This window comes from Streptomyces cinerochromogenes (genome assembly GCF_014648635.1).
GTDB lineage: Bacteria > Actinomycetota > Actinomycetes > Streptomycetales > Streptomycetaceae > Streptomyces > Streptomyces cinerochromogenes.
This window is the reverse complement of record NZ_BMRM01000005.1, coordinates 1-56777: the sequence shown is the minus strand read 5'-3', so window position 1 is coordinate 56777 and position 56777 is coordinate 1. Positions and strand designations below refer to the sequence as shown.

Here is a 56777-nt window from a genome sequence, read left to right as displayed (position 1 = left end):
GCATCTGCCGGTCCAGCCGCCAGCGGGCCAGCACCCGGCCGTCGTGGGTGAAGACGGCGGTGACGGCGAACGGGTCGTCGGCGTCGTAGCTGAGATGGGCCAGCACCGGACACCGCCCGGTGCCGTGGGCGAGGAGCTGCACCACCAGGGTCTTGTGCACGAACGAGTTCACGCGGGGGGCCTCCGGCAACAATCGGCGTAGGACCCTCTAGTACCCCCGTAACGCCCGGGATGCTCACCCGTCGGACTGATTCTCCCTGTTCCCCTGGTCACCACGGGCTCCGCGCGGCGCGGCCGGACAGCCGCCGACCGCCTGCCGCAGCCCTCAGCGCGAAGGTCCGGCCGCCAGGCGCTGTCAGCGCCTGGCGGACCCCGTCAGGCGAAGGCCTCCCGCAACGCCGGCAGCAGGGTCTTCGCCGACCAGTCCAGGAACTCCGGCTGTGCGTCGCCGCCGATCTGCACCAGGGCCACCTCCCCGAACCCCGCCTCGACGTAGGGCCGTACGGCCTCCACGAAGGCGTCCGGGTCGTCGCCGCACGGGATGGAGGAGGCGACGTCGTCCTCGGTGACGAACTGGGTCGCGGCCTCGAAGGAGTCGGGGTGCGGCAGTTCGGCGTTCACCTTCCAGCCCAGGCCGAACCAGCGGAACTGGGAGTGGGCGCGCTTGATCGCCGTCTCCCGGTCGGGATCGTAGGACACCGGCAGCTGGCCGACCCGGGGCTTGCCGCTGCCGCCGTGCCGGTCGAACGCCTCCAGCAGGCCCGCCTTCGGCTCGGTCGCGATCACCAGGTCGGCGAGGTGCCCGGCGAGCTTGCAGGACTGGTCGCCGGAGACGGCGATGCCGATCGGCGGCGCCGTCTCCGGCAGGTCCCACAGCCGGGCCGACTCCACGTCGTAGTGCTGCCCGTGGTGGGTCACATGGCCGCCCTCGAACAGCGCGCGGATGATCTGCACGGCCTCTTCGAGCATCTCGTGGCGTACGTCCACCGGCGGCCAGCCGCCGCCCACGACGTGCTCGTTGAGGTTCTCGCCGGCACCGAGTCCGAGCCGGAAGCGGCCCTCGGACAGCAGCTGCACGGTTGCGGCCTTCTGCGCCACGACCGCCGGGTGGTAGCGCAGGATGGGGCAGGTGACGTAGGTCATCAGGGGGATCCGCGAGGTGGCCTGGGCGGCGGCGCCCAGCACGCTCCACGCGTACGAGGAGTGGCCCTGCGAGCGCAGCCACGGGAAGTAGTGGTCGGAGATCACCGAGAAGTCGAAACCGACGTCCTCGGCCCGCACCACGTGGTCCACCAGGTCCCGGGGGCCTGCCTGCTCGGTCATCATCGTGTATCCGATTTGCACCATAAGAAGCGAGTCCCCGGCTCGGCGGCCGGAAAACGGACTTCGGGCGGGGGTCACTCCCGCGGGGTGCGGAACGTGTCCAGGAACGTCGTCAGCGCCAGCCGGTTTCCCGCGTCGTCCCAGGCCGTGGCGGGGGTGGTGAAGCGCAGGGAGAAGCCCCGCGTCCCGCCCAGCAGGAAGCCCCGCCCCAGGGTGTGGGTGCGCGCGTCCCCCGAGCCGGCGAGCCACTCCAGGTCGGCGGCCCGGTGGCCCTGGTAGGTGGTGGCCCGGACGGCGCCGACCCGGTGGTAGCCGGGCAGCCGCGAAAGCCCGGGCTCGACGTCGTCCCGCCAGACGGCGACCGGGTCGGGGCCGACGCGCTCGCTGTAGGTGACGGCGAGGGCGGGTGAGCCGCCGCCCCGGCCGAAGGTGACGCGGTAGGCGAGGTCGGACACCCGGGAGGTGGCCAGCCGCTTCCAGCCGTCGGGCAGCGCCACCGAGAACCCCTCGGGCGCGCTGTAGCGGCGGTAGCCGGCGGGCAGGGCGGGGGAGGGCGGGGCGCTTGGCGTGCCGGCCGGGGTGGAGGTGGGCCGGGTGGTGCCACCGGTGTGCCGGTCGGCGGGCGTGGCCGCGGCGGTGGCCCGGGGTGGCGCCCCGGCCGTGTCCGTGCCGGTCAGCGCGCCCGTCGCGGCCAGCGCCGCCACGGCCGCCGTGACCAGGGCCAGCGCGGCCCCGGCGGCCAGGACCCGCCTGCCGCGCAGCGGCCCGGCCAGGCGCACCCCCGCGTAGGCTCCGCGCAGCCGGGGCGCGGGGGCCGGCTGCCGGTCCGCGTCGGTCTCCTCGGCCAGCGCCCGGGTCAGCGCCTCCCGGACCACCTGCCGGGTCAGCCGCTCCCGGGGGTTCTTGCGCAGCAGCCCCTGCACGGCCTGGGTGAGCGGGCCGGTGCGCAGCGGGGTGCGCAGCGGCAGCCGGTCCACCGCCTTCAGCGTGGCGTCCGGCCGGCCCCGGTCCCGGAACGGTGGCCGGCCCTCGACCATCGTGTAGAGCAGCGCGCCCAGCGCCCACAGGTCGGCGGCCGGTCCGATGCGCTCGTCGCGGGCCTGCTCCGGGGAGGCGTACGACGGTGCGGTGAGCCGCGGCACCAGGGTCGCGCCCGCCAGGCCGAACCCGGTGACGACGACCGGACCGCCGTCGCGCACGAAGACCTGCCCGGGGCTCAGTTCGCCGTGCGTGATGCCCTCGTCGTGCGCGGCCTGCAGCACGTCCAGCAGCTCCAGGCCGAGCCGGGCCGCCCGCACCGGGTGGAACGAGCCCTCCCGGGCGAGGAGTTCACCGAGGGGCGTGCCGTCGACCCACTCGGTGACCGTCCACAGGGTGCCCGCCTCCACCACGGCGTCGACGACCGCGGCGACCTGGCCCGGGCGCAGCAGCCGCATGGTCTCGGAGGTGCGCACGACCCGCCCGGTGACGCGCCGCGCGGTGTCCTCGGTCGCGGGATCCGGCAGGGCGGTCTGCGCCACCAGGCGGGGCTGCTGAGCCGTCACGTCCTCGGCGTACCACCACAGCCGGTTCGTCTCGCGGGCGAAGACCTCCAGGAGCCGGTAGCGTCCGGCGACCAACTCGTGTGCGGAGACGTGCGCCTTGACCATGGTCATCCCTCGCTGAACCCCTGCCTCGTCTTTCCCAGAGGTACGCGGGGCGCGCGGGGGAGCGTTCAAAGAATCCCGAAGCGGTCGGCCCAGCCGGCCAGTTCTTGGGGTGTCGTGTTGCCCCCGCACACCACGAGCCCGAGCCGGACGCCGTCGCCGACCCGCTCGACCACCCGCCGGGCCGCCGGCAGCAGACAGCCCGCGGCCGGCTCGGCCCACACCTTGGCGTGCTCGGCGAGGTCCAGGCAGCCCCGCACCGCGTCCCGGTCGGACACCACCAGCACCTCCTCCACCAGCGCCGACACCCGGTCGTACGTCAGCTGCGAGACCGAGGGCGCGCTCAACGTGGTGACCAGCGAGGACAGCGGCACCGGAACCGGGCCGCCGGCCTTCAGCGCGCCGGACATCGCCTCCGCGCCCTCGGTCTCCACGCCCCACACGCGCACCCCCGGGCGCCGGGCGCGCAGGGCCGCCGCGACACCGGCGATCAGGCCGCCGCCGCCCACGCTGACGACGACGTCCGTCAGTTCCCCGGCGTCCTCGGCCAGTTCCAGCCCCACCGTGCCCTGTCCGGCGATCACCACCGGGTCGTCGAAGGGGTGGACCAGGGTCAGTCCCTCGTCCCGCAACCGGTTCACCAGCCGGAAGGCGCTGTCCATGCCGTCGGTCAGCCGCACCGACGCCCCGGCGTCCTCGGCGAGCGCGATGGAGCGCGCGGGCGCGGTGCGCGGCATGACCACGGTCGCCTTCACGTCGAGGGCCGCGGCCATCACCGCGAGCGCGATCCCGTGGTTCCCGCCGCTGACCGCGACCACGCCGGCCGCCCGCTCGGCCCCGCTCAGCGACAGCAGTTTCGCCGTGGCCCCGCGGGCCTTGAACGAGCCGGTGCGCTGGAGCAGTTCGAGCTTGGCGGTGACCGGGACGCCGAGCAGCGCGCCCAGGCCGGGGCTCGGCACCGTCGGCGTCCGTACGACGTGTCCGGCGATCCGCCGTGCGGCGGTTTCGATGTCCGGGATATCCGAGATGGCGGTCACGGTGCCTCACCCTTCCGGCGCGGGTCGGGAACCACGCCGTTCGCACCTTGGCCCGCCGGGACCCGCCAGGTCAACGCCGCCTTCCGGGCACGGTCACAGCGCGCGGCCCACCAGCGACTCCAGCAGCTCCGCCAGCTCCCCGGCGGCCCCTGCGGCCAGGGGCGCGGCGGTGAGCAGCTTCCGCGCGGCGGCCGTGTGGACCCGGGCCTCGGCCAGGGCCGCCGCACGGCCCCCCGCCGCCTCGATCAGCGCGGCGGCCTCCTCGGCGTGCGCCGCGGAGCCGAGCAGCGCGGGCAGCCGCCGGGCCGCCGGGGAGCCGAGCGCCGCCAGCACCGGGAACGTCTTCTTCCGCTCCCGGAGGTCACCGCCGACGGGCTTGCCGGTGACGGCCGGATCGCCCCAGATGCCGAGCACGTCGTCCACCAGCTGGAAGGCGACCCCGAGGTGCCGTCCGGCCCGGTCCAGCACGGCGGCCGTGTCCCGGGACGCCCCGCCGAGCGTGGCGCCGAGCGCGACGGCGCAGCCCAGCAGCGCGCCGGTCTTGCCCTCCGCCATCGCCCGGTACTCCTCCGGCGTCACCCGTTCCGGGCCGGTCCAGGGCCGGGCCGCGAACAGCAGGTCGTCGGCCTGCCCGCGCACCAGGTCGGCGAGGGCCGCGGAGAGCAGCCGCACCGCGCCGGGCCCCTCGGGCGCGGCGGCGAGGGTGTCCACCGCCAGCGCGAACAGGGCGTCCCCGGCCAGCACGGCCGGGCCCGTGCCGTAGGCCCGCCAGACGGCCGGGCGGCTGCGCCGGGTCGCGTCGCCGTCCATGATGTCGTCGTGCAGCAGCGAGAAGGCGTGCACCAGCTCCACGGCGACCGCCGCCGGGATCCCGGCCCGGGCGTCGGCGCCCGCCGCCTCGGCGCCGAGGACCGCGAGGGCCTGCCGTACGCCCTTGCCGCCCGGCGCGCCGGCGGGCGCACCGCCGACCTCGCACCAGCCGAAGGAGTACGCGGCCATCTCGGCCGTCCAGGGGTGCAGCCGCCCCACCGCCGCCCGCAGCTCCGGCCGGACCAGCTCCCGGCACCGGGCGAGGACGTGCCGGGCGGACTCCCGCACCGGCGAGACGGGCGCCGTCACCGTACGGCCTCCGCGTCGAGGGCGAACTCCCGCTGGGCCCGGGCCACCATCTCCCGCGCGTGCCGCAGCCCGCTGCGCTCCAGGGTCCGGGCCAGGTCGGCGAGTTCGGCGACGGTCTCGGCGTGGTCGCGGCCGAGCCGGGCGAGGGACTTGGCGAGGCCCAGCCGGGAGAGCGCCTCGCCGCGCGGTTCGCTCATCGTCCGGAACTCGCTCAGCGCCAGCTCGTACCGGTCGCGGGCCTCGGCGTAACGACTCGCCCGGTACAAGACATTTCCCTGCATTTTGTGATTGTAGGCGAGCGCGCTGGAGAGGTTCATCTCCCGGCAGGTGGCCTCCGCCTCGGCCAGCAGCTCCAGCGCCCGCTCCGTGGCGCCGTCGCGCACCGAGAGGACGTCCGCGAGCCCGCGCAGCGCCCAGGCGTGCCCGCGCCGGTCGTCGGCCCGCTCGGCTATCTCGGCCGCCTCCTGGAACAGGGCGTAGGCCTTGTCGTGGTCGCCGGTGTTGCGGTGCATCTGGGCGATGCCCTCCAGAGCCCATACGGTGTGCCGGGCCTCGCCCCGCTTGCGGGCCTCGGCCAGCAGCTGCTCGTGCAGCCGGCCGACCGCCGCGTAGTCGCCCTGGATGCGGCCGGTCTCGGCGAGGCCGGCCAGCGAGTAGCCGCGGACGACGACGTCGCCGCCCCGCTCGCCGAGTTCGGCCGCGAGTCCCAGCAGCCGCCAGGCCAGCGGGAACGCCCCGCGCTGCCGGGCCAGGGTGCCCCCGCTCCACAGAGCCCAGGCCATGGCGGCGGTGTCGCCGGCCTCGCGGGCGGCGCGGTAGCTCGCCTTCCAGGCCCGGTCGGCGTCCTCGACATGGCCGAGCCGCCGGTGCGCCTCGGCGACGGCGAGCCCGCAGCGCGCCGCCTCGCCGGGGTGTCCGGCCCGCTCGGCCTCGCGCAGCCGCTCGATGCCCTCGGCCAGCACGTCGACCAGCGAGGAGTTCACGGAGAGGGTGGTCAGGGCGCCCTGGTACTCCGGGGCGAAAGCCTTGCCGTACATGTGTACCCTTCTACACACGCTGTGTATACGCGGGGGGTATACACGACGTGTATAGCGTCTCGGAAAGGTGCCCCGGCCCAAAGGGCCAGGGCTCGGTCTGTTGTCGATCAAGACGCGGGTACGGCGCCCGGGGTTGCCCGGCGCCACGGATCACGTGTGAAGGTTCAGTGCTGGTCCTTCTGAGGCGTCAGCTCGCTCGGGCGCACCACCACGTAGCCCTCGCCGCGGAGCATCAGCTGCACGGCCTCACCGGAACCGCCGCGCAGCATCGAGCCGATGGACTGCGAGCGGTGCAGCGAGGTCTCCAGGTGCGCGGTCCAGCCGACCACCGCGTCCGTGTCGACGTACACCGGTGCCTGCGCGGACACCGGGATGACAAGAGGGTTGCCGTCGCAGACCAGGCCGAGCCGGCCCTGCCCGCTGAAGACGCTGTTGAACAGGCCGCCACCGGCGATACCGGAGCCCTTCACCGTCTTGATGTCGTACGACAGCGAGGCGTCGAAGCACAGCACGTTGCGGCCGTTGACGGTGAACTGGTCACCGGCCTCCACCTCCACGATGAAGCAGTTCTGCGCCTCGTGCGCGAACCAGGCCTCGCCCTGCCCGCGCACCGCCATGAGGGGCAGTCCCTCACCGGTGACCGCACGCTTGAGCATGCCGCCGACGCCCTGCCCCTTGCGCTCGAACCTGAGGTCACCGCGGTAGGCGACCATCGCGCCCTGCCGGGCGTACATCTCGCCGCTCACCGCGTACTTGATGCACTTGGCGTTCTCGACGGACATCCCCGGCTCCACGGCCGGCCGCACCACGTGCTGACTGGAAAAGAGATCACCCTTCATGCGGGGCATGGTGTCCCGGAAGGTGACGTTCCGCCAAGATCACGGAACGAACCGGACCCTCCGGGGCGGGTGCCCGTCCGCCCGTGCCGGCGCTCGCCGTCCGGCACGGGCGGCCCCCTCCTTCCGTCAGGCGGCCTGCCACAGCGCCGGAACCGCCGGGGGCTCCCAGCCCGGCTGGGCCGTGTGCGGCTGGAGGCAGACGTAGGCGCGCGCCGCGTACGTGACCCAGTCGCCCTTCCGGTACGCGGTCCCCGGGGTCCAGGTGTTCTCCGGCGAGGAGGGACCGGGCCCCGGGCCGGGGTCCTGCGGGACGTCGAGGACGAAGTCGAACGCCGCCTCCCGGCCGCCACCCCCGTCGCGCACCGTCATCAGCAGGCGGGAGTCGAAGAGGGTGTCGGTGTTGTTGCGCGGTTCGTTCGGGAAGTACAGCTGCGTGGTCAGGACGGGGCGGTGCGGCGCCTGCACCTTGACGTGGAGGTGGCGGGTCCGGCCCGGATACAGGCCCGGCACGATCGTGGTCAGCGCGAAGGAGCCGCGGGAGTCGGTGAACTGGTGGCCGCGCAGCCGGAAACCGGTGTTGTCGTACGCGCCGTTGGTGTCGGCCTGCCAGAAGTCCAGCAGGACGCCCGGCAGGGGCAGGCAGGCCCGGCCGAAGACGTATCCGGTCACGGTGAGCCGGGTGCCCGGCAGGCCGGGCTCCAGCAGACTCGTGCGCTCCGGCGAGTTCGGTCTGAAGTAGGGGCCCTCGATCTGCTCCGGCGTGGGGTCGTCGCCGTCGTCGCACGGCGGGGTGAGGCCGGGCGCCGTGCCGCCCGGGACGAACGTGCGGGCGAGCGCCGGGCCGCCGATCAGGGCGACGGGCACCGCGGCGGTGGCGGCGAGTGCCGCGCGCAGCACCGTCTTGCGGTGGACGAGCCGCTCGGACCTCGACTCCTCCTGCGCCCCGGCACCGTCCCTGCCTGCTCCGTCCATGTCTCCTCCTCGTGGGGGGGGTGGGATGCGCAACGAAACTAGGCGCGCGCGGGCGGGACTTCGATGGACTGGTCGTGGTGGCTGTGGTGTTTTCGGAAGTCACCGGGGCTGCTGCCGGTCTCCCGCCGGAAGAACCGGCTGAAGTAGGCGGGGTCGGCGAAGCCGGTGCGGGCGGCGACCTGCCGCACCGACAGCCGGGTGTGGGCGAGCAGCTGCTGTGCCTGGTACACGCGGGCCTCGATCAGCAGCCGTCCCGGCGGACGGCCGGTGGCGGCCCGCACCGCCTGGGCGAGGTAGCCGGGCGTCACGCCGAGCCGGCTCGCGCACTCCCGCACCGTCCACCCGGCCGCCTCCGGGCGGGCGATCAGCCGCGTGAACTGCTCCGACACGGCGGCCGGCCGGCCCGGCGCCCGCGGGTCGCGGCCGTCCGCGCCGGGCCCGGGCAGCCGGGCGGCGCGTACGACGAGCACGTGGAGCAGCGAGCGCAGGACGCTCTCGTGGCCCGGGGCGCGCTGCCGGTGCTCCGCGACGAGTTCGGCCATCAGCCGTCCCACGGACCGGTCGTGTTCGGGGTCCAGCGCGAACCAGCCCCGTTCCCCGAGCCGCCGCAGCACCTCGCGGTCGCCGGGGTGGTCGACCAGGAAGTCGTCGGTGAACAGCGCGAGCGTCCCCTCCGGGCCCTTGCCGCCCTCCCAGTGGTGCACCTGCCCGGGCACGACCACGGCCAGGTGCGGGGGCCGGAGCGGCCACCGTGCCAGGTCGACGACGTGCGTGCCGGAACCTGCGCTGACGTGGATGATCTCGTAGAACGTGTGCCGGTGCGGACGGCCCCACCGGGACAGCGGCCCCACCGCCTCGAAGGAGCCCGCGGCGAACGGCGGGTCCCCGGGCCCGGCCACCTCCAGCCGGTGCAGGGGCACGTCCCCGGCAGCGGTCGGCAGGCCGGGGGTTCCCGGTGGGACGGTGGTGCCGCGCATGGCTCGTGCTCCCCTCCTCCGGGCGAGCCGGACGGACTCGCCGCTTCTCTCACGGGCATGGGATCACATACCGCACTCTGGTCTGTACCAACCTCTTGCCCCGTGCCCTCCGGCGCCGCAAGCTCCCCTCATGGAGCTGGAGTTGCGGCATCTCAGGACCCTTCGGACCATCGCGGAGGCAGGCAGTCTGACCAGGGCGGCGACGGTGCTCGGGCTCGCGCAGCCCGCACTGAGCGCGCAGCTCAGGCGCATCGAGCGGACCCTGGGCGGCAGCCTGTTCGAACGGGGCCGGCACGGGGTGCGGGCCACCCCGCTCGGCGAACTGGTCCTGGAACGCACCCGGATCGTGCTCCCCGCGGTCAGCGAACTCCAGCAGGAGGCCGCCGCGTTCGCCCGCGGGCGTCGGGAGGGGGAGCGGCTGCGGCTCGGCGGCACCCACGGGCCGCTGCTCGGCGCGCTGGTGGACCGGCTCGCCGACGCCGCCCCCGGCACCAGCCTGACCACCCGTGCCTCCTGGTCGGAACGGGAACTGGCCGGGCTGCTCGCCGACGGGCGCCTGGACTTCGCCCTCGCCGGTGCCTGCGGCTCCGCGGCCCCGCCCGACGCCACGCACCTGACCTGGGAGGAGATCGCCGTCGACCCGGTCTTCGTCATGCTCGCCGACACCCATCCGCTCGCCCGCGGGCGGGAGGTCGACCTGGCCGCGCTCGCGGACGAGGCGTGGACGTGCGTCCCGGGCGACGGCTGTTTCGGCGACTGCTTCACGGCGGCCTGTGCCCGGGCCGGCTTCACCCCCCGCCGCATGTACGAGACGGACACCGCGTCCTGCGTCCACCTGGTGCAGGTGGGCCGGGCCGTGGGGCTGTGCCGGGCCACCTTTCCGTCGACGCCCGGCCTCACCACCCGTCCGCTCGCCGGCACCCCGCTGGTCTGGCGGCACCTGCTGGGCTGGTGCCCGGCCGGCCAGCGACCGGGCACCGCGGCCACGGTGCTCGCGGAGAGCCGCAAGGCACACGAGGACGCCGCTGCGCGCAGCGACGGTTACGCCCGCTGGCTCGCGCACCACGGGGAACCGGCGGCCACGGCGCACCGCCGCACCGGGCGCGCGTCCTGACGGCGTCGAGCGGCCACGGCGCACGGCGGTACCGGGCGCACGGCCATACCGGGCGCGCGTCCTGACGGCGTGTGTCTTGAGGGCGCGCGTTCCGACGGGACGCGGGCGGGGCGCGGGCGGGGCCGCGCGGCCGCCATAACACCGGGGCAGGGGGTCGGCTGACGTCTTACGGGCGCGGGCGGGTGCTCCGTACGGTTTCCGGCACTCCACCGAATCCGAGGAGACCTCCCCATGCTCCAACGACACCTCAGAGCCGCGTGCGCCGCCGCCGCGGCGGCGGGTGCCCTGCTCGTGGCCGGGCTCAGCGGCTCCGCGAGCGCCCGGCCGTCCGACCTCCCGGCCGCGCCCACGGCGGCCGAGACGCTCCGCACCGACGCGGCCCCGCCCGCCCTCCTACGGGCCCTGGAACGGGACCTGGGCCTGAACCGGCAGCAGGCCGAACGCCGCCTGGCCAACGAGGCGGAGGCGGGCGCCACCTCAGGCCGGCTGCGGGCCGCGCTGGGCGCACACTACGCGGGCGCCTGGGTGCGCGGCGCGGAGTCGGACACGCTGACCGTCGCCACCACGGACCCGGCCGACGTGCCGGCGATCCGGGCCCGGGGCGCCACCGCGCGCGTGGTGGACCACTCCCTGACCACGCTCGACGCGGCCAAGGCACGCCTGGACCGGGTCGCCGCCGAGCACGCCACCACCGCCGCCCCGGTCTGGTACGTCGACGTGCCGGCCAACGCGCTGGTGGTGCGGGCGGTACGCACGGACGCCGCACGCTCCCTGCTGGCGGCGGCCCACGTCGACGCCTCCCTCGTCCGCGTCGTGAAGTCCGCCGAGCACCCCCGTCCGCTCTACGACCTGCGCGGCGGCGACGCGTACTACATCGACAACAGCAGCCGCTGCTCGATCGGCTTCCCGGTGACCCGCGGCACCCAGCAGGGCTTCGCCACGGCCGGCCACTGCGGCCGGGCCGGCAGTGCCACCACCGGCTCCAACCGGGTCGCGCAGGGCACGTTCCAGGCGTCCGTCTTCCCCGGCAACGACATGGCGTGGGTGGCGGCGAACGCCGACTGGACGGCGACGCCGTACGTCAACGGCTCCAGCGCGCAGGTCACGGGTTCCACCCAGGCCACGGTGGGCTCCTCGGTGTGCCGTTCCGGTTCGACGACGGGCTGGCACTGCGGGACGGTGCAGCAGCTCAACAGCAGCGTCACCTACCAGGAGGGCACGGTCACCGGGGTCACCCGCACCTCGGTGTGCGCCGAACCGGGCGACTCGGGCGGCTCGTTCCTCTCCGGCAGCCAGGCACAGGGCGTCACCTCGGGCGGCACGGGCAACTGCACGAGCGGCGGCACCACGTACTTCCAGCCCGTCAACCCGATCCTCCAGTCGTACGGCCTGACGCTGAAGACGACCGCGACCGGTCCCGGCGACCCGGGTGATCCCGGTGACCCGGGCGGCACCTGGTCGGCCGGCACCGTCTACCAGGCGGGCGCCACGGTGACCTACGGCGGCGCCGCCTACCGCTGCCTGCAGACCCACCAGGCCCAGCCGGGCTGGGAGCCGCCGAACACCCCCGCGCTGTGGCAGCGGCAGTGAGCGGCTGAGCCCGAGAACCGCCGTCCGCCCGGACGCTCCGGACTCCCCGGCCGGACTCCCCGGCCGGAGGGCCCGGGCGGACGCCCCGCGCGGAGCGTCCGGGCGGACGGCACGAGCGCGCGGTCGCTAGCCCCCGGCCGCCCCCGGCTTGCCGCAGAACGCCGACTCCAGGGCACCGGCCAGCGTGTCCAGCACCTTGCCGTTGTTCGACGTGTTGACCACGGCCGTGAGACTGCGCCCGCCGTCCTTCGTGCTGAACGCGTAGGTGTAGTAGCCCTGCACCGCCCCGGTGTGCCCGTACACCGACACCCCGCAGGTCAGGTCACGCCGCCGCAGCCCGAGCCCGTACGCCGTCGTGCTGTTCACCTTGGTGAACCGCTCCATCTCCGCCAGCCGCGCCGCGGACATCAGTCTGCCCTCGAGCAGGGCGCTGTAGAAGACGTCGAGGTCGTGCGCGCTGGAGATGATCGCCCCCGCGCTCTGTGCCCAGGACACCGTCTGCGCGGTCGCGTCGACCAGCGGCGCGCCCGCCGTGTCCGGCGTCAGGTACCCGCGGGCGTACCGGCCCGGGATCGCGGTGTCCGGATGGACGTAGAAGGTGTCGTCCAGCTTCAGCGGTTCGATGATGCGGTTCTGGTACGCCGTCCGCACCGGCTGCCCGGTGAGCTTCTCGATGAGCAGTCCGGCGACGACGAAGTTGGTGTTGGAGTAGGAGTAGGCGGCGCCCGGGGCGTTGGTGCGCGGCTTCTTGAGGGACAGGGCGACCAGCTGACGGTAGGTGAAGACCTTCTTGCGGACGGCCTCGAAGCCGGAGACGCTGCTGGCGAACATGTCGTTGCTGTAGTCGTACAGCCCGCTACGGTGGCTCAGCACGTGCCGGACCGTGATCCGGTCGTCCGGCAGCAGCCCCGGCAGGTACCGGTTGACCGGCGCGTCGAGCGAGAGGCGGTGCTCGTCCACGAGCTGGAGCAGCACGACGGCCGAGAATGTCTTGGTGACGCTGCCGACGCGGAACCGGTCGTCGGTGCTGATGGCCCGCCGCGTGGCGCGGTCGGCGACACCGTGGGTGACCCGGTAGGTCCGGCCGTGGTCGTCGATCCGGGCCAGCGCGCCCGGCGCGCCCTGCGCCACCGCCGACTTCAGCACCGCGGCCAGCCCGGCGGTGTCGGGCGCGGCCAGCCCGGTGGTGCCGGACGCGCGCAGTGCCGCGGTGCCGGACGCGGGCAGCGCCGCGGTGTCGTGCGCGGGCGGCGGCGCTGCCGCCCGGCCGCCCGGCCCCTCGGCGTCCGGCCCCCCGGTCGCGGCCCGCGCCGGGACCGCGAGCAGTGACAGCGCGACCGCTCCGAGAACCGCACCCCGCCCCACTGTTGCTGAGACCATCCCCTACCCTCTCCCTCGGTCAGGTTTCTGATGCGACATCGGTCACATTCCCCCCTGGGAACCTAGGGGACCAGGACACCGTCTCCACAGCCGACACACAGTAGGTCGTCCCGTGATCACTCTGTGGCGCCCATTCGTAAAGGATTGCCATAGAAGTTCGCGAAATGGATCATTCCGGCTTTACGCGCCCATGACTGATCCGCAAGGGTGGGCCACCGGGGGCGGACCAGCCCCTGTGGTGCCCAAAGGCGCCATGTCTCAAGGCGGTTGGGAACCCCTGCCGCCTTCGAACGAAGGAACCCTGATCAGATTGCGTAGACCGCACATACGTACCGTGGCGGTCGCCGTCGCGGTGACGACGGCTGCCACGGGCCTGGCTGGTACGGCCTTCGCGGCTCCCTCCACCGGGGTGGAGCGGTCCGCCGCCTCCGCCGCCTCGAACGCCACGGCGGTGGTGGAGGCGGCGCGCACCGCGGCCTTCGCGCACGCCTCGGCGACCGGCGTCTCGAAGGGCGACGAACTGCACGCCCAGGACGTCATGATCGACCCCGAGGGCGCCCGTCACGTCCGTTTCGTCCGGACCCACAACGACCTTCCGGTGCTCGGTGGCGACCTCATCGTCCACCTCGACCGCGGTCTCGGTTACACGGGCGTGACCCGTGCGGCCGACCACACGGTCAAGCCGGCCGCCGCCCAGGCCAAGCTGACCGCCGCCCAGGCCGCGTCCAAGGCCGCCAAGGCCGCCAAGGGCGACGCGAGCAGCGCCCAGCTCGTGGTCGACGCGCGCGGGGGTGCCTCCGCCCTCGCCTACCAGGTCACCGTCACCGACAAGGACAGCGCCCGCACGGTCGTCGTGGACGCGGTCACCGGCAAGGTGCGCAGCAACACGCCGACCCGGGACGAGTTCCTGTCGCCGAAGCTGCTCGACGCCCTGCGCGAGCGCGGCGAGACCCTCGACCCGGCCACCGGCTCCAGCTCTGGCGCCGACGTCTCCGGCCTGGTCGGCTCCCGCAGCACCGGTGCCGCGGCCTACCCGTCGGCCGCCAAGGGCACCGGCAAGACCCTCTTCGTGGGCACCGTCGGCCTCACCACCACGCAGACCTCGCGCGGCCACTACCAGCTCAAGGACCCGAACCGGTACGGCACCGAGACGCGGGACGCCAAGGGCTCGTACACGGAGAAGTTCAGCGCCGGCTCGAAGCTCACCAACACCACCAACGTGTGGGGCAACGGCAAGACCACCAGCCGGGTCAGCGCCGCCGCCGACGCCCAGTACGGCATCACGAAGACGCTCGACTTCTACAAGAGCACCTTCAAGCGCAAGGGCATCGCGAACAACAGCAAGCCCGCGCAGGCGATGGTCCACTGGGGCAAGAAGGTCGCCAACGCCTTCTGGGACCCGACCTGCAACTGCATGCTGTACGGCGACGGCGACGGCGACATGTTCAAGAAGCCGCTCGTGGTCCTCGACGTCACCGGTCACGAGCTGACCCACGGCGTGGTGGAGGCGACCGCCAACCTGCAGCCGACCTTCGTCGACTCCGACGGCAACCAGTACGGCGAGCCCGGCTCGCTGAACGAGTCGCTCGCGGACATCTTCGGCTCGAACGTCGAGTTCTACGCCAAGAACACGAAGGACACGCCGGACTACCTGATCGGTGAGAAGCTGGGCCTGTCGCAGAAGTTCCTGCGCCGCCTGGACCACCCCTCGCTCGACAAGCTCGAGGGCACCATCGACTACTGGTCGTCGGACACCTACTACACCGAGGTGCACGCCGGTTCCGGTGTCTCGTCGCACGCCTACTACCTCCTCGCCGAGGGCAGCGGCAAGAAGACGATCAACGGCGTCAACTACAACTCGCCGACGTACCACAACATCGCGGTCAAGGGCATCGGCCGGACCAAGGCGACCGCCATCTACTACCGTGCCCTCACCCGTTACATGGTCTCCACGACCGACTTCCACCAGGCGCGCATCGCGACGCTGAAGGCGGCCAAGGACCTGTACGGCGCGAACAGCACCGAGTACAAGACGGTGGACAAGTCGTGGGCCGCGGTCAACGTCACCGCCGCCAACACGCCGAGCGCCCGTCACTGACGCACTCGGACCACACCGGCACCACCGGATGCCCCGCCCCGCGCGGGGCATCCGCATGTCCGGGGATCCCCGGGAGGTCTCCGGAGACCTCCGTGGGTCTCCCGGGCCGTGAGAGCCCCGGCGGTCACCGTAACAGCCGCTGTTTCTTTTATTGACAGCGGAAAATAACGGCCTTAGGTTCCCGGCCATGCGCTCGACCCCGCACGCCGAGACGTTCCCCGCGCACACCCCCGCCACGGCCCAGGTCTTCACCACCGTCCTGTCCCACGGCCCCCTGACCCGCCTGGAGGCCGGCCGCCGGGCCGGACTGTCCCCGGCCGCCGTGACCAAGGCGGTGCGCCCCCTACTGGCGTCCGGATACCTGGTGGAGGGCGGCGGCCCGGAGGAGGGCGGCACCCGCGAGGCGGCCCGCCCCGCCCTCGGCCGGCCCGCCGGCCTGGTCCGGGTCAACGGTGAACGCGCCCTCTTCGCCGGCGTGAAGGCCACCGGGGACGAGCTGATCGCCGTCCTGACGGACCTGTGCTGCCGGGTCCGGCTGGCCCGCCGCGCGCCCCTGCCGGACCGGGCCGCCGGGCCCGCCCTGGCCGCCCTCACCGACCTGGTCCACGAACTCCTCACCCACGCCGCCGAGTCGAGGGCGGCGGTGGCCGGTCTCGGCATCGCCGTGTCCGGCGACGTCGACCGCGCCGAGGGCGTCGTACGCTACTCGCCGTTCCTCGACTGGCGGGACGTGCCGCTCGCCGAACTCGCCGCTACCGCCTGCGGGCTGCCGGTTACCGTCGACAACGACGTGCGCGCGCTGACCGTCGCCGAGCAGTGGTTCGGTGCCGGAGCGGGACTCAGCGACTTCGCCCTGGTGACCGTCGGCGCCGGCATCGGCTGCGGACTCGTGGTCCACGGCCGGGTGGTGGCCGGCGCGCACGGCGTGGCGGGGGAGATCGGCCACCTCGTCGCCGACCCCGCGGGCCCCCTGTGCCACTGCGGCAACCGCGGCTGTGTGGAGGCGATCGCCGGGGACGCCGCGATCGTCGCCCGCGTCCGCGAGGCGACCGGACGCGACGTCCCGGACAGCGCCGCCGCGGTGGCCCTCGCCCACCAGGGGGTCCCCGGCGCCCGCGAGGTGTACGCCCGGGCGGGCGAGGCCATCGGCCGGGGCATCGCCGCCGTCGCCAACCTGCTCGGCCCCGAACGCGTGATCATCTCCGGTGAGGGGCTGGCCGCCTACGACCTCTTCGCCGCGCAGATCCGGCAGGCGTTCACCACCGCCGCCTTCGGATCCGCCGCCCGGTGCGACGTACAGATCCGCCCGCTGCCCTTCGAGGAGTGGGCGCGGGGCGCGGCCGCCACCGCGATCCAGACCTTCATCACCCACGGAACCGGCAGCGGAAAGGGCTGAGCCGCCCCGACCCGAACCCACCCTGGAGGTACGGCCCATGCGGTCACCCTCGTACCCCGTCCTGCCCGCGCGCGGGCTCACGGCCGCCGTCGTGCTGGCCCTCACCGCGGGCCTCACGACGGCCGTCCCGGCCGCCGCGCACACCGGCGGCCCGCCCGGCCCCGCCGCCAAGCCCTACATGGGCTGGTCCAGCTGGAGCATGCAGTCGTCCAAGTACCCCGGCCTCAACCCGGACGGCGACTACAGCTACCTGACCGAGGCGAACGTCCTCAAGCAGGCCGACGCCCTGGCCGCCAGGCTCAAGCCGTACGGCTACACGTACGTGAACCTCGACTCCGGCTGGTGGCGGGACAAGGACTGGAAGCCCGGGTTCGACGCCCACGCACGCCAGCAGGCCGACCCGGTCCGCTTCCCGCACGGCATGAAGGCGGTCGCCGACCACCTCCACGGCCTCGGCCTCAAGGCCGGCATCTACCTTCCCGTCGGCCTGGAGAAGGAGGCGTACGGCGACGGCAAGGTGCCCCTGTGGCACGCCGACGGCTGCACCACCGCCGACATCGTCCACGGCGACCTGCGCACCACCAACGGCTGGGACAGCGCCTACAAGCTCGACTTCGCCAAGCCCTGCACCCAGAAGTACGTCGACTCCCAGGCCCGGATGATCGCCTCCTGGGGCTACGACTTCCTCAAGCTCGACGGCGTGGGCCCCGGCTCCTTCAAGAGCGGCGAGAACTACGACAACGTTGCCGACGTCGCCGCCTGGCAGAAGGCGATCGCCGCCACCGGCCGCCCCGTCCACCTGGAACTGTCCTGGTCCCTGGACATCGGGCACGCCGCCGACTGGAAGAAGTACGCGAACGGCTGGCGCGTCGACACCGACGTGGAGTGCTACTGCAACACCCTCGTCAGCTGGGAGAACTCCGTCGACGACCGCTTCACCGACACCCCCGGCTGGACCAGGCACGCCGGTCCCGGCGGCTGGAACGACCTGGACTCCCTCGACGTCGGCAACGGCGCCATGGACGGCCTGACCAAGGCCGAACGGCAGACCTACGCCACCCTCTGGGCCGTCGCCAAGTCCCCGCTCTACACCGGCGACGACCTCACCCGGCTCGACTCCTACGGCGTGAAGCTCCTCACCAACCGCGAGGTCATCGCCGTCGACCAGGGCGACTCCCCGCCCGCCCGGCCCGTCACCCCCTCCGACCCCCAGCAGGTGTGGGCCGCGAAGAACCCGGACGGCACCCGCACCGTCGCCCTGTTCAACCTCGCCGACGCCCCCGCCGCCGTCACCGCCGACTTCTCCTCCCTCGGCCTCACCGGCAAGGCGTCCGTCCGCGACCTGTGGAACCACGAGAACCTCGGCACCTACACGAACACGATCACCGAGGCCCTGCCCGCCCACGGCTCCCGGCTGTTCACCGTCACCCCGCGCGGCGGCACCCTCACCACCACCGGCTACGAGGCCGAGGCAGCCGCCAACACCCTCGGCGGCCGGGCCTCCGTCACCGACTGCTCCGCCTGCTCCGGCGGCAGGAAGGTCGGCGACCTCTACACCGGCGGCAGCCTCCGCTTCAACGACGTGGTCGTGGACCGGCCCGGCACCTACCTGGTCAAGGTGGCCTACATCAGCGGCGACCCCCGCCCGGTGAACGTCTCCGCCGGCTCCGGCGCCGCCACCCGCCACACCTTCCCCTCCACCGGTGACTGGGGGACCGTCGAGACGGTCAGCGTCCCCGTCACCCTCAAGGCCGGCAGCAACACCGTCACCTTCGACAGCGGCTCGGACTACGCCCCGGACATCGACCGCATCGACGTCCCCTCGTCCCCCCGCCAGTGATCGGACCCGCCATGCAGAAACCGCCCAGCAGACGCGGCTTCCTCACCCTCGCCGCGGCCACCGGAGCCCTCACCGCACTGCCCGCCTTCACCGCCACCGCCGCCCCGCGGCGGCCCACCGCGGTGCCCGCCGCCGACACCCGCCACCAGCTGTGGTGGCGGGCCCCCGCCGACGAGCACACGCTCATCCGGCAGGGCCTGCCCGTCGGCAACGGCCGCCTCGGCGCCCTCGCCACCAACGACCCCGGCCGGGAACTCCTCCTCGTCACCGACGTCACCCTGTGGACCGGCGGCCTCAACGACACCCTCGACGCCGACGGCCAGTTCCCCTACGGCCGCGAGGACTTCGGCTCCCTCACCCTCCTCGCCCGGCTCACCGTCGACCTCCCCGACCACGACCTGTCCGCCGTCACCGGCTACCGCCGCACCCTCGACCTCGCCCAGGGCGTGGTGACCACCTCCTACGTCCACGCCGGCGTCACCTACCGAAGGCAGCTCTTCGCCAGCCGGCCCGACGACGTCATCGTGCTGCACTTCACCCAGAGCGGCGGCGGCCGCCACACCGGCACGATCACCCTCGCCGGCACCCACGGCGAGAACGGCACGGCCGAATCCTTCGCCGGCACCTTCCCCGGCGGCCTGCGCCACGGCGCCGCGATCGCCGCGCACGGCAGCGGCGGCACCGTCCGCACGACCGGCTCCCACCTGACGTTCACCGACTGCCGGGAACTCACCGTCGTCCTCAGCGGCGGCACGAACTACGTCCCGGACGCCGCCACCCGCTACCGCGACCCCGGCCTGGACCCCCGGGCGCTCGCCCGCACCAAGGTCCGTACCGCCGCCCGGCACTCCGCCGGCACCCTGCTGCGCACCCACGTCGCCGACCACCACGCCCTGTTCGGCCGCTTCGCCCTCTCCCTCGGCACCTCCACCGCCGAACAGCGCTCCCTGGACACCTGGGAACGGATCCAGGCCCGCGCCCGCGACGGCGAACCCGACCCCGAACTGGAGGCCGCCTACGTCCAGTTCGGCCGGTACCTGATGATCGCCGGCTCCCGGGACAGCCTGCCGCTCGGCCTCCAGGGGCCCTGGCTCGACGGCAACGACCCGGACTGGATGGGCGACTACCACACCGACATCAACCTCCAGATGAACTACTGGATGGCCGACCGGACCGGCCTCGCGCCCTGCTTCGACGCGTTCACCGACTACTGCGTGGCCCAGCTGCCCTCCTGGACCGACCTCACCAGGAGACTCTTCGACGACCCCCGCAACCGCTACCGCAACTCCAGCGGCCGCAACGCCGGCTGGACGGTCGCCATCTCCACCAACCCCTTCGGCGGCGGAGGCTGGTGGTGGCACCCGGCGGGCAACGCCTGGCTGTGCAACTCCCTGTTCGAGCACTACGAGTACACGAACTCCCGCACCCACCTGGAGAAGATCTACCCGCTGCTCAAGGGAGCCTGCGAGTTCTGGGAGGCCCGGCTCCTGACCACCACCCTGCCCGGCACCGGCCGGGAGGTCAGAATCGCCGACAGCGACTGGTCGCCCGAACAGGGCCCGCTCGACGCCAAGGGAATCACCTACGCACAGGAACTGGTGTGGGCCCTCTTCGGCAACTACCGCACCGCGGCACGTGAGCTGGGCCGGGACGCGGGGTACGCGCGGGCCGTCGGCGCCCTGCGCGAGAAGCTGTACCTGCCCGTGGTCAGCCCCACGACCGGCCGGCTGGAGGAGTGGATGTCCCCCGACGACCTCGGCGAGCCCGCCCACCGGCATCTCTCCCCGCTCGTCGGCCTGTTCCCCGGCGACCGCATCCGGCCCGACGGCTCCACCCCCGCCGACATCGTCAGCGGCGCCACCGCCCTGCTCACCGCGCGCGGCATGAACAGCTTCGGCTGGGCCAACGCCTGGCGCGCCCTGTGCTGGGCGCGTCTGAAGAACCCCGACAAGGCCTACCAGCTCGTCGTGACCAACCTCCGCCCCTCCCACGACGGCGGCAACGGCACCGCACCCAACCTGTTCGACATCTACGAGGCCGGACCGGGCCGGGGCATCTTCCAGATCGACGCCAACCTCGGTACCCCGGCCGCCGTCACCGAGATGCTGCTCTACTCCCGCCCCGGACACCTGGAACTGCTCCCGGCCCTCCCGGACGCCTGGGCCGCCTCCGGTTCGCTCACCGGCGCCGGGGCCCGCGGCGGCTTCCTCGTCGACCTGCGCTGGCGGGACGGGAAACCCACCGAGGTACGGATCCGCAGCGTCGGCGGCACCACGACCTCCGTGGGATACGCAGGTACCTCCCGGACGGTCCGCGTGCGCCCCGGCGAGGCCGTGACACTCCGGGACCTCGTCCGGTGACCGGCAGGTTCGGGCGCTGCCGCCGCATCGCCGCCGCCCTGCTCACCGCCGTCGCCTGCCAGTCCGCGCCCCCCGCCGGGGCCGCCACCCCGCCCGCCACCCCCGCCCCGGCCTTCTGGGTGGTCACCTGGGCGGCGAGCGCGGACCGCATGGGCGAGGGCACGGCCGGCCAGGGCTACCGGCTCGTCGTCCACACCAGTAGCGGCGGCAGCGACCTGCGCGTCCGCTTCACCAACGCCTTCGGCGACCGCCCGCTGACCCTGGACGGCGTCCACGCCGGACTGCGCGCCCAGGGAGCAGCCCTGCGGCCGGGCAGCAACCGCCGGCTCACCTTCGGCGGCGCCCGCACGGTCACCGTGCCCGCGGGCGCCGTCGCCTGGAGCGACCCGCTGCCCGGCAGGGTCCCCGCCGGCACCGACCTGGTCATCAGCCTGCGCACCCCGGACGCGGCCGGCCCGGCCACCGGTCACTGGATGGCGATGCAGACGTCGTACACCGGCCCGGGGGAGCACACCGGCGAGGAGAGCGGCACCAACTGGACGCGGACCACGGGTTCCTGGTGGTACATCGACTCCGTCACGGTACGGCCCTCCCGCCCGGCCGGCGGTGCCGTGGTCGCGCTCGGCGACTCCCTCACCGACGGCTGGCAGTCCACCGCCGACCTCAACCGCCGCTGGCCCGACTACCTCGCCCGCCGTCTGACCGCCGCGGGCGGGGCCGTCCGCGGCGTGGGCAACGAGGGCGTCTCCGGCAACAGGATCCTCACGGACGGCGCCGGGCAGGCCGCGCTGCGCCGGCTCGACCGGGACGTCCTCAGCCAGCCCGGGGTCCGCACCGTCCTCCTCTTCGAGGGCGTGAACGACCTCAAGGCGCACACCGGGGTCACCGCGGCCGACCTCGTCGCCGGCTACCGGGAGATCGCCCGGCGGGCCCACGCGGCGGGCCTGTGCGTCGTGGCCGCCACCGTCGGGCCGTTCAAGGGCTGGCCGGAATGGGACCCGGCCGCCGAAGCCGTACGACAGGAGGTGAACCGGTTCCTGCGCGACAGCCCGGAATTCGACGCCGTCACCGACTTCGACCGCGTGCTGCGCAGCCCCTACGACCCCGAGCGCATGCTGCCGTTCTTCGACGGCGGCGACCACATACACCCCAATGACAAGGGCATGCAGGCCATGGCCGACGCCGTCGGCCTGGACAGCCTGGACTGCGCCCGCTGAACCCGGACCGGCCGGGTCACCCCGTCCCGGCCGGCTCCGACGCGATCAGACCCCGCCGGTAGGCCACCGCCACCGCCTCCGTACGGCTCGCCGCACCCAGCTTGGCGAGGATGTTGGACACGTGCACGCTGGCCGTCTTCCCGGTGATGAACAACTCCTCGCCGATCTGCCGGTTGCTGCGGCCCCGCGCGAGGAGCCGCAGGACGTCCCGCTCCCGCGCGGTCAGCGGAACATGACCGGCGGCGGGGGCCGCGGCCCCGAGGCGGCCCCGGCGGACCAGCGCGTCGACGTCCTCCAGCAGCGGCGCCGCGCCCAGCCCGGCCGCCGTCTCCCGGGCCAGCCGCGCCTGCTCCGCCGCCTCCGCCCGCCGCTCCACCGCCAGCAGCGCCCGCGCGTACCGCAGCCGGCAGCGCGCCTGCTCGTACCCGTCGCCGTAGCCGAACGCGGCGACCGCCCTGTCCCAGGCCGCCGGATCCGGCCCGGACACGACCGTCGCCCACTCCGCCTCCGCCCGGACCAGCCAGGCCTGCCCCTCCGGGCCCTGCGCGAGGCCCTCCTCGTCCCGCCCGGCGGCCTCCCGCGCCATCTCCACCAGCTCGGCCGCCGGCTCCTCCCAGCGGGCGGACTCCCCGTCGGCGCCGCCCCCGCGCCGTGCCTCCGTGACCCGGTCGGCGACCGCCGCCAGACAGAGCGCGGCCAGCCGCACCGTGACGCCCGGCCGCCGTGCCGTATCGCCGCCGAGGGCCGCGACCGTCGCCCGCATCCGTGCCACGGCGCCCTCCGCGTCGCCGTCCCGCGCGGCGGCGTCGGTGAGCACGATCCCGGCGACCAGCGTGCCCATCCAGTCGAACGGCCCCTCCAGCAGCGCCCGCGCCCGGTCCGCCGCGCCGGCGTCACCCCGGGCCAGCGCCACGTACAGCGCGGGGCTCGTCGCGAAGGCGCCGCCCGGCGCGGGCAGCCCGGGCGCGGCCTCGGCGGCCACGCGCAGGCACTCGTCCCAGCGGCCCAGCGTGTACAGCACCAGCAGCTGGAGGTAGCGCAGCTCCAGCGGGTACACCGAGGACAGCAGCCCGGCCCGGCGGGCCCGCTCCAGGCCGTCGGCCAGCAGCGGCAGACACTCCGTCAGGTCCCCGGACTCGACGGCGCCGATCGCCAGGTGGAACAGGGCACGCGTCTCCACCTGCGCGTTCCCGGCGGTGCGGGCCAGCTCCCGGGCCCGCCGCAGCTTCTCCCGGCCCTCCGGGGAGCGCCGGCCACCGCCCTCGACCACCGCCAGGGAGATCAGCAGATCGGCCTGGGCGCCCCGCACGCCCAGCTCCTCGGCGACCCGCAGGGCCCGTCGGCCGATCCGCAGCGCGGTCTCGTCCTCGCCGATCTGGCGGGCCGCCGCGACATGCGTGGCCGCCGCCCACACCCACGTCCGCGACGGCGGCTCGGCGGGGATCATCGCCAGCGCCTCGCTGCTGTAGCGGAACGCCGCCGTCAGGCTGTCCACGGTCAGCAGGTTCCCGGCCAGCGTGTAGCGGACCCGGGCGGCCAGTTCGCCGTCGGTGTCCTCGCCGACCCCGGCGAGCGCCGTCCGGGTCAGCGCGACCGCACGGTGGAACGCGCCGGCGTGGGCCGCGGCGGCCGAGGCGCGCAGCGTCAGCGTGACCCGGTCCAGGCCCTCCCCGGCGGGCCGGACCGACGCGGGCACCGACGGCCACAGGTCCAGGGCGGCCTCCAGGTGCCGCAGCTCCTCGGCGGGCGCGTTCAGCCGCCGGGCGTGGTCGGCGGCCTCCAGACAGGCCGCGAGCGCCGCGGGCAGGTCGTGGCTCTCCCGGGAGTGGTGGGCGCGCTCCGCCGCCGTCTGCGGGCCCCCGCCGTCCGCCGCGAGCAGCCGGGCGTAGGCGCCGTGCAGCCGGGACCGCTCGCCGGGCAGCAGGTCGGCGTAGACCGCCTCCCGGGTGAGGGCGTGCCGGAAGGCGTACGTGCCGTCGTCCTGGGCGAGCAGCAGCTGGTGCCCGACGGCCTCCCTGAGCGCCGCCTCCAGCTCCTCCTCGGGCAGCCCGGCCGCCTCGCGCAGCAGCCCGTCCCGCACCCGCCGTCCGGCCACGGCCGCGGTCCGCAGCACCTGCTGGGCGGTCTCGGACAGCTGCTCGACCCGGATGAGCAGCAGGTCGGCGAGGCCGCTGGGCACCCCGCCCGTCTCCGCGCCGGACGCCGCGAGCAGCTCCTGCGCGTAGAAGGCGTTGCCCTCCGCGCGGGCCACGATCCCGTGCACGACGGCGTCGGGCAGCGGGCGGTCCTCCAGGGCCCGCACCAGCCGGGCGACCTGAGGATCGGGCAGCGGCCGCAGCTCCAGGCGCTCCACGGCGGGCAGCCGGACCAGTTCGGCGAGCAGGGGGCGCAGCGGGTGGCGGCGGTGCAGGTCGTCGGTGCGGTAGGAGGCGAGGATCGCGAGCCGCCGGTCCCGGGCGCCGCCCGCCCGGTGCGGCAGGCCCCGGCTGAGCAGGAAGCGCAGCAGGTCCCGGGAGGACTGGTCGGCCCAGTGCAGGTCCTCCAGGACCAGCAGCAGCGGGGCCACCTCCGCCAGCCCGGCCAGCAGCCCGGCGACGTCCTCGAAGAGCCGCAGCCGCTCGTCCGGCCCGCCGCCCGCGTCCGGGCCGGCGCCCAGCAGCCGGTCCGCCGCGGGATGCGCGGCCATGACGGCCGTGAACCGCTCGTCGGCGGCGAGCGCGCCGAGCATCTCGGTGAACGGCAGGTACGGCAGACCGACGTCCCCGAGGTCCACGCAGTGCCCGGTGACCACGGTGGCCCCGGCCCCCGCCGCCCGCCCGGCGGCCTCGTCCAGCAGCCGGGTCTTGCCGACCCCGGCGTCCCCGGCGAGCAGCACCGCTCCCGCGGCACCGCCCCGGGCACGCTCCAGCACGCCCGTGAGCCGGGCCAGTTCCTCGTCCCGGCCGATCAGCGGCGCTGTGGTGAAGGCGGTCTGTGACACGCCCTCATCCTGCCACGCGGCACCGACAGGGCCCCCGGCCCCGCCGACGCCCACGGCACCCGCACCCCCTCGGCACCGACAAGCCCCCGGGCTCCGGCAGCCGGGCGGACCGCCGTGCCCGCCGCGGACTCAACGCAGCGTCTGCGCCCAGTTCTCCGGCACCCGGCCCGCGGGCCCCGGTGCCGGCTGGTCCTCGGGATGGCTGCCCGGCGGGGCCAGTTCGGGGCCGGAGGTGAACAACTCGTCGGTGGCGTAGTTCCAGAACCAGCCCTCGCCCGGCTCGAAGCTCTGGATCACCGGGTGCCCGGTGGCCCGGTAGTGGGCGGTGGCGTGCTTCGCGGGGGAGTCGTCGCAGCAGCCGATGTGCCCGCACTGCGCGCACCGGCGCAGGTGGAACCACCAGCCGCCCGCCTCCTCGCACTCCACACACCCCGTGCCGCTGGGCGGGACGCTCGGGTCGATTCCGTCGACGTCGTTCATACCGGCTCCTCGTCGGGTGTCTCGGCGGTCAGGGGCAGCAGCACCTGGAAACGGGTGTCGCCGGGCACCGACTCGACCCGCAGGGCCCCGTGGTGCTTGTTGACGACGATCCGCCAGGAGATGTCCAGGCCGAGGCCGGTGCCCTCGCCGACCGGCTTGGTCGTGAAGAACGGGTCGAAGATCCGGTCCCTGATCTCCGGCGGGACGCCCGGACCGGTGTCCCGGAACTCGACCAGCAGCCGCTCGTGGTGGAGCGCCGTCCGCACGGTCAGCGTGCCCTGGCCGCCCGCGCCGTTCATGGCCGAGACGGCGTTGTCCACCAGGTTGGTCCACACCTGGTTCAGCTCGGCCGGGTAGGCGGGCACCGGCGGGAGCGTGCGGTCGTACTCCTTGACGACCTCGATGCCCGGGCCGATCTTCCCCGACAGCATCAGCAGCGTGCTGTCGAGGAGTTCGTGCACGTCCACCACCCGGTACGGGGCCCGGTCCAGCTGGGAGTACTGCTTGGCGGCGTCGACCAGGTGCGAGATGCGGGTGGTGGAGTCCTCGATCTCGCTCATCAACAGCTCGGTCTCGATGGTGTAGTTGAGCCAGCCCACCGCGTTCGGCAGGATCTCCTCGTCCACCGCCGCCGCGACCTGCTCCAGCCAGTCCACGTCGAGCCCGGCCTGCACGAAGGTGGGCGCCAGCTGCCAGCCGTGGTCGATGCCGTGGTCCTCCAGCCAGTCGGTGAGCGTGTCCTCCCGGTCGCTGGCCTCCAGCGGGCTGAGCACCGGGGCCTTCGCCACCCGCTCCGCGGTGCGCTCCTGGATCTCGACCAGGCTCGCCAGCACCTCGCGGGAGAAGGGCCCCTCGGCGATCAGACCGAGCTTGCGCCGCATCTTCGCGACGCGCTCCCGCAGCGTCGCGGTGGCCCGGACCGCGGCCGCCGCCGGGTTGTTCAGCTCGTGCGTGAGCCCCGCCGACAACGAGCCGAGCGCCAGCAGCCGTTCCCGCTGACCGATCATCGCCTGGGTGTTCTTCGTGCCGAAGAACAGCCCCTCCAGCAGGTGCACGGCCATCGGGAACCACTCCTGCATGACGTCCGCGAAGATGTCGGCCGGCAGCACGAAGAACCGCGTCGGCACCGTGACCCGCATGGAGTTGTTGTAGACCTGCCGCACCCGGTCGCCGAGGTAGGCCTGCATCGCGCCCGCGTACACCCCGGGCTGTGAGGTCCGGGTGACCTCCACGTCGTCACCGCCGACCCGGCGGGACAGCACGACCGTGCCCTCGATCATCACGAAGAAGCAGGTGGCCGGGTCGCCCTCGGTGTACACCGGGCCGGGCTGGAACAGCTCCACCCGTCCCTGGGCGCACAGCCGGCCCAACTGCTCGGCGCTCAGCTTCTCGAAGAGGAACAGCGAGCCGATCTCCTGCGGGCTGCACGCCACGATCTGCCCGCTCACGACTGCTCCAGGTACCGGTGGACGAGCATCACGGCCATGGCTCCCTCTCCGACGGCGGACGCGACCCGCTTGGCGGACTCGGCGCGCGCGTCGCCCGCCACGAACACCCCGGGAATGCTGGTCTCCAGGTGGTACGGCGCCCGGTCCAGCTCCCAGCCGGCCGGCGGCCGCCCGTCGGCGGTCAGGTCCGGCCCGGCCAGGATGAAGCCGCGCCCGTCGCGCAGCACGCTGTCGCCGAGCCAGTCCGTCAGCGGGGCGGCGCCGATGAACACGAACATCCACTGCGCGTCGACCTGTTCGGTCTCCCCGGTCACCGCGTCGCGCAGCGTCAGCCGCTCCAGGCGGTCCGAGCCGTGCGCCTGTTCCACGACCGTGTGACAGCGCACCGAGATGTTCGGGGCCTCGTTGATCTGCTGGATCAGGTAGTGCGACATGGACGCCGACAGGTCCGGGCCGCGCACCAGCAGCGTCACCGACTTCGCGCCCCGGGACAGGTACATCGCCGCCTGGCCCGCCGAGTTGGCGCCGCCGACGATGTACACGTCCTGGCCCTGGCAGGAGGCGGCCTCGGTCAGCGCCGAGCCGTAGAACACCCCGCACCCGGTCAGGTCGGAGCAGCCGGCGGCCTCCAGCTGCCGGTACTGCACGCCGGTCGCGAGGATCACGCTGTGCGCGGCGATCGCCGAACCGTCCGCGAACCGTACGACACGGGCGGCGCCGTTGACCTCGAGACCCGTCACCTCGCGCGCGGTCAGGATCTCGGCGCCGAACTTGGCCGCCTGCCGGCGCGCCCGGTCGGTGAGCTGGGCGCCGGAGACCCCGTCGGGGAAGCCGAGGTAGTTCTCGATCCGGGAACTCTGCCCGGCCTGCCCGCCGGTCGCCGACCGCTCCACCAGCACGGTCCTCAGACCCTCGGAGGCCCCGTACACGGCCGCGCCGAGCCCGGCCGGCCCGCCGCCGATCACGATCAGGTCGTAGAAGTCGGCCGTCGGCGTCGTCGCCAGTCCCACGTGCGCGGCCAGCTCGGGCGCCTCCGGCTCGACCAGGACCGTGCAGTCCGGGGTGATCACCAGCGGCAGCCGCTGCCCGTCCTGTCCGGCCGCCGCCAGCAGCCGCCGCCCCTCCGGCTCCTCCACCGAGTACCAGCGGTACGGCACCTGGTTGCGGGCCAGGAACTCGCGGACGTCCGAGGAGCGCGCCGACCAGCGGTGTCCCACCACCTTGGTGCTGGGCACCGGCTTGTAGGCGCTGGTGCGCCAGGCCTGGAGCAGGTCGTCCACGACCGGGTAGAGCTTCTCCTCCGGCGGGTCCCAGGGCTTGAGCAGATAGTGGTCCAGGTCCACCACGTTGATCGCGTCGATCGCCGCGTTGGTGTCCGCGTAGGCGGTCAGCAGCACCCGCCGCGCCCCCGGGTACACGTCGAGGGCCTGCTCCAGGAACTCGATGCCGTTCATCTGCGGCATGCGGTAGTCCGCCAGGATCACGGCGACCAGGTCACCGCGCAGCTTCAGTTCGCGCAGTGCGTCCAGGGCGGACTCGCCGGACTCCGCGCGCACGATCCGGTACGACTCGCCGTAGCGCCGCCTGAGATCGCGGGCGACGGCACGGGAGACCCCCGGGTCGTCGTCCACGGTCAGGATGACGGTCCGCGCGGTGTCGGCGGCCTGTGCCATACGTCTCCCCACCCGAGTGCCGGATCCGCCGGGTCGGTGTCGTGGGGACCACCGCACCGGTACCAGGCCATCGTATGGTCGCCTCCGCGGGTTCCGCTTGCCCGCGGGCGCCCACCGCTTGCCCCACGGTGCCCGGCGGGCGCACCACCGGTCCGGGGAGCCGGCGGGGCGTCCGGGAGGAGAGATCATCGTGACCGGTGCCCGTCGGCGGGCACCAGTACCCGGAGAACCCGGCGACGACGAGGAGGCCCGCGGATGACACGCCCGATCACGGCAGGGGTGGACGGTACGGAGGAGAGTCTGGCCGCGCTGGACTGGGCGGCCCGGGAGGCCGTACGCCGGGAGCTGCCGCTGCGCGTGGTGCACGCCTGGCGGTACGCCGAGGCGCTCGCCGCCGCGGACCGGGACACCCAGCACGGGTGGGTGTCGGAGGGGGTGACGGAGGCCGTGCGGACCGTGGCCGAGCGGCATCCGGGGCTGACGGTGACCACCGACCTGGTCGAGGGCGGTGCCGCGGAGGCGCTGGCCGGTGCGGCGGCCGGGGCCGAGATGCTGGTGCTCGGCTCGCGCGGCCACGGGCCCGTCGTCGGCTTCCTGCTGGGCTCGGTCGGCCAGCAGGTCATCGCGGAGGCGGCCCGGCCCGTGGTCCTGGTGCGCGCCGAGGACCAGCCCGCGGCGGAGGCGGCCGGCCGGGACGTCGTGGTCGGCCAGCACGGCGGCCCGGAGGACAGCGCGGCGGCGCTGAGGTTCGCGTTCGAGACGGCGGCGGCTCGCGGTGCGGCCGTCCGCGCGGTCCGGGCGTGGACGCTTCCCCCCGTCTTCGCCTACAGCCCCGGCTCGCTCAAGCTGCTCGACGACGCCGGCGGCCTCGAACCGTACGAGAGGCAGGCGCTGACCGAGGCCCTCCAGCCGTGGCGGGAGCGGTTCCCGGAGGTGCCCGTGGCCGAGCACGTGGAGATGGGCAGCGCCGGCCAGGTGCTGCTGTCGACGGCCGGCCGGGCCCAGCTGATGGTCGTCGGGCGCCGGGCGCGCCGTACGGCGGTCGGTGCCCGGATCGGCTCGGTCGCGCACGGGGTGCTGCACCACGCCGACTGCCCGGTGGCCGTGGTCCCGCACGAGTGAGCTACTCCGCCCCGGTCGGCTCCAGTGTGGTCCGGGCCCTGGGCAGGACGTTCTCGATGTAGTCCTCGACGGCGGTGTCGAGGCCTATGTCGTGCTGGGCGCGCTCGGACAGGTACCAGCGGTGTTCGAGGAGCTCGTGGTAGATCTCGGCCGGGTCCATGGAGCCGCGCAGCTCTACCGGCACCGCCCGCACGGTGGGCCGGAACACGTCCCGCACCCAGCGGTGGGCCAAGACCTCCGGGCGGGCGGCATGGGGGTCCCCCCTGTTCGAGCGGAGCCGAGAGCTCGGGGGAGGGTCACCCGGGGCGTAGTCGTCCTGGGTGGCCATCCAGCTCTCCAGGTCGTTCAGCAGCCGCCGCGCCTGGTTCTCCTCGGCGTCCAGGCCGGTCAGCCGGAGCAGCTGGCGCTGGTGGTGGCCGGCGTCGACGACCTTCGGCACGAAGGTGACCGTGTCGCCGTTGGAGGAGTGCTCGATCTGCATCTCGGCGACGTCGAACCCGAGGTCGTTCAGGCGGCGGATCCGGCGCTCGATGTAGTGGTACTTGCCCGCCGGGTACACCGAGGTGCGGGTCAGCTCCTGCCACAGCCCCTGGTAGCGGGTGCAGATCTCGTGGCCGAACTCGACCGGGTCGACGGACGGGTGCAGCGCGCCGGACGCCTCCAGGTCCAGCAGCTCGCCGCTGATGTTGACGCGGGCGAGGTCCAGGTCGTAGTCCCGCTGCCCGGGGCTGAGCCGCGGGTGCAGGTCGCCGGTCTCGGCGTCGACCAGATAGGCCGCGTAGGCGCCCGCGTCCCGGCGGAACAGGGTGTTGGACAGCGAGCAGTCGCCCCAGGCGAACCCGGCCAGGTGGAGCCGGACCAGCAGCACGGCGAGGGCGTCCATCAGCCGGTGCATCGTCGCCGGGCGCATGGTCGTCTCGAACATCGACCGGTAGGGCATCGAGCCGCGCAGGTGCCGGGTGACGAGGACCGGCTCCAGCGGGGCGCCGGAGGGGTCGGTGCGGCCGGTGACCACGGCGAGCGGGTCGACGGCGGGGATGCCGAGCCGGTCCAGGTCGCGCAGCAGCTCGTACTCGCGCAGCGCGGGCCGTTCGGCCAGCTCCTTGACGGCGATCACCTCGTCGCCGGCGTGCGCGTAGCGCACCACGTGCCGGGAGATGCCGCGGGGGAGCGGCACGAGGTGGTGCTCGGGCCACTCCTCCAGCGGGGTGTCCCAGGGCAGGGCGAGCAGGAGTGCGGGGTGCTCGGGATTGGTGGCGCTGATCTGCAAGGCCATGGCGGAACCCTAAGGCCCCGCCCGCCGGTTCTAGGAGGCCCGGTCCCGGGCCAGGTCGGCCGCGGCCCGCACCGGACCGCGGTGGACCGGTCCGTGTCCGGGCAGCAGGGTGTCGCCGTCGAGCGCCCCGACCAGCTCCAGCGAGGCCACGACCCGGGCGCGCTCGTGGTGGAAGAAGTCGGGCAGGATCTGCGGGCCCTTGACCCGCGAGGTCGCGTGGCCGCTGACCAGGGCGTCGCCGGAGATGACGATGCCCGCCCCGGGGAGGTGGTAGACGCAGTGGCCGTCGGTGTGGCCGGGGGTGTGCACGGGCACGGGACGGCCCGGCAGGTCCAGCGGGCCCTCGTTCGGGAACGGCGCGGGCGCGGTGACGGGGTTGTGGTCGGTGCCGCCCGCCCGGATCACGTGCACCGCCCACGGCAGGACACCCGGCCGCCAGGCGTTGCGCACCACGTCGCCGATGCCGGCCTGCTGCAGGAAGTCCCGCCGGGCGTGCGGCACCTCGGCCGGGTGCAGGTACACCGGGGTGCCGTGGGCCGCGCGCAGGTACTCGGCCGAGCCCAGGTGGTCGTTGTGCGCGTGGGTGATCAGCACGGCGGCGACCGCCTCCGGGGAACTGCCCACCTCGGCGAGGGATTGCAGGACCCCCTGGCGGTCTCCCGGGTACCCGGTGTCCACCAGGGTGACGGCGTCCCCGTCCTTCAGGATCACCCAGTTGACGTTGTTGCCGTGCACCAGATAGGTGCCGTCGGCGACTTGGTGTACCTCTGCCCGCATGATCTCCCCGAACCCTGTGCGGCTGACCGTCGGGGACAGACAACCAGATGTGCCGGTGTCCCGCACCGGCGGGTCGGGTCAGCGCACGCCCTGCGGGCGGAACTGGATGCTGATGCGCGGTCCGGTGGCCCGGCTCGTCTTCGGGACGCAGTGCTCCCAGGTGCGCTGGCAGGAGCCGCCCATCACGATGAGGTCGCCGTGCCCGAGCGGGCGCCGGACCGCAGTGCCGCCTCCGCCGGCCGGGCGCAGCAGCAGGTCGCGGGGCTCGCCGACGGAGAGGATCGCGACCATCGTGTCCTGCCGGGAGCCCCGGCCGATCCGGTCGCCGTGCCAGGCGACGCTGTCCCGGCCGTCGCGGTAGTAGCACAGCCCGGCGGTGGTGAACGGCTCGCCCAGTTCGCCGGCGTAGTGCCGGGACAGGGCGGTGCGGGCCTCGTCGAGGACCGGGTGGGGGAGGGCGTCCCCGGCCCGGTAGAAGGCGAGCAGGCGCGGGACGGCCACCACGTTGTCGTACATCGTGCGCTGCTCGGCACGCCACGGGACCGCGGTCGCGAGGTGTTCGAACAGGGCGTCGGCCCCGCTCAGCCAGCCCGGGAGCACGTCGATCCAGGCGCCCGAACCCAGCGCGGTCCGGCGCAGCCCGTCGAGCGGGCCGAGCCGCAGCTGGTCGGTCTGGTCGAACAGGGAGCCCTGGAGGTGCGTGGACATGGGCCCAGCGTACTCCTTAATCGAAAACATGTTCCCTTCGATCGTGGTGAGTGCCGGCCGGGGTGCTCCCGCGGCTTTCGATACATCGGTGTATCCGATACATTCGCGTATCGAATCGAGCCGGAGGGGCAGCCATGGACACGGCCAAGCGCGTCACCCGGCGCCGGGTCCGCACCCGCGCCCGGCTGCTCGACGCCGCGTTCGCGGTGTTCGCGGCCAAGGGCTTCGGGCGGGTCTCCATCGAGGAGGTCTGCGAGGCGGCCGGCTTCAGCCGGGGCGCCTTCTACTCCAACTTCGCCACCCTGGACGAGCTGTTCTTCGCCCTCTACCAGGAGCGCGCCGACCTCATCGCCGGCCAGGTCGCCGACGCCCTCGCCCAGGACGGCCCCGACCTGGACGTGCCCGCCTCCGTGGACCGGGTCACCGAGGTGCTGCTGCTCGACGTCGACTGGCTGCTGGTGAAGACCGACTTCCTGGTGCACGCCGCCCGGGACCCGGCCGTCGCCCGGGCCCTCCTCGACCACCGCGCACGGCTGCGCCGGGCGATCGCCGACCGGCTCTCCCGGGCCCGCGGCCACACCGAACTGCCCGCCGTGCTCGGCGACGCGGACGGCGCCGCGCACGCCGTGGTCGCCGCGTACGACGGGGTCACCACCCAACTGCTGCTGGACCGGGACGTCGAGGCCGCCCGGGCCTGGCTCAGGCAACTGCTCACGGCGCTGCTCGGGGGCGGCGGCCGCACCCCCGCCTGAGCACCGGCACGACCCCCCTCCCCGCACCCTCAGGAAGGACACCCTCGCCATGGACGCGGACGTCATCGTCGTAGGAGCCGGACTCGCCGGCCTCGTCGCGGCGCACGAGCTCACCAGCCGGGGCCGCAGGGTGGCCCTGGTCGACCAGGAGAACGCCGCCAACCTCGGCGGCCAGGCGTTCTGGTCCTTCGGCGGCCTCTTCCTCGTCGACTCGCCCGAGCAGCGCCGTCTCGGCATCAAGGACTCCTTCGCCCTCGCCTGGAGCGACTGGCAGGGCAGCGCGCGGTTCGACCGGCTCGCCGACGAGGACTCCTGGGCCGTCCGCTGGGCCCGCGCCTACGTCGAGTGGGCGGCCGGCGAGAAGCGGTCCTGGCTCCGGGGACACGGCATCGAGCTGCTGCCCACCGTCGGCTGGGCCGAGCGCGGCGACCTGCGCGCGGACGGCCACGGCAACTCCGTGCCCCGCTTCCACGTCGCCTGGGGCACCGGCACCGGCGTGGTCGAACCGTTCGTCCGTCACGCCCGGCAGGCCGCCCGGGACGGGCTGCTGACCTTCCACCACCGTCACCGGGTGGACGAGCTGGTCATCGAGGACGGCACGGCACGCGGCGTACGCGGCACCGTCCTCGCCCCCGACGACTCCCCGCGCGGTGTCGCCTCCAGCCGCGACCGCGCCGGCGACTTCGAACTCACCGCCCAGGCCGTCGTCGTCACCACCGGCGGCATCGGCGCCGACCACGACATCGTCCGCCGCTACTGGCCCGAACGGCTCGGCACACCCCCCGCCGAGATGGTCACCGGCGTCCCCGCCTACGTCGACGGCCGCATGCTCGACATCAGCGCCGAGGCCGGCGTACGCCTCGTCAACCGCGACCGCATGTGGCACTACACCGAGGGCCTGCAGAACTGGGACCCGATATGGCCCGGCCACGGCATCCGCATCCTGCCGGGCCCGTCATCCATCTGGCTCGACGCCCTCGGCCGCCGCCTGCCCGACCCCTGCCTGCCGGGCTACGACACCCTCAGCACCCTGAAGTACCTGCGCACCACCGAGGACATCGCCGGCTACGACCACTCCTGGTTCATCCTCACCCGGAAGATCATCGAGAAGGAGTTCGCGCTCTCCGGCTCCGAGCAGAACCCCGACATCACCGCCAGGGACCGGGGGGCCGTGCTGCGCGACCGGCTGCTCGGCAAGGGCGCCCCCGGCCCGGTGCAGGCCTTCCTCGACCACGGCGCCGACTTCGTGACCGCCGCCACCCTGGAGCAGCTGGTCGAGAAGATGAACGCGCTGACCGGCAAGCCGCTGCTGGAGGCGGCCGAGGTGCGCCGCCAGATCGAGGCCCGCGACCTGCAGATCGCCAACCCCTACAGCAAGGACGCCCAGGTGCAGGGCATCCGCAACGCCCGCCGCTACATCGGCGACCGCCTCGGCCGCGTCGCCGCCCCGCACCGCATCCTCGACCCGTCCGCGGGCCCCCTGATCGGGGTCCGGCTGCACGTGCTCACCCGCAAGACCCTCGGCGGCATCCAGACCGACCTGGACTCCCGCGCCCTCGGCGCCGACGGCACCCCCGTCGAGGGGCTGTACGCGGCCGGCGAGGTCGCCGGGTTCGGCGGCGGCGGTGTCCACGGCTACAACGCCCTGGAGGGCACCTTCCTCGGCGGCTGCCTGTTCTCGGGGCGGGCCGCCGGCCGGCACGCGGCCCGGCACACCGGCTGACCACCCCGGCCGGCCTCAGCCCCGCAACAGCTCCGCGAGGACGTGCGCGTGGCTCTCCTCCGCCTTCTTCGACGCCGTGAGGAGGGTCACCGGGCCCTTGCGCGCCGACTTCCTGAGGCGGTCCAGCAGTTCGGCGGCCTCCGGGGCCTGGAGCTCCTGCTCGTAGCGGCTCCTGAACTCCTCGTAGGAGCCGCCGCCGTGATACCACGTGCGCAGCTCGCTCGACGGGGTCAGTTCCTTCGGCCACTCGTCCACCTGCGCCGCGTCCTTGGCGAGGCCGCGCGGCCACAGCCGGTCGACCAGCACCCGCAGGCCGTCGTCGGGCTCGGGCGGTTCGTAGACGCGGCGCACACGCACGCTCACGGTCGGGCCCCTCTCGGATCGTGGACGGTTCCGCGAGCGTACTGCGCCGGCCCGCGCCCACCCGGCGGCGACGCGGCACGACGCGACCGGACCACACGACTTGACCGGAACAAGGGGGAAACCGGGCCCGCGCGGCGCCTAGTCTGACGGCCAGTCGATCACCGGCCGGCCCCAAGGAGCGCATGTGACGCCACCCCGCAGACAGCCCGCGCGACGCCGTACCGCCACCTACGCCACCGTCCCCCTCGCCGTGGCGGCGCTCCTCGGCGCCGCCGGACCCACCGCGCCGGGCACCACCGGCGCGCCCGGCGCGGGCGACCCCTACTTCCCGCTCAGCGGCAACGGCGGCTACGACGTCCGCCACTACGACCTGACGCTGGGTTACGACACCGGCTCCCGCCGCCTGGACGGCACCGCCGTCCTCACCGCCCGCGCCACGCAGAACCTCACCCGGTTCGACCTCGACCTGAAGGGCCTGACGGTCACCGCCGTCACCGTCGACCGCACGAAGGCGGACTTCCGGCGCGACGGCCAGGAACTCGTCGTCACCCCGCGCCACGCCCTGCGCCGCGGGCGGGAGTTCCGCGTCACCGTCGCCTACCACGGCACCCCGAAGCCGGTCACCGACCCCGACGGCTCGCCGGACGGCTGGATCCCCACCGACGACGGCGCCTTCGTCGCGGGCGAGCCGCAGGGCGCCATGACCTGGTTCCCCGCCAACAGCCACCCCCGGGACAAGGCGTCGTACGACTTCACGATCACCGTGCCGAAGGGACGCACCGCCGTCGCCAACGGCGTCCTGCTCGGCGAAAGCACCGCCCACGGGCGGACCACCTTCCGCTGGCGCGAGACCCAGCCCATGGCCGCCTACCTGGCCACCGCCACGATCGGGAAGTTCCAGGTCGAGCGGTACACCACCCGGGGCGGCCTCCGGGTGTTCAACGCCGTGGACGCCCGCGAGGCGCGCGCCGCCGCACCCGTCCTGAAGAAGCTGCCCTCCGTCCTGGAGTGGGAGAGCAGGCTGTTCGGACCGTACCCGTTCCGGGCCGCCGGCTCGGTCGTCGACCACGCCCCGGGCGTCGGCTACGCCCTGGAGACCCAGACCCGGCCGCTCTACTCCTCCGCACCCGACCTCGACACCCTCGTCCACGAGAGCGCCCACCAGTGGTTCGGCGACTCCGTCTCCCTCACCGCCTGGAAGGACATCTGGCTCAACGAGGGCTTCGCCACCTACGCCGAGTGGCTCTACGCCGAACAGCACGGCGGCCCGAGCGCCCAGAAGACCTTCGACGCCCTCTACGCCCGGCCGGCGAGCGACGCGTTGTGGGCCTACCCGCCCGGCGACCCCGGCAGCGGCAAGCACCTCTTCGGCACGCCCGTCTACGCCCGCGGCGCCATGGCCCTGCACGAGCTGCGCCGGGCCGTCGGCGACCGGGACTTCGTGCGGATCCTGCGCGCCTGGGCGACCGGGCACCGCGGCGGCCACGGGACGACCGCACAGTTCGTGAGGCTTGCCGAGAAGGAGTCGGGGAAGCAGCTGAAAGGGCTGTTCCACACCTGGCTGTACACGCAGGGCAAGCCGAACAGCCCCTGACCCCTGACGAGTTCACACCACCGTACGCCACGATCGGCCCATGATCCGACGCAGAACCGCTGTAGCCCTCCTCGTCTCCCCGCCGCTGCTCACCGGCTGCGGCGGCGGAGCCGAGGCGACCGGGCGCCGGCCCCCGGCGCCCACCTCCGGCGCCGCCGCACCGCCGGGCCCGCACGGCATACCCGGGCTGGGGCCCCGGCGGTCCGCGGCCATACCCGAGCGCTGCACGCAGGCCGTCGTCGTCACGGGACGCGGCGCGAACTCCCCGCTCTGCACGGTGGTCCTGCACCAGCGCACCGCCGCCGGCTGGCAGGCGAGCCCCGCCTGGCCCGCCTACAACGCGCTGCGCGGCTGGAGCGCCCACCACATGATCGGCGATCTGCGCTCCCCGCTCGGCGTCTACACCCTCTCCGACGCCGGCGGACTGCTCCCCGACCCGGGCAGCAGGCTCCCGTACCACCGCTCCGGCGCGTTCCACTCGCCCGGCACCGGCTTCGAGGGCGAGCCGCTGGAAGGCTCCTTCGACTACGTCATCGCCATCGACTACAACCGCAGGCCCGGCACCTCGCCCCTGGACCGGACCCGGCCGCTGGGCCCGAAGCGCGGCGGCGGCGTGTGGCTCCACGTCGACCACGGCGGGCCCACCCACGGCTGCGTCAGCGTCGCCAAGGCGCACTTGAAGGACCTCCTGCGCACCCTGGACCCCGGCAGGCACCCGGTGGTCGTCATGGGCCACGCCGACTGGCTCGCGCACTGAGCCGCCTGGGATCCGAACGCGTGTGCGCACCGGCTGCCCGCCGCGCCCCCGCCCGGCGACGAGCCCGGAGCGTCCTGAGCGCCCGGGGGTCCGGAGAGCGGAATGCGGGATCCGGTTTCCGGCGTGCGCCGGGGGTACTCCGGTCGCGCGACGCGCAGCAGAGGGAGGTCATGCCATGAGTGCACCGGAGGACCTGCCGGTCGTCACCACGCTCGCCGAAGCGGCCCGCCTGGTCGAACGGCGGCGCGGCCTGTACGTGCGCTGGTCCAAGGGGCCGGCAGCCGACCTCCAGAAGGTCTCCAGCATCGACGAGCTGACCGGCGTGCCCATGCCGGGGCTGTCCGCCAATCCGCTCGACGTGGAGGACTGGTGGCAGGACCGGTCGGTCGAGCTGTGGGTGGCGCGCCGGCTCTACGACTACGCGCACCTGCCCCACGACAAGGGCCCCGGCGTCCGCCCGTGGCTCCTGCGGGGCCGGGAGACCGGCCGGGGCCCCGACAACGAGCCGCTGGTGGCCGACGTCGAGCCGCTGTGCTGGATCGCCGACGACGTGATCGACGCGGCCAGGAAGGAAGTGGCCCGGCAGGAGCGGGAGTGGGGGACCCTGCGCCGCGGCGGGCGCTGAGCCCCGCGCGGCGCCGAGCCCCCGCCTGCCGGGCCCGCCGGTCAGCCCGAGCGCGGCCGGGAGCGGGCGCGGCGCCGCAGTGCACGGCGTTCCAGCTCCGTCGTGCCGCCCCAGATGCCGATGCTCTGGTTCGTGTCCAGTGCCCACTCCAGGCACTGCTCCCGGACCGGGCAGCCCCGGCACACCGCCTTGGCCTGCTCGCTCTGCACCTGCGCCGGCCCGGTCGTGCCGATCGGGAAGAACAGATCGGGGTCCTCGTGACGGCACGCGGCATGGTCGCGCCAGTTCTCCATCGGAGTCTCCTGCTCGGATCGAAGTCGTCCGTGCCCTGTCGAAACGCGTTCCGCTTGCGTTCCGCACGCGTTCTCCCGGTTCGGGTCACCGGTCGGGACGGCGTGAAACGGCGGAAGCGGCAGGGAATCGGACGGCTTGTGCGCCGGCCGCGGCCTCCCAACAGCCGCACGGGTGGCTCGCAGAGGACATTGCGGCGCCCAACTCCGCTTCGCCCAGGGGGAGTTGCGGCGGACGGCGGTCCGGCCCGGTGGCCGGCGCCGGCAGGAGCGGCACTTCGGTTCAGCCGCGCAGCGCTCCCCGCGCCGTCGCCGTCACCGCGTCCGCCAAGGCCGCCAGTGCGGGGGAGTCCAGTTTCCACTGCTGCCAGTGGAGCGTGACGTCCATCCACGTGCCGGGCGCGAGCACGACCAGCCGTCCCCCCTCCAGCAGCGGGCCGGCCTGCACCTCCGGGACCATGCCCCAGCCCAGTCCGGCGGCGACCGTGTCCAGGAACCCCTCCGACGTGGGCACGTGGTGCCGGAAGGGGCCGGCGGACCCGCAGCCCAGCCGGCGTGCGAAGGCGTCCTGGAAGTCGTCCTTGCGGTCGAAGACCACCACGGGGGCCCGGGACAGCGCCTCCGGCAGGGACCGCCCGTCCACATGGGCCGCGGCGAACCCGGGCGCGGCCACCGGCAGATACCGCATCCGGCCGAGGGCGCGGACCGTGCAGCCGGGGACCGGGTCGGGCGAGGAGGTCACGGCCGCCATCACCAGGCCCTCGCGCAGCAGTGCCGCCGTGTGGTCCTCGTCCTCCCGGTGCAGTTCGAAGCAGAGGCCCGGGACGAGGGCGAGCGCCGGCAGGAACCAGGTCGCCAGCGAGTCCGCGTTCACCGCGACCGGGACCCGCGTGGGCTCCCCGCCGCCGCTCAGCCCCAGCTCGCCCCAGGCGTCCCGCTCCAGCCGGGCGAGCTGCCGCGCGAACCGGACCAGCACCGCGCCGGACTCCGTCGGCCGCACCGGTTTGGTGCGCTGGAGCAGCACCCGGCCGGTGCGCTGTTCGAGCGCCTTGACCCGCTGGCTGACCGCTGACGGCGTCACGTGCAGCGCGGCGGCGGCCGCGTCGAAGGTGCCCTCGTCCACGACGGCCAGCAGCGTACGGACCTGTTCCAGGGGCAGCTCTGACATCACAGGTGCTAAGGATACGTAAAAATCTTTAGCTGTACTTGGGAGCGGTCCTTTCCTAGCGTCGGCCGCATGAACCACGCCCTGACCGCCGCGGCCGCCGGATTCGGCACCGGCCTCTCCCTGATCGTCGCCATCGGTGCCCAGAACGCCTTCGTCCTCAGACAGGGGGTCCGCCGGGACGCGGTGCTCGCCGTCGTCGGCATCTGCGCCCTGTCCGACGCGGTGCTCATCGCGCTGGGCGTCGGCGGGGTCGGCGCCGTGGTGGTGGCCTGGCCGGGCGCGCTCCGGGCGGTCGGGATCGTCGGCGGCGCCTTCCTGCTCTGCTACGGCGCCCTGGCCGCCCGCCGGGTCCTCAGGCCCGGCGCCGGGCTGCGCGCGGAGGGGGAGGCGGTCGGTTCGCGCCGCCGGGCGGTGCTCACCTGCCTGGCGATGACCTGGCTGAACCCGCACGTCTACCTGGACACCGTGTTCCTGCTCGGCTCCCTGGCGGCCGACCGGGGCCCGCTGCGCTGGACCTTCGGGCTCGGCGCCGCGCTCGCCAGCCTGTGCTGGTTCACCGCGCTCGGTTTCGGCGCCCGGCTGCTCGGCCGCCCTCTGGCCCGCCCGGGCGCCTGGCGGGTGCTGGACGGCCTGGTGGCCCTGACCATGCTCGCCCTGGGTGCGTCCCTGATCGCCGGGTCCTGAGCCGGATCCGTTCGGCGTGCACAGGTCGTCCTGGAATAGTTAGGCTCTCAAACCGAAAAGATGTATCGAGCAACCAGGACATCCGTGGACGCGACCGAGAGCAGCAGCACCGAGACCGACCCGACCGGGACCCGGACCGGCCCCGACGGGTCGGCGGCCGAGGACCCGCCGCGGCGCGGCTGGCGCCGCTGGGCGATGGACACCCGCCCGCTGCGCATCCCCGCCTACCGGCGCCTGTGGTCGTCGACCATCGTCACCGCCGTCGGCAGCCAGCTCACCGCCGTCGCCGTGCCCAAGCAGATCTACGACATCACGCACTCCTCGGCCTGGGTCGGCTACGCGAGCCTCGCCGGACTGCTGCCGATGGTGGCCTTCGCGCTGTGGGGAGGGGCGGTCGCCGACACCGTGGACCGGCGCAAGCTGCTGCTGGTCACCAACAGCGGCATCGCGGTGACCTCGCTGCTGTTCTGGGCGCAGGCCGTCACCGGTCTGGACTCGGTCGTCGTCCTCATGGTGCTGCTCGCGCTGCAGCAGGCGTTCTTCGGGCTCAACTCGCCCGCCCGGACCGCCTCCATCGCCCGGCTGGTCCCGGCGGAGCAGTTGCCGGCCGCCAACGCCCTCGGCTCGACGGTGATGCAGACCGGCCTGGTGGCGGGCCCGCTGCTGGCCGGTGCGCTCATCCCGGTCATCGGGCTGCCCGAGCTGTATCTGATCGACGCGCTGGCACTGTGCGTGACGGTGTGGGCCGTCTTCCGGCTGCCCGCGCTGCCGCCGCTCGCCGAGACCGCCCGCCGGGCGGGACTGCGCGAGATAGCGGCGGGCTTCCGGTACATATCCCGGCACAAGGTGCTGCTGCTGTCCTTCCTCGCCGACATCGTCGCCATGGTGTTCGGCATGCCCCGCGCCCTCTTCCCCGAGCTGGCCGCGGACACGTACGGCTCCTGGGGCGAGGGTCTCGCGCTCGGTGTGCTGTTCGCGGGCATCCCGGTCGGCGCGGTGCTCGGCGGCCTGTTCTCCGGTGTCTTCTCGCGGGCCCGCCGGCACGGCTGGATGGTGATCGGTGCGGTCGTCGGCTGGGGCGCGGCCGTCGCCGGGTTCGGACTGAGCGGGAACCTGTGGGTCGCCCTGGCCTTCCTCGCCGCGGCCGGCGTCGCCGACATGGTCTCGATGGTCTTCCGCGGCGCCATCCTGCTGTCGGCCGCGACCGACGAGATGCGCGGCCGGATGCAGGGGGTGTTCACGGTGGTCGTCGCGGGCGGACCGCGCCTGGCCGACGTGCTGCACGGCACCGCCGGCTCGGTGTTCGGCCCCCGGGCCGCCGTCGCGGGCGGCGGCGCCCTGGTCGTCGTGGTGATGCTGGCCCTGGCCGCCGCCGTCCCGGCCCTGCGCCGCTACCGGATCTGAGGTGCCCGCCCAGGAGAGGCCCTAGAGCGGGCCGCTGCGCCGCCGCATCGTGTACTGCTCCATCAGCTTTCCGCGGGTCGTCTCCAGGCGGTGGGCGAGGACCTCGGCCACCGTCCGCACCAGCGACAGTCCGAGCAGCGGGTCCTCCACGCACAGCCCGAGCACCGACGGCCCGTCGAACTCGTAGGCCCGTACGTTGCTGAAGGCCACCGCGCCGAAGTCCCACTCGTACGGCGGGAACAGCCAGGACCAGCCGAGCATGTCGCCCGCGCCCAGCGTGGCCACGGTGACCCGCTGCCGGGTGGTGACCTGGGTGTCGAGGTGGACCGCGCCCGAGCGGATCACCCAGAACCGGTCAGCGGTGCCGCCGGCCTCGAAGATGCGGGTGTCCTCCGGGAAGGAGACCTCCTTCGCCAGCTCCATCAGGCGCTCGCGCTGCGCCTGGGGGAGGGCGGTGAGCAGTTTGATCGCTTTGGTCATGGCGCATGGCTCCTCGCCGGCGGCGGTTGCGGTTCGGGTGCTGTGCTCCCAAGCCCATTTCAGCCGCTGTGACCGCCAGGAGCACGTCGAGGCGAGCGGATCTCCGCCCGCGTGTCGCGCTCGGGGCAGCAAAGAGCCCTGGCTGGACGGGGGAAACCAGCCAGGGCCGTATGCGGTGACGCGGGGAGGGGGGAAGGACGGTTCCGCGCCCCTCCGGCATCACGTATGGATGAACGATAAACCACCTGTCGTACTTTTGGGTAACCAGAAACCGGGTCAGGTGACCTGTTTCACTCCTTCCGTCTGTACCGGGCTCCTGCCCGGGCGCACGATCTCCTCCAGCACCCGCAGCACCGCCTCGAACGCCCGGGCCCGGTCCGTCGCCTCCCGGGCGCCCTCCGGATCCGTCGCCGTCAGGCTCCGGGCCCGCTCCCGCCAGGCCCGCTCCTCCTCGGCCGCGCGCTCCCGGCCCCGCCGGATCCTCCGCAACAACTCGTCCGCGTCCACGACATCGGTCATGCCCGTCGGGTACCCGGACGGTCGGCCGTGATGACACCGGCACCGAGTGTGTTTGACAGGGCCCGAAAGGGTCAGCCGGACAAGGAGAAAACCCTGTAATCCGGGCACCGCTCAGGGAGGAAGGGATGCTCGAACAACAGCACCGGACCCGCTCCGCCGCGACCCTGCCGGAAGCCCGCTGCCGGATACCCAGCCGGCCGGCCGAGGCCCGCAGAACGGTCGAGCGGGTCATGACCGAACGGTGCCGGGCCCGCGCCCTGCCGTGCCCGGCCGAGGCCGTCGAGGACGCCCTGCTGGTGACCTCGGAACTCACCACCAACGCGCTGCTGCACGGCGGCGGCATCACCGGATTCGACGTCGACGTGGACTCCGGGGGCGTCCGCGTCTCGGTCAGCGACCGCAGTGACGAACTCCCCGTGGCCCGCCGGCCCGCCGACGGGCGCGGCCGGCCCGGCGGCCGGGGCTGGCCCATCGTCTGCCGGCTGGCCCGGGACGTCCGGGTGGCCGAGCTGCCGTGCGGAGGCAAGCGCATCACGGCCGTCGTACCGTTGCGCTGAAGCGGTTTTCGAAGTTCCGCCCAGCGGCGTTTGCCCGCTTGACCGAGGGGCAGACGGAACCTCGTGCTTCGGACCGGAGGCGCGCGCCCAGCGGGGAAAACACCACCGCTGCCCTGGCCCCCTCCCGGCGGGCCCCGGCGGCTGACCCGCGGCCAACCCTGACACCACCGTTCGGGCCAGGACCAGGAACCTGTGTTCCGGCCGTGCCCTGAAACCACGTTCAGGAGCGATTCCGCATGCTGACCGACATGTCGACAAGCCGTCCCGGCACGACCGCCACCACCGCCGCCGCGGCGCCCGCCCGGCGGAACCACGACGACGCTCCCGACACCGCCGAGCTGTTCGTCCGACTGGCGGAGCTGGAGGACGGTCCCGAGCGGGACGCCGTACGAGACGAACTCGTCACCGCCTGGCTGCCCATGGCCCACCGGATCGCCGGCCGGTTCCGCGACCGCGGCGAGTCCGTCGAGGACCTGCGCCAGGTGGCCGCGCTCGGCCTGGTCAAGGCCATCGACCGCTTCGACCCCTCCCGGGGTGCCTTCGAGAGCTATGCCGTGCCGACCATCACCGGTGAGGTCAAGCGGCACTTCCGCGACCGGATGTGGGCCCTCAGGGTGCCGCGCCGGGTGCAGGAACTGCGCAACCGGGTCCGGGTGGCCCGGCGGGAACTCACCCAGAACCCCGGCAGTCCCGAACCCACCGTCGCCGACATCGCCGCCCACACCGGCCTCAGCGAGGAGGAGGTGAGCGCCGGCCTGGAGGCGCTGGAGAGCTTCAGCACCCTGTCGCTGGACGCCGAACTCTCCGCCGGCGACGACGGCTACAGCCTCGCCGACACCCTCGGTGCCACGGACACCTCCTACGACGTCGTGGTCGACCGCGAGGCCGCCAAGGAAGGACTGCGCCGGCTGCCCGAGCGTGAGCGGGCCATCCTCTACATGCGCTTCTTCGAGGACATGACCCAGAGCCGCATCGCCGACCGGCTCGGCATCTCCCAGATGCACGTCTCCCGGCTGATCAGCCGCAGCTGCGCGCGGGTCCGCGACGAGGTGCTCGGCAGCCGCCGCCCCGGCTCCGCCGACCCGCGGTGAGCGGTCACCCCCGCGGCTGGGCCGGCCCGCCGGCGACGCCCAGCGGGCGGGCCAGACCGGAGACGGCCTCGTCCAGCCGCTGCAGGTGACGCAGCACCCGGTCGGTCACGCGGCCGTAGCGCGGGGTGCGCAGGGTGCCCGGCTCCAGCATCGACGCGATGCTGGGGCCGGTCTCGATTCCGGCGTCCGCCCGCGGGTCCCTGACGTGCGCGGCGATCGCCTCGATGTTGTGCACGATCCGCGCACACGCCCCGCGCAGCCGCGGATCCGCCGCGATCGACGGATGCGTCGGCAGCAGCTCGGCCGTGGCCGCGAGGGACCGCCCGTGGTACGCGCAGGTCTCCAGCAGAGCGACCACGTACCGGGCCGTGTCCCGGCGTGAGCGCAGCGGTGTGATCGGATGGGTCAGCGGCTGGGTCGCCGCGCGCAGGTCGGCCAGCGCCTGGTCCAGCTCGCGCGCCCGCTCCACCAGGTCGCCGCCCGCCCCGCCGCTCAGCTGGTCGACGGCGCCCCGGGTCACCTCGGCCAGCCGGTCGAGGACCGCCACGAGGAGGTCGTTGGTGCGGCGGTCGGTGTGGATCGGCAGCACGACGGCCGCCGCGATCACCCCGCAGGCCGCGCCGAGCGCCGTCTCCTCGATCCGCAGCACCAGCACCGACATGCTGTAGGTGTTCAGCAGGGTGTACAGCAGCCCGAGCATGGCCGTCACGAAGAACGACATCAGCGTGTACGACAGGGGAGCGGTGTAGAACATCGCGAAGATGAACAGCAGCACCAGCGCGAACGCCGTCCACGTGTGGTGCCCGACCAGCCCGGCCAGCCCGATGCCGGCCACCACGCCCAGCACCGTGCCCAGCAGCCGTCGGTAGCCCTTCACCAGGATCTCGCCGGTGGAGGCGGTGTTCAGGAACACGATCCAGCAGGTCAGCACCGCCCAGTACCAGCGCTGGCTGGACAGCAGCTCGCCCCCGGCGATGGCCAGCGAGGAGCCGACGGCGACCTGGAGAGCGGCCCGGGTGGTGGGCCGTTGCAGGCCGGCCGGCTCCGGCTCCTCCGGTTCGCGCTCCTCGCTGACCTCGATCGCGGCGTCCTCCGCCTCCAGCTCCTCCCGTGAGCGGGCGGTCGCCGGGGTGTCGTCGGACTCGTCCTGCGGCCCCTCCAGGGCGACCCGCAGGCCGAGCGAGGCCCGGGCGGCCTCGCCGAGGCCCCGGAAGACGTCCTGCACGGCAGGGGAGGCCGCGGGCAGGTTCTCCTCCTCGCGGTAACCGAGGAGCCGGTTGCGCACCTGGGCGAGCGCGGTGCCCGACGCCTCCCCGGCGGGGCGCAGCATCAGCAGCCGCAGCGCCCCCAGGTCCCGGCGCAGCGCGTCCGCCGCCTCGTCCCGCACCGGCAGCTCCACCCCGGAGGGCAACGGGGCGCCGGGCAGATGCAGGGTGAGGGTGTCGGTGCGGCGGGCACTGCGCGCGGTCAGCAGCAGCAGCCCGAGCCGCTCGGCGGCGATCTCGGCGTCCGCGATCCGGCGCTGGAGCAGCCGGGCCACCGCCGGGTCCAGGACGCCGTCCTCCAGCCGGCCCTGGATCATCAGCGCCGCCTCGTGCAGCCGTGCGGTGCCTTCGCGCAGGTCCTCCAGTACCTTCTCGGCGTCCTCGGGGCCGGCGTCCAGCAACTCGGCCTGCGTGGCGAGCAGCTGGGCGAGCCGGGCCCTGAAGGCCCGCCGCAACCGGTCCAGCGTGCCCGCCGGGGTCTGCGGCAGCAGCGCGAACCGGGCGGCGGCGCTGCACGCGAACGCCACGCAGATCACGCCGTACAGCGCGGGCAGCGCGGACGGGGCCGCGCCCACGAACAGTGACAGGAAGTAGATCTGGAAGCCGATCAGCCCCAGCGCCGTACCGCGGTCGCCGAACCGGCGGCCGTAGACGGCGCAGAAGATGAGGACGACGAAGAACAGGTCGCCGACGACGACCCGCTGGTTGAGCAGCGTGCCCAGTGACACCGAGGCCAGCGCCACCGGCAGGCCGAGCGCGAGGGTGACGGCCTGCGGGCCGCGCTGCTTCTCCCGGACGGCGAAGGTGGCGACCATCGCCGCCATGGCCCCGGCGACCAGCTGGGGCACCGGGACGCGCAGCGCGGCGAGGACGGCGAGGGCCAGGGCGATCGCGGCGACCGTGCGCAGCCCCGCGGTGAGCCGGAGCAGCCCGGGGTCCGACGCCGCGAGCCGGTCCCACATCCGTACCCGTCCCGACCGTCCCGCTGTTCTCACGCCGCCGCGCTCTCTCCCGTGTCGGAAATGGATCTCCGACCCAGCATCGCACGCGGGTGCGGACTACCGGCTCTCGGCCAGGGTGGCGGCCACCAGGGCGTTCGCGTGCCCGTGGCCGAGCCCGTGCTCCGACTTCAGCCAGGCGACGAGTTCCATGTGCTTCGTCAGGGGTGAGGAGCGGATCAGCTCCTGCCACTCGCCGACGGGGCGGCCGTACTTCTTCTCGATCGACGGGAAGTAGCTCGCCGGGCCCTTCACGGCCTTCTCGCTCATACCGGGTGTCCCTCCTGTGACGTTTCCTGGTCACCGGAGAAGACCGCCGGCCGGACGGAGAATGATCGGCGGCCTCCCGGTGATCCGCGTCACATCAGGAGGGGGCGACGTCCGTGCCCTCCACCCGCGCCCGTACCTGTTCCGGCGTCAGGTACGCGTCCGTGTACTCGAAGTCCTTCAGCCGGGCCGCCTTGCGGGCCTGGAAGCCGGTGCGGACGAAATCGTCGCCCGCGACCGCGTTCAGCAGCCAGTTGGTCATCACCCGGGTCTTGGCGACATTGGTGCGCAGCGCCGACCAGTGGTAGCCGCGGGCCACCGCCTGCGCGGGCAGCCCGCGCAGCTCGACCCCCAGCGGCTTGGACACCGCGTCCTTGCCGCCGAGGTCGACGACGAGCCCCAGGTCCTTGTGCACGTACGGCTGCATCGGCTGGCCCCGCAGCGTCGCGATGACGTTGTCGGCGACCTTCCTCCCCTGCCGCATGGCGTGCTGCGCGGTGGGCGGGCAGACCGCGCCCTCCTGACCCTTGGCCAGGTCCGGCACGGCCGCCGAGTCGCCGAGCGCGAACACCCCGTCCTCGCCCGGCAGGCACATCTCCGGGGTGACGGCCAGCCGGCCCTTGACGGTCTCCGCGCCGAGGGTGGCGATGAGCGGGCTCGCGACCACACCGGCCGTCCAGATCAGGGTGTGCGTCGGGACCACCCGGCCGTCGGTGAAGGTGACCTCCTCCGGGCCCGCCTTGGCGATCGACACACCCAGCGAGACCTCGACGCCGCGCCGCTTGAGGATCTCCTGCGCGCTGCGGCCGAGCTTGTCGCCCAGCTCCGGCATGAGCTTGGGCGCGATGTCGATCAGATGCCACTTGATCAGCCCCGGGTCCAGCCGCGGGTAGCGCTGCACGGCCGCGTGCGTCAGCCGCTGCAGGCAGGCCGCCGTCTCGGTGCCCGCGTAGCCTCCGCCGACCACCACGAACTGCAGCCGCGCGGCCCGCTCGGCCGGGTCGTCGCTGGCGTCCGCCAGGTCGAGCTGCGAGATGACGTGGTCACGGATGTACGCGGCCTCGGCGAGGGTCTTCATCCCGAAGGCGTGCTCGGTCAGGCCCGGGATGTCGAAGGTGCGGGTCACGCTGCCCGGCGCCAGCACGATGTAGTCGTAGCGCTCGTTGACGATCTTGTCGGTGATGGTGCGGACGACGCACACCTTCGCCTTCAGGTCGACGCCGATCGCGCCGCCCGGGATGATCCGGGTGCGGTACTTCTTGCTGCGGCGCAGCGACAGGGCGATCGACTGCGGCGTGAGCACGCCGGAGGCGACCTGGGGCAGCAGCGGCAGATAGAGCTGATAGGCGAACGGCGTCACCAGCGTGACGTCGGCCTCGTCCGGGGTGAGTTTCCGCTCCAGGCGGCGGACGCACTCCACTCCGGCGAAGCCGGCGCCCACCACCAGGATCCTGGGTCGTGTCACGGTGTCCATCCCTTTCTGCGCCTCCAGGCGGTCCGGCTCCACGCCGTTCGCCTGCCCCGGATCGCTGTGCCGACTCCGATCCCACCGCGCCGCCGGCCGTTCCGCCAGCCGGGTACGGCAGGCAGACGAACACGTGGGGCACGTGGGGACAGCATGCCCCCACACGCGCGCGGACCAACCGGTCGCCACACATCCGTCCGTCGAACACGGTCACCAGGGCAGGAACGCGTGGATGTCCTTCCCGCGCTCGTGCACGACGACGCTGACCTGGGTGCACAGCGTGTGCACCAGGTGCCAGCCGATCCCGCCACCGCCCGTACGCGGGTGGAAGGGACGCGGCTCCGGCCTGGTCGTGCTCGTGTCCCGCATCGTCACGTGCACCCCGTCGAAGGTGCGGCGCATCCGCAGGTCGAACGGGCCGGGCGCGTACTGGATCGCGTTCGCGGCCAGCTCGGTCACGACCAGCAGGATGTCGTCCCAGTACTCGTGCGCGCCCGGCGGTGCGTGCCGGGCGAGCGCGCAGAGGAACTCCTCCGCCGCGAGCCGCGCGCCCGTGACGTTGCGCAGCTCCCCGGGGAAGGAGAACGTACGCTCGTACCTCTCCTCCGAGGGCGGTGTGTCGTCCCAGCGCGGCTCCGTCACCATCTCGCATTCCCCGGGCCCCGGCTGGCGAGGGACCGGTGCGGCCCCTGCGACCAGGACGTCGTCGTTGCTGATCTCTTTCGCTGCGCTGCGGGTTCCCCCAGTGGCGCAGGCTATCCGTCTCCCCTGGGTCCGACCGTCCGAACGGCACGTCCCCTCAGCGGAAGACATCGTCCGGTTCGTCCCACTCGGCCGGTTCCTGCACCACCGGACGCGACCGGGACCGCGCCTGGTACATCGCCTCGATCTCGGCCGCGTAGTGCCGCACGACGGCGTCCCGGCGCAGTTTCAGGGACGGGGTGAGCAGCCCGTTGTCCGGTGCGAACGGTTCCTGGAGGACACGGTAGACCCTGATGGACTCCGCGCGGGACACCGCGCTGTTGGCGGAGGCCACGGCCCGCGCGAGCTCCTCCCGCAGCGCGTTCTCCTCCCGGGTCTCCCGGGCCTGGGCGTCGCCCGGCAGGGCCAGGGTGCCCCGCCAGTGCGCGAGGAACTGCGGGTCCAGGGTGAGCAGGGCGCCGACGCAGGGCCGGTCGTCGCCGAGCACCACCGCCTGGTGGATGAGCGGGTGCATGCGCAGCCGCTGCTCCAGCAGGGCCGGCGCCACGCTCTTGCCGCCGCTGGTGACGATGATGTCCTTCTTGCGTCCGGTGATCGTCAGATAGCCCTCGTCGTCCAGCCGCCCGATGTCCCCGGTGGCCAGCCAGCCGCCGCGCAGCGCGGCCCGGGTCGCCCGCTCGTCGCCGACGTAGCCCTGGAACACCGACGGCCCGCGCACCAGGATCTCCCCGTCGTCGGCCACCTGGACCTCGGTGCCCGGCAGCGGCCGCCCCACGGTCCCGGACTTCTCCCGGCCCAGCGGCTGCATGGTGATCCCGCCGGAGGACTCGGTGAGGCCGTAGCCGTCGTGCAGGAACACGCCGATGCCCTCGTAGAACAGGCACAGTTCGCGGCCCAGCGCACTGCCGCCGGAGGTGCCGCGCACCACCCGGCCGCCGAGCGCGGCCCGCAGCCTGCGGTACACCGTCCGTTCGTACAGGGCGTGCTGCAGCCTCAGTTCCAGCCCGGGGCCCGGTCCGGTGCCCAGCCGGCGGCGCTCCTCGGCCGCGGCGAACTCCCGCGCGGTCTGCGCGGCCCGCTCGAACAGGGCGCCCCGGCCCGCCTGTTGGGCGGTGCGCAGGAAAGTCTTGTAGAGCCTCTCGAACACCGACGGCACGCCGTACAGGTACGTCGGCCGGAACGTGGTCAGGGCCGAGGCCAGTGCCGCCTCGGTCAGCTCCGGCTCGTGCGCCATCAGCACCCCGCCGCGCACACACATCAGCATGATCATGATGCCGTAGACGTGGGAGAACGGCAGGAAGGCCAGCACGGACGGCTGTTCGCCCGGGGGCGCCGCCGTGTGCGCCCAGCCGGCCAGCAGGGTGTCGCACGGGTAGGCCAGGCCCCGGTGGCTGAGCGCGCAGCCCATCAGCCGGCCGGAGGTGCCGGAGGTGTAGACGACGGCCGCCGTCGAGTCCGGCAGCACGATCCGCCGCAGCGACTCCACGGTGGTGGAGGAGACCACCGTGCCCCGCTGCATGAGGTCCGGCAGCGCGCCCGCGTCGAGCTGCCAGACGTGCCGCAGCCGCGGCAGCCGGGTGCACACGGTGCCGACGGTCATGATGCCCTGCTCGTCCTCCACGACCACGGCCACACAGCCGGCGTCCCGCAGGATCCACTCGACCTGCTCGCGCGAGGAAGCCGGATGGATCGGTACGACCTCGGCGCCCACCGCCCACAGCGCGAGGGCGAGCACCGTCCACTCGTAACGGGTCCGGGCCATCACGGCGACCCGGTGGCCGGGCGAGATCCCGGCGGCGACCAGGCCCTTGGCCAGGTCGACCACCTCGTCCCGCAGCTCGACCGCCGTCACCTCGTCCCACCCGGCCGCGGGCGGACGGGCCCGGCGCGCCAGCACCGGCAGCGCCGGATCGCGCTCGGCCCGCTCGAAGACGCTGTCGGCGAGGCCGCCGGCGAGCGGCGGGATAACGGCTGGAGCGAGGGCGACGTCCCGCATGCGCTGCTCCTGGGATACGGAGGGCCACTCCGCCGACCGGCTCGGTGTCGGCGGTGCTCGAATGTAGCCCAGGCGACCGCGTTCGGTGACGGGAACGGAGAATCGTGATCGGCTGATGATGTGGCCGTGTCCTGGGGACTCGGGTGGCATGAGCCATGTGAACCCCGATCCGGAACCCGAGCGCACGACCGGCCTGGAACCAGGTGGGGGAGTTCCGCCCGGCGAGACCCCGCCGGCCGAGAGCAGTATGCCCGAGGCCGGCCCCCGCGAGCCGCACGTCCAGCGCAGGGGCTGGGCCAAGGCACCGCTGACCCTGATCCTGCTGCTGGTCGTGGTGATCGCGGCCTTCTTCCTGGTGTACGCCCTGGTACTGATCCTCTGATCGGCCCGCTCACGCCTGCGTGCGCCGCACGCACTCGGTGACGACGTCCCGCAGGCTGCCGGTGCGCTCCAGCAGCCCGCGCTGCTCCCGCGCGCCGTTGCCCGTCCGCAGCAGTTCGCCGACGGCCCGCTCGGCGCGGGCCGCGTCACCGCTTTCCTGGAGCGCGTCCCCGGTGTACTCCAGCAGGGAACGCAGCACCAGCGGGGCGGGCCGGGGCCGCAGGGTGACCGGGTCGAGGAGGTCCTCCTCCAGACCGAACCGGGCGGCCTGCCAGTCGGCCAGCCGCAGCAGGCTCACGCCGGGTTCGGGCGCCGGACGGCCCGCCCGCCACTCCCGGGCGGTCGTCTCCACGAGGGCCCGGCAGAGCGTGGCGATCAGCACGGCGCTCTCCGCGGACAGGCACACGTCCGCCACCCGGATCTCCACCGTCGGATAGTGCGCCGACAGCCGCGCGTCGAAGTAGGCCATCGCCTCGTCCAGGATGACGCCGGTGGCCACCATGTCGGCCACCCGCCGGTGGTACCGCTCGGCGGACCCGAACGGCTCGGTCGGCCCGGCCGACGGCCACCGGTTCCACACCCGGCTGCGATAGCTCGCGTAACCGGTGTCCCTGCCCTGCCAGAACGGGGAGTTACCGCTGATCGCCCGCAGCACCGGCAGCCACGGAGCGAGTCGGTCGAGGACCGCGACACCCTCCTCGTCCGACTCCACCGACACATGGACATGACAGCCGCACACCAGTTGGTCCCAGGTGGGTATCCCGAACCGCTCGGCGAGCCACTGGTACCGCTCGTTCACGCTGAGGGCGGGACTGACCGGCAGGGGCGAGGTGGCCAGCGCCGCGACCCCGCAGCCGATCTGCCCGGCGTGCCGGGCGGCCTCCTTGCGGCAGCGCACGATCTCGTCGCCGAGGGCCGCCATCTCCGACTGCGGATGGGTGGCGAACTCCAGCATCTGCCCGAACAGTTCCTTCTCGAACACGTCCTGCCCGGGATCGTCCTGGGCGGCATGGGCGAGGACAGCCGCCGCCAGCGCCTTCGGGTCGCCGGTGTCCGGATCGACCAGAAGGAGTTCCTCCTCCACTCCGACGGTGCGCACGTGGTGCCGCCCTTCTGTCCGTGCCGCGTGGGGCATTCGTGGGTCTGTACGACCCCGACTGCCCCTCGGACGGCCGCCGACACCTGCGGCCTTCAGCGCTCGGGGACGAGCCAGACGGTGGCGAGCGGCGGCAGGGTGAGCCGCAGGGCCCCCTCCTCGGGCTTGACCGGCCCCTCGGTGCGCACGCCCCCGCCGCCGTAGCGGACGTCGTCGGTGTTCAGCTCCTCGCGCCAGGCGGCGATCCCGTCCGGCACCCACAGCCGGTAGTCGTGCCGGACGACGGGGGAGAAGTTCGACACGGCCAGCAGCGGAGCGCCGTCGCCGGCGAACCGCAGGAACGCCAGGACGTTGTCGTCCGCCGCGTCGCACAGCACCCACCGGAAACCGCCCGGGTCGGTGTCCCGCTGCCACAGTGCCGGGGTCGCCCGGTAGACCGTGTTCAGCTCCCGCACCAGCTCCTGCACGCCCCGGTGATCGCCGGCCGAGTGGTAGTCGTCGCCGAGCAGCCACCACTCCGGGCCGTGCGTGTGGGACCACTCCGCCCCCTGGGCGAACTCCTGCCCCATGAACAACAGCTGCTTGCCGGGGTGGGCCCACATGAAGCCGAGGTAGGCCCGGTGGTTGGCCCGCCGCTGCCACCAGTCGCCGGGCATCTTCGACACCAGCGCCTGCTTGCCGTGCACGACCTCGTCGTGGGAGATCGGCAGGACGTAGTTCTCGCTGTAGGCGTACACCATCGAGAAGGTCATCTCGTTGTGGTGGTACTTGCGGTGCACCGGCTCCTTCTGGATGTACTGCAGCGAGTCGTGCATCCAGCCCATGTTCCACTTCAGCCCGAACCCGAGCCCGCCGCTGTCCGTCGGCCGGGTCACCCCGTCCCACGCGGTGGACTCCTCGGCGATGGTCACCACGCCCGGGCAGCGCCGGTACACGGTGGCGTTCATCTCCTGCAGGAAGGCCACCGCGTCCAGGTCCTCCCGGCCGCCGAACACGTTCGGCTCCCACTGCCCGGAGTCCCGCGAGTAGTCCAGGTAGAGCATCGAGGCGACCGCGTCCACCCGCAGCCCGTCGATGTGGAACTCCTCGCACCAGTACACCGCGTTGGCGACGAGGAAGTTGCGCACCTCGGTCCGGCCGTAGTCGAACTCGTACGTCCCCCAGTCCGGGTGCTCCGCCCGCAGGGCGTTCCCGGGCTCGTACAGCGGGTCCCCGTCGAACCGGGCCAGCGCCCAGTCGTCCTTGGGGAAGTGCGCCGGCACCCAGTCCATGATCACCCCGAGGCCGGCCCGGTGGCAGGCGTCCACGAAGTACCGGAAGTCGTCCGGGGACCCCAGCCGGGGCATCGGCGCGTAGTAGGAGGTGACCTGGTACCCCCACGAGCCGCTGAAGGGGTGCCCGGCCACCGGCATCAGCTCCACGTGGGTGAAGCCCATCCCCTTCACGTACGCGGGCAGCTCCTCCGCCAGCTCGCGGTAGGTCGCCCCCGGCCGCCAGGACGGCAGGTGCACCTCGTACACCGAGAACGGCGCCTGGTGCACGGGGGTGTCGCCCCGGTGCGCCATCCACTGGGCGTCCCCCCACGCGTACCGCGAGACCGTCACGACCGACGCCGTGTCCGGCGGTACCTGGGTGCACCGGGCCATCGGGTCGGCCTTCAGGAACCGGTGGCCGTACCGGGCGGTGATCTCGAACTTGTACCGGGTGCCCTCGCCGATCCCGGGCAGGAACAGCTCCCACACCCCGGACGCGCCGAGCGAGCGCATCGGGTACTGGGTGCCGTCCCAGTAGGTGAAGTCCCCGGCCACCCGCACCCCCTGGGCGTTGGGCGCCCACACGGTGAAGCGGGTGCCGGCCACACCCTCGTGGACCATCGGCTCGGCCCCGAGCGCCCGCCACAGCTGCTCGTGCCGGCCCTCCCGGATCAGGTGCAGGTCCAGCTCGCCGAGGGCGGGCAGGAACCGGTACGGGTCGTGCACCTCCTGCTCGGCGTCGTCGTACGCCACCAGCAGGGTGTACGACGGGATCCGTGCGCACGGCAGCACGCCCGCGAACAGACCGTCGCCCTCCGAGCGCAGCTCGGTGCGGGCCCCGTCGATCACGACGCTCACCGCGCGGGCGTTCGGGCGCAGCGCCCGGAAGAGCGTGCCGCCCGGCACCGGGTGGGCGCCCAGCAGGGCGTGCGGATCATGGTGCGTGCCGGCCAGCAGCCGGCCGCGGTCGGCGGGGTCCAGGGTCACGGCCGCGGGCGGCGTGGGTCCCGCGGCCTCGGGGCGCGTGGTGCGCAGTGCCATGGGTCAGCCTCCCCACACCGCGAGCCGCTTGATCGCCGCCATCGGAACCGGCAGCCAGTCCGGCCGGTGTCTCGCCTCGTACAGCACCTCGTACACCGCCCTGTCCGTCTCGTGCGCGCGCAGCAGCGCGTGCTTCTTGCGTGGATCCCAGCCGGCGCGGGCCGCGTAGCCCGCGCAGAACGCCTCCCGGCAGCGGCGCGCCCACTCGGGTCGCCAGGGGCGGCGCTGCCGGGCCGCGTAGTCGAAGGAGCGCAGCATCCCGGCGACGTCCCGCACCGGGGACTGCGGGGCGCACCGCTCGGCGAGCGGACGGGACGGCTCGCCCTCGAAGTCGATCACGAACCAGTCGCGGCCGGCCCGCAGCACCTGTCCCAGGTGCAGATCGCCGTGGATGCGCTGCGCGGGGGGCCCGGTGTCGCACGTGGCGAGCGCCCCGAACGCGGCCCGCAGCCCGGGCACGAAGGGCAGCAGCCCGGGTACGGCGTGCGCGGCGGCCTCCAGCCGGGCGCACATCGCCTCGGCGGTACGGCCGTTCTCGCCCGGCCCGGCCGGCGGGAAGGCCTCGGCCAGCGCCAGGTGCACCTCGGCCATGGCCCGGCCCAGCGCGCGGGCCTCGGCGGTGAAGTGGTCGCCCGCGCCGAGCGCGCGCAGCGCCAGCGTCCAGCCGTCGGTGGCGTCCGGCAGGAAGGGCTGCAGCACCCCCAGCGTCGCCGGGCGGGGCGCGGTCGTGCTGAACCAGGCCACCGGCGCCGGTACCCGGGCGCAGCCCTGCGCGGCCAGCGCCGCCGGCACCTCCAGGTCCGGGTTGACGCCCGGCTGGATCCGGCGGAACAGCTTCAGGATGTACGCGTCGCCGTACACGATCGACGAGTTGGACTGCTCGGCGTCCAGCAGCCGCGGCGGCAGCCCGCCGGGCAGGAGGGCACCGGGATCCGCCTCGAAGCGCAGCGGACCCGCCGCGCCGGGATGCCGCAGCCGCTCCAGCAGCAGGTGCGCCGACCGCGGGTCGTGCAGCGCGTCGTACACCGCGAGCCCGGCCAGCGGACCCTGTACGGCGCGCCCGATGAACGCCCGCTCGAGTCGCGGCGCGAGGTGCGGGCGCAGCCCCAGCAGCAGCTGGTAGCAGTCCCCGGACGGGGCGGTGCCGCCCGGGGTGGGCACCGGCACGTGCGAGGCGTGGACCAGCAGGTGCAGACACCCCGGGAACAGCTCCGTCACGGACAGCACCGTCAGATCGGTGACGGGCCGGTCCTTGCCCGCGAACCAGCGTTGCCTCGGCAGCCAGTCGCGCAGCAGCCCGCCCAGCGAGGCCAGGGGCCCGTCGAGGCCGGCCGCGGTGCGCGGTCGGGGGGTGATGGTCTTCGGCATGGTGACGCGTCCTTTCCTCGGTGCCGGGCGGGTCAGCGGCGGCGGCCGATGCGGGATGCGACTCGGGTGAGCCGGAACCAGTAGAAGCCGTGGCCCTGCAGAGTGAGCAGGTACGGCAGTTCACCGATGGCGGGGAAGCGGACCCCGCCGATCAACTCGACCGGGTGCCGTCCGTCGTAGGCCCTGAGGTCGAGTTCGGTGGGCTGCGCGAACCGGGAGAAGTTGTTGACGCACAGCACGAGGTCGTCGCCGTACTCGCGCAGGAACGCGAGCACCGCCGGGTTGGAGGAGGTCAGTTCCGTGAACGAGCCGAGTCCGAAGGCCGGGTTCTGCTTGCGGATCTCGATCATGCGGCGGGTCCAGTGCAGCAGGCTGGACGGGGAGGACATGGAGGCTTCCACGTTGGTGACCTGGTAGCCGTAGACCGGGTCCATGATGGTGGGGAGGTAGAGGCGTCCCGGGTCGCACGTGGAGAAGCCGGCGTTGCGGTCGGGCGTCCACTGCATGGGGGTGCGGACGGCGTCGCGGT

At 73.8% G+C, this 56777-nt stretch carries 49 protein-coding genes (1 of these 49 running past the window's edge); 18 read left to right on the top strand and 31 right to left on the bottom strand.

What is annotated here, in order from left to right; all coding sequences use genetic code 11:
- The 9 genes from IEZ20_RS11375 to IEZ20_RS11335 form a co-directional block, all read right to left on the bottom strand.
- Window positions 1–172 carry the start of an SsgA family sporulation/cell division regulator gene (locus tag IEZ20_RS11375; RefSeq protein WP_189297170.1) on the bottom strand. The gene continues 257 nt to the left of window position 1, outside the view, so the window shows 172 of its 429 coding nt (coding positions 1–172); the start codon lies at window positions 170–172; its stop codon lies beyond the left edge, outside the window.
- A 203-nt stretch (window positions 173–375) separates the two neighbouring features.
- Window positions 376–1347, bottom strand: a complete 972-nt coding sequence (locus IEZ20_RS11370) for an LLM class F420-dependent oxidoreductase (protein WP_189297167.1) — start codon at window positions 1345–1347, stop codon at window positions 376–378.
- A 50-nt stretch (window positions 1348–1397) separates the two neighbouring features.
- Window positions 1398–2978 (bottom strand): protein kinase domain-containing protein, encoded by a 1581-nt coding sequence (locus IEZ20_RS11365; RefSeq protein WP_189297165.1) that lies wholly within the window; start codon window positions 2976–2978, stop codon window positions 1398–1400.
- Between the two features lie 59 nt (window positions 2979–3037).
- Window positions 3038–3997: a threonine/serine dehydratase family protein gene (locus IEZ20_RS11360; RefSeq protein ID WP_189297791.1), complete on the bottom strand. Its 960-nt coding sequence runs from the start codon at window positions 3995–3997 to the stop codon at window positions 3038–3040.
- Window positions 3998–4099: 102 nt separating this feature from the next.
- Window positions 4100–5125 carry a polyprenyl synthetase family protein gene (locus IEZ20_RS11355; protein WP_189297163.1) on the bottom strand — a complete coding sequence of 342 codons (1026 nt, stop codon included), beginning with the start codon at window positions 5123–5125 and terminating at the stop codon, window positions 4100–4102.
- Window positions 5122–6162 carry a tetratricopeptide repeat protein gene (locus IEZ20_RS11350; RefSeq protein ID WP_189297161.1) on the bottom strand — a complete coding sequence of 347 codons (1041 nt, stop codon included), beginning with the start codon at window positions 6160–6162 and terminating at the stop codon, window positions 5122–5124. Before IEZ20_RS11350 ends, IEZ20_RS11355 begins: the two co-directional genes overlap by 4 nt.
- 164 nt (window positions 6163–6326) lie before the next feature.
- The gene (locus IEZ20_RS11345; protein WP_189297159.1) at window positions 6327–7001 is read right to left on the bottom strand and encodes an AIM24 family protein; all 675 of its coding nucleotides are present in this window, start codon (window positions 6999–7001) and stop codon (window positions 6327–6329) included.
- Between the two features lie 126 nt (window positions 7002–7127).
- Complete coding sequence (locus IEZ20_RS11340) at window positions 7128–7973, bottom strand: dioxygenase family protein (protein WP_189297157.1); 846 nt, start codon at window positions 7971–7973, stop codon at window positions 7128–7130.
- A 38-nt stretch (window positions 7974–8011) separates the two neighbouring features.
- Window positions 8012–8950, bottom strand: coding sequence for a helix-turn-helix domain-containing protein (locus IEZ20_RS11335; RefSeq protein ID WP_189297155.1), 939 nt, complete (start codon window positions 8948–8950; stop codon window positions 8012–8014).
- Window positions 8951–9080: 130 nt separating this feature from the next.
- Here IEZ20_RS11335 and IEZ20_RS11330 point away from each other — a divergent pair, with 130 nt between their 5' ends.
- The gene (locus IEZ20_RS11330) at window positions 9081–10064 is read left to right on the top strand and encodes a LysR family transcriptional regulator (protein ID WP_189297153.1); all 984 of its coding nucleotides are present in this window, start codon (window positions 9081–9083) and stop codon (window positions 10062–10064) included.
- A 231-nt stretch (window positions 10065–10295) separates the two neighbouring features.
- The gene (locus IEZ20_RS11325) at window positions 10296–11654 is read left to right on the top strand and encodes a carbohydrate-binding protein (protein ID WP_189297151.1); all 1359 of its coding nucleotides are present in this window, start codon (window positions 10296–10298) and stop codon (window positions 11652–11654) included.
- A 126-nt stretch (window positions 11655–11780) separates the two neighbouring features.
- Here the strand turns inward: IEZ20_RS11325 and IEZ20_RS11320 are convergent, their stop codons facing one another.
- Window positions 11781–13034, bottom strand: a complete 1254-nt coding sequence (locus tag IEZ20_RS11320; protein ID WP_189297149.1) for a serine hydrolase domain-containing protein — start codon at window positions 13032–13034, stop codon at window positions 11781–11783.
- Window positions 13035–13368: 334 nt separating this feature from the next.
- Here IEZ20_RS11320 and IEZ20_RS11315 point away from each other — a divergent pair, with 334 nt between their 5' ends.
- From IEZ20_RS11315 to IEZ20_RS11295, 5 genes are all read left to right on the top strand, one after another.
- On the top strand, window positions 13369–15132 hold the full coding sequence (locus IEZ20_RS11315; RefSeq protein WP_229896018.1) for a M4 family metallopeptidase: 1764 nt from the start codon (window positions 13369–13371) through the stop codon (window positions 15130–15132).
- 187 nt (window positions 15133–15319) lie between these two features.
- A complete protein-coding gene (locus IEZ20_RS11310; RefSeq protein WP_189297145.1) occupies window positions 15320–16528 on the top strand; it encodes an ROK family protein in 1209 nt (402 codons plus the stop codon).
- Between the two features lie 37 nt (window positions 16529–16565).
- Window positions 16566–18368, top strand: coding sequence for an alpha-galactosidase D (locus tag IEZ20_RS11305; protein WP_189297143.1), 1803 nt, complete (start codon window positions 16566–16568; stop codon window positions 18366–18368).
- 11 nt (window positions 18369–18379) lie between these two features.
- Window positions 18380–20728 (top strand): glycosyl hydrolase family 95 catalytic domain-containing protein, encoded by a 2349-nt coding sequence (locus IEZ20_RS11300; protein WP_189297141.1) that lies wholly within the window; start codon window positions 18380–18382, stop codon window positions 20726–20728.
- Entirely contained in the window at window positions 20725–21945 is a 1221-nt protein-coding gene (locus tag IEZ20_RS11295; protein ID WP_189297139.1) for an SGNH/GDSL hydrolase family protein, read from the top strand. Before IEZ20_RS11300 ends, IEZ20_RS11295 begins: the two co-directional genes overlap by 4 nt.
- A gap of 16 nt (window positions 21946–21961) precedes the next feature.
- On the opposite strand, the gene IEZ20_RS11290 is transcribed toward IEZ20_RS11295, so the two are convergent.
- The 4 genes from IEZ20_RS11290 to IEZ20_RS11275 all read right to left on the bottom strand — a co-directional run bounded on the left by IEZ20_RS11290 (window position 21962) and on the right by IEZ20_RS11275 (window position 28526).
- On the bottom strand, window positions 21962–24925 hold the full coding sequence (locus tag IEZ20_RS11290; protein WP_189297137.1) for a helix-turn-helix transcriptional regulator: 2964 nt from the start codon (window positions 24923–24925) through the stop codon (window positions 21962–21964).
- A 129-nt stretch (window positions 24926–25054) separates the two neighbouring features.
- Window positions 25055–25405, bottom strand: a complete 351-nt coding sequence (locus tag IEZ20_RS11285) for a UBP-type zinc finger domain-containing protein (protein WP_189297135.1) — start codon at window positions 25403–25405, stop codon at window positions 25055–25057.
- Window positions 25402–26853 carry an ATP-binding protein gene (locus IEZ20_RS11280; RefSeq protein ID WP_189297133.1) on the bottom strand — a complete coding sequence of 484 codons (1452 nt, stop codon included), beginning with the start codon at window positions 26851–26853 and terminating at the stop codon, window positions 25402–25404. Before IEZ20_RS11280 ends, IEZ20_RS11285 begins: the two co-directional genes overlap by 4 nt.
- The gene (locus IEZ20_RS11275; RefSeq protein ID WP_189297131.1) at window positions 26850–28526 is read right to left on the bottom strand and encodes an NAD(P)/FAD-dependent oxidoreductase; all 1677 of its coding nucleotides are present in this window, start codon (window positions 28524–28526) and stop codon (window positions 26850–26852) included. Before IEZ20_RS11275 ends, IEZ20_RS11280 begins: the two co-directional genes overlap by 4 nt.
- A gap of 255 nt (window positions 28527–28781) precedes the next feature.
- Here IEZ20_RS11275 and IEZ20_RS11270 point away from each other — a divergent pair, with 255 nt between their 5' ends.
- The gene (locus IEZ20_RS11270; protein WP_189297129.1) at window positions 28782–29648 is read left to right on the top strand and encodes a universal stress protein; all 867 of its coding nucleotides are present in this window, start codon (window positions 28782–28784) and stop codon (window positions 29646–29648) included.
- A gap of 1 nt (window position 29649) precedes the next feature.
- On the opposite strand, the gene IEZ20_RS11265 is transcribed toward IEZ20_RS11270, so the two are convergent.
- The 3 genes from IEZ20_RS11265 to IEZ20_RS11255 all read right to left on the bottom strand — a co-directional run bounded on the left by IEZ20_RS11265 (window position 29650) and on the right by IEZ20_RS11255 (window position 32409).
- Window positions 29650–30924, bottom strand: a complete 1275-nt coding sequence (locus IEZ20_RS11265) for a DUF4032 domain-containing protein (RefSeq protein WP_189297127.1) — start codon at window positions 30922–30924, stop codon at window positions 29650–29652.
- 30 nt (window positions 30925–30954) lie between these two features.
- On the bottom strand, window positions 30955–31701 hold the full coding sequence (locus tag IEZ20_RS11260; RefSeq protein ID WP_189297125.1) for an MBL fold metallo-hydrolase: 747 nt from the start codon (window positions 31699–31701) through the stop codon (window positions 30955–30957).
- A 78-nt stretch (window positions 31702–31779) separates the two neighbouring features.
- Window positions 31780–32409: an alpha-ketoglutarate-dependent dioxygenase AlkB gene (locus tag IEZ20_RS11255; protein WP_189297123.1), complete on the bottom strand. Its 630-nt coding sequence runs from the start codon at window positions 32407–32409 to the stop codon at window positions 31780–31782.
- Between the two features lie 134 nt (window positions 32410–32543).
- Here IEZ20_RS11255 and IEZ20_RS11250 point away from each other — a divergent pair, with 134 nt between their 5' ends.
- Together IEZ20_RS11250 and IEZ20_RS11245 are read left to right on the top strand one after the other, a co-directional pair.
- Window positions 32544–33161 (top strand): TetR/AcrR family transcriptional regulator, encoded by a 618-nt coding sequence (locus IEZ20_RS11250; RefSeq protein ID WP_189297121.1) that lies wholly within the window; start codon window positions 32544–32546, stop codon window positions 33159–33161.
- Window positions 33162–33210: 49 nt separating this feature from the next.
- Window positions 33211–34884: an FAD-binding dehydrogenase gene (locus tag IEZ20_RS11245; RefSeq protein WP_189297119.1), complete on the top strand. Its 1674-nt coding sequence runs from the start codon at window positions 33211–33213 to the stop codon at window positions 34882–34884.
- A 15-nt stretch (window positions 34885–34899) separates the two neighbouring features.
- Here the strand turns inward: IEZ20_RS11245 and IEZ20_RS11240 are convergent, their stop codons facing one another.
- Entirely contained in the window at window positions 34900–35247 is a 348-nt protein-coding gene (locus tag IEZ20_RS11240; protein WP_189297117.1) for a DUF488 domain-containing protein, read from the bottom strand.
- 184 nt (window positions 35248–35431) lie between these two features.
- On the opposite strand from IEZ20_RS11240, the gene IEZ20_RS11235 reads away from it, so the two are divergent.
- The 3 genes from IEZ20_RS11235 to IEZ20_RS11225 all read left to right on the top strand — a co-directional run bounded on the left by IEZ20_RS11235 (window position 35432) and on the right by IEZ20_RS11225 (window position 38223).
- The gene (locus IEZ20_RS11235) at window positions 35432–36841 is read left to right on the top strand and encodes a M1 family metallopeptidase (RefSeq protein WP_189297115.1); all 1410 of its coding nucleotides are present in this window, start codon (window positions 35432–35434) and stop codon (window positions 36839–36841) included.
- A 40-nt stretch (window positions 36842–36881) separates the two neighbouring features.
- On the top strand, window positions 36882–37598 hold the full coding sequence (locus IEZ20_RS11230; protein ID WP_189297113.1) for a L,D-transpeptidase family protein: 717 nt from the start codon (window positions 36882–36884) through the stop codon (window positions 37596–37598).
- Window positions 37599–37773: 175 nt separating this feature from the next.
- Window positions 37774–38223 (top strand): DUF6098 family protein, encoded by a 450-nt coding sequence (locus IEZ20_RS11225; protein ID WP_189297111.1) that lies wholly within the window; start codon window positions 37774–37776, stop codon window positions 38221–38223.
- Window positions 38224–38264: 41 nt separating this feature from the next.
- Here the strand turns inward: IEZ20_RS11225 and IEZ20_RS11220 are convergent, their stop codons facing one another.
- Complete coding sequence (locus IEZ20_RS11220) at window positions 38265–38516, bottom strand: WhiB family transcriptional regulator (protein WP_189297110.1); 252 nt, start codon at window positions 38514–38516, stop codon at window positions 38265–38267.
- Window positions 38517–38796: 280 nt separating this feature from the next.
- Window positions 38797–39684 carry a LysR family transcriptional regulator ArgP gene (locus tag IEZ20_RS11215; RefSeq protein ID WP_189297108.1) on the bottom strand — a complete coding sequence of 296 codons (888 nt, stop codon included), beginning with the start codon at window positions 39682–39684 and terminating at the stop codon, window positions 38797–38799.
- Window positions 39685–39750: 66 nt separating this feature from the next.
- Between IEZ20_RS11215 and IEZ20_RS11210 the strand changes: the two genes are divergently transcribed.
- Window positions 39751–40365 (top strand): LysE/ArgO family amino acid transporter, encoded by a 615-nt coding sequence (locus IEZ20_RS11210; protein WP_189297106.1) that lies wholly within the window; start codon window positions 39751–39753, stop codon window positions 40363–40365.
- A gap of 60 nt (window positions 40366–40425) precedes the next feature.
- Entirely contained in the window at window positions 40426–41769 is a 1344-nt protein-coding gene (locus IEZ20_RS11205; RefSeq protein WP_189297104.1) for an MFS transporter, read from the top strand.
- 21 nt (window positions 41770–41790) lie between these two features.
- On the opposite strand, the gene IEZ20_RS11200 is transcribed toward IEZ20_RS11205, so the two are convergent.
- The gene (locus IEZ20_RS11200) at window positions 41791–42249 is read right to left on the bottom strand and encodes a cyclic nucleotide-binding domain-containing protein (protein WP_189297102.1); all 459 of its coding nucleotides are present in this window, start codon (window positions 42247–42249) and stop codon (window positions 41791–41793) included.
- A gap of 276 nt (window positions 42250–42525) precedes the next feature.
- Window positions 42526–42768, bottom strand: coding sequence for a hypothetical protein (locus tag IEZ20_RS11195; RefSeq protein WP_189297100.1), 243 nt, complete (start codon window positions 42766–42768; stop codon window positions 42526–42528).
- Between the two features lie 125 nt (window positions 42769–42893).
- On the opposite strand from IEZ20_RS11195, the gene IEZ20_RS11190 reads away from it, so the two are divergent.
- Both IEZ20_RS11190 and IEZ20_RS11185 read left to right on the top strand, forming a co-directional pair.
- Entirely contained in the window at window positions 42894–43325 is a 432-nt protein-coding gene (locus IEZ20_RS11190) for an ATP-binding protein (protein WP_189297098.1), read from the top strand.
- Window positions 43326–43561: 236 nt separating this feature from the next.
- Window positions 43562–44416, top strand: a complete 855-nt coding sequence (locus tag IEZ20_RS11185; protein ID WP_189297096.1) for a SigB/SigF/SigG family RNA polymerase sigma factor — start codon at window positions 43562–43564, stop codon at window positions 44414–44416.
- 4 nt (window positions 44417–44420) lie between these two features.
- Here the strand turns inward: IEZ20_RS11185 and IEZ20_RS11180 are convergent, their stop codons facing one another.
- The 5 genes from IEZ20_RS11180 to IEZ20_RS11160 form a co-directional block, all read right to left on the bottom strand.
- Window positions 44421–46643 carry an FUSC family protein gene (locus IEZ20_RS11180; protein WP_189297789.1) on the bottom strand — a complete coding sequence of 741 codons (2223 nt, stop codon included), beginning with the start codon at window positions 46641–46643 and terminating at the stop codon, window positions 44421–44423.
- Window positions 46644–46739: 96 nt separating this feature from the next.
- Complete coding sequence (locus IEZ20_RS11175) at window positions 46740–46949, bottom strand: DUF4287 domain-containing protein (protein ID WP_189297094.1); 210 nt, start codon at window positions 46947–46949, stop codon at window positions 46740–46742.
- 94 nt (window positions 46950–47043) lie between these two features.
- The gene (locus tag IEZ20_RS11170; RefSeq protein ID WP_189297092.1) at window positions 47044–48420 is read right to left on the bottom strand and encodes an NAD(P)/FAD-dependent oxidoreductase; all 1377 of its coding nucleotides are present in this window, start codon (window positions 48418–48420) and stop codon (window positions 47044–47046) included.
- 201 nt (window positions 48421–48621) lie between these two features.
- A complete protein-coding gene (locus IEZ20_RS11165; RefSeq protein WP_189297090.1) occupies window positions 48622–49056 on the bottom strand; it encodes an ATP-binding protein in 435 nt (144 codons plus the stop codon).
- Window positions 49057–49210: 154 nt separating this feature from the next.
- Window positions 49211–51109, bottom strand: coding sequence for an AMP-dependent synthetase/ligase (locus IEZ20_RS11160; RefSeq protein WP_189297088.1), 1899 nt, complete (start codon window positions 51107–51109; stop codon window positions 49211–49213).
- A gap of 148 nt (window positions 51110–51257) precedes the next feature.
- Here IEZ20_RS11160 and IEZ20_RS11155 point away from each other — a divergent pair, with 148 nt between their 5' ends.
- Entirely contained in the window at window positions 51258–51491 is a 234-nt protein-coding gene (locus IEZ20_RS11155; RefSeq protein WP_132790337.1) for a DUF6480 family protein, read from the top strand.
- Between the two features lie 9 nt (window positions 51492–51500).
- On the opposite strand, the gene IEZ20_RS11150 is transcribed toward IEZ20_RS11155, so the two are convergent.
- From IEZ20_RS11150 to IEZ20_RS11135, 4 genes are all read right to left on the bottom strand, one after another.
- Complete coding sequence (locus IEZ20_RS11150; protein WP_189297086.1) at window positions 51501–52589, bottom strand: glutamate--cysteine ligase 2; 1089 nt, start codon at window positions 52587–52589, stop codon at window positions 51501–51503.
- A 92-nt stretch (window positions 52590–52681) separates the two neighbouring features.
- Entirely contained in the window at window positions 52682–54880 is a 2199-nt protein-coding gene (gene glgB, locus IEZ20_RS11145) for a 1,4-alpha-glucan branching enzyme (protein ID WP_189297084.1), read from the bottom strand.
- Window positions 54881–54883: 3 nt separating this feature from the next.
- Window positions 54884–56248: a maltokinase N-terminal cap-like domain-containing protein gene (locus tag IEZ20_RS11140; RefSeq protein ID WP_189297082.1), complete on the bottom strand. Its 1365-nt coding sequence runs from the start codon at window positions 56246–56248 to the stop codon at window positions 54884–54886.
- Window positions 56249–56280: 32 nt separating this feature from the next.
- A partial coding sequence (locus IEZ20_RS11135) for an alpha-glucosidase C-terminal domain-containing protein (protein ID WP_189297080.1) occupies window positions 56281–56777 on the bottom strand: 497 nt, incomplete at its 5' end.

Excerpts from the sequence above, each read along its gene's own strand:
- IEZ20_RS11245 (WP_189297119.1), top strand. The coding sequence starts at position 33,211 with ATGGACGCGGACGTCATCGTCGTAGGAGCCGGACTCGCCGGCCTCGTC.
- glgB (WP_189297084.1), bottom strand. The coding sequence starts at position 54,880 with ATGGCACTGCGCACCACGCGCCCCGAGGCCGCGGGACCCACGCCGCCC.
- IEZ20_RS11325 (WP_189297151.1), top strand. The coding sequence starts at position 10,296 with ATGCTCCAACGACACCTCAGAGCCGCGTGCGCCGCCGCCGCGGCGGCG.
- IEZ20_RS11255 (WP_189297123.1), bottom strand. The coding sequence starts at position 32,409 with ATGTCCACGCACCTCCAGGGCTCCCTGTTCGACCAGACCGACCAGCTG.
- IEZ20_RS11200 (WP_189297102.1), bottom strand. The coding sequence starts at position 42,249 with ATGACCAAAGCGATCAAACTGCTCACCGCCCTCCCCCAGGCGCAGCGC.
- IEZ20_RS11270 (WP_189297129.1), top strand. The coding sequence starts at position 28,782 with ATGACACGCCCGATCACGGCAGGGGTGGACGGTACGGAGGAGAGTCTG.
- IEZ20_RS11230 (WP_189297113.1), top strand. The coding sequence starts at position 36,882 with ATGATCCGACGCAGAACCGCTGTAGCCCTCCTCGTCTCCCCGCCGCTG.
- IEZ20_RS11160 (WP_189297088.1), bottom strand. The coding sequence starts at position 51,109 with ATGCGGGACGTCGCCCTCGCTCCAGCCGTTATCCCGCCGCTCGCCGGC.
- IEZ20_RS11180 (WP_189297789.1), bottom strand. The coding sequence starts at position 46,643 with ATGTGGGACCGGCTCGCGGCGTCGGACCCCGGGCTGCTCCGGCTCACC.
- IEZ20_RS11155 (WP_132790337.1), top strand. The coding sequence starts at position 51,258 with ATGAGCCATGTGAACCCCGATCCGGAACCCGAGCGCACGACCGGCCTG.
- IEZ20_RS11165 (WP_189297090.1), bottom strand. The coding sequence starts at position 49,056 with ATGGTGACGGAGCCGCGCTGGGACGACACACCGCCCTCGGAGGAGAGG.
- IEZ20_RS11225 (WP_189297111.1), top strand. The coding sequence starts at position 37,774 with ATGAGTGCACCGGAGGACCTGCCGGTCGTCACCACGCTCGCCGAAGCG.
- IEZ20_RS11300 (WP_189297141.1), top strand. The coding sequence starts at position 18,380 with ATGCAGAAACCGCCCAGCAGACGCGGCTTCCTCACCCTCGCCGCGGCC.
- IEZ20_RS11285 (WP_189297135.1), bottom strand. The coding sequence starts at position 25,405 with ATGAACGACGTCGACGGAATCGACCCGAGCGTCCCGCCCAGCGGCACG.
- IEZ20_RS11350 (WP_189297161.1), bottom strand. The coding sequence starts at position 6,162 with ATGTACGGCAAGGCTTTCGCCCCGGAGTACCAGGGCGCCCTGACCACC.
- IEZ20_RS11250 (WP_189297121.1), top strand. The coding sequence starts at position 32,544 with ATGGACACGGCCAAGCGCGTCACCCGGCGCCGGGTCCGCACCCGCGCC.
- IEZ20_RS11335 (WP_189297155.1), bottom strand. The coding sequence starts at position 8,950 with ATGCGCGGCACCACCGTCCCACCGGGAACCCCCGGCCTGCCGACCGCT.
- IEZ20_RS11195 (WP_189297100.1), bottom strand. The coding sequence starts at position 42,768 with ATGACCGATGTCGTGGACGCGGACGAGTTGTTGCGGAGGATCCGGCGG.
- IEZ20_RS11170 (WP_189297092.1), bottom strand. The coding sequence starts at position 48,420 with ATGGACACCGTGACACGACCCAGGATCCTGGTGGTGGGCGCCGGCTTC.
- IEZ20_RS11265 (WP_189297127.1), bottom strand. The coding sequence starts at position 30,924 with ATGGCCTTGCAGATCAGCGCCACCAATCCCGAGCACCCCGCACTCCTG.
- IEZ20_RS11320 (WP_189297149.1), bottom strand. The coding sequence starts at position 13,034 with ATGGTCTCAGCAACAGTGGGGCGGGGTGCGGTTCTCGGAGCGGTCGCG.
- IEZ20_RS11340 (WP_189297157.1), bottom strand. The coding sequence starts at position 7,973 with ATGGACGGAGCAGGCAGGGACGGTGCCGGGGCGCAGGAGGAGTCGAGG.
- IEZ20_RS11370 (WP_189297167.1), bottom strand. The coding sequence starts at position 1,347 with ATGGTGCAAATCGGATACACGATGATGACCGAGCAGGCAGGCCCCCGG.
- IEZ20_RS11140 (WP_189297082.1), bottom strand. The coding sequence starts at position 56,248 with ATGCCGAAGACCATCACCCCCCGACCGCGCACCGCGGCCGGCCTCGAC.
- IEZ20_RS11275 (WP_189297131.1), bottom strand. The coding sequence starts at position 28,526 with ATGGCACAGGCCGCCGACACCGCGCGGACCGTCATCCTGACCGTGGAC.
- IEZ20_RS11345 (WP_189297159.1), bottom strand. The coding sequence starts at position 7,001 with ATGAAGGGTGATCTCTTTTCCAGTCAGCACGTGGTGCGGCCGGCCGTG.
- IEZ20_RS11330 (WP_189297153.1), top strand. The coding sequence starts at position 9,081 with ATGGAGCTGGAGTTGCGGCATCTCAGGACCCTTCGGACCATCGCGGAG.
- IEZ20_RS11220 (WP_189297110.1), bottom strand. The coding sequence starts at position 38,516 with ATGGAGAACTGGCGCGACCATGCCGCGTGCCGTCACGAGGACCCCGAT.
- IEZ20_RS11310 (WP_189297145.1), top strand. The coding sequence starts at position 15,320 with ATGCGCTCGACCCCGCACGCCGAGACGTTCCCCGCGCACACCCCCGCC.
- IEZ20_RS11190 (WP_189297098.1), top strand. The coding sequence starts at position 42,894 with ATGCTCGAACAACAGCACCGGACCCGCTCCGCCGCGACCCTGCCGGAA.
- IEZ20_RS11210 (WP_189297106.1), top strand. The coding sequence starts at position 39,751 with ATGAACCACGCCCTGACCGCCGCGGCCGCCGGATTCGGCACCGGCCTC.
- IEZ20_RS11260 (WP_189297125.1), bottom strand. The coding sequence starts at position 31,701 with ATGCGGGCAGAGGTACACCAAGTCGCCGACGGCACCTATCTGGTGCAC.
- IEZ20_RS11305 (WP_189297143.1), top strand. The coding sequence starts at position 16,566 with ATGCGGTCACCCTCGTACCCCGTCCTGCCCGCGCGCGGGCTCACGGCC.
- IEZ20_RS11365 (WP_189297165.1), bottom strand. The coding sequence starts at position 2,978 with ATGACCATGGTCAAGGCGCACGTCTCCGCACACGAGTTGGTCGCCGGA.
- IEZ20_RS11185 (WP_189297096.1), top strand. The coding sequence starts at position 43,562 with ATGCTGACCGACATGTCGACAAGCCGTCCCGGCACGACCGCCACCACC.
- IEZ20_RS11205 (WP_189297104.1), top strand. The coding sequence starts at position 40,426 with ATGTATCGAGCAACCAGGACATCCGTGGACGCGACCGAGAGCAGCAGC.
- IEZ20_RS11175 (WP_189297094.1), bottom strand. The coding sequence starts at position 46,949 with ATGAGCGAGAAGGCCGTGAAGGGCCCGGCGAGCTACTTCCCGTCGATC.